Below are 56,560 nucleotides of genomic sequence, written 5' to 3' on the forward strand. Positions count from 1 at the left end.
AACCATCTCCATCCAGGCCCTCCCCTTGAAGGGAGGAGTGTAAAAGCATGGGCATCGCCTTGCTCGCCCCGCTGGGCCTGGCCGCGCTGGCCGCGCTCGCGCTGCCGCTGCTGATCCACCTGGTGCGCCGGCTCGAACTGACCACGATCGAGTTCGCCGCGCTGCGCTGGATCGGCGAACGCACGCGTCCGCAACGGCGCCTGCGCTTCGAGCGTCCGTGGCTGCTGCTGTTGCGCCTCGCGCTGCTCGCCGCGCTGGCGCTGTTGCTCGCGCGTCCGCTGTGGCAAGTCGATGCGCTTGCGGCGCGGCCGTGGATCGTGGTCGCGCCCGGCGTTGCGCCGGCCGACGCACGTGCCGCGGCCGGCGATGTCGACGCGGAATGGCATTGGCTCGCACCCGGATTTCCACGTGTCGGCGAATCCATGGCCGGCACCGGCGTACCCGTTGCCAGCCTGCTGCGTCAGCTCGATGCCGAACTGCCGTCGCATGCGACGCTCACGCTGATCGTGCCCGAGCAACTTGGCGGGCTCGACGGCGAGCGTCCGCGGCTTTCGCACGAAGTCGATTGGCGCGTCGTACCCGGAAGCATGCCCGATGGTGCGGGGGCGGCGACGAATGCCTCGATCCGCATCGCGGTTCGCTACACGCCCGAAGCGGAGGGCTCGCTGCGCTATCTGCGCGCCGCAGTCGTGGCGTGGAACCAGAACGAACCGGGACGGTATGAGCTCGACGCGCAGCCTGCCGACGTTCCGATCGCCGCGGCGACGCATTGGTTGGTGTGGCTGGCCCCGACGACATCGACGCTGACGCGCTGGCTCGACGACGGCGGTGTGGCGCTCGTGGCCAATGTCGCCGCCGCAAACGGCGAAGCGCTTTGGCGTGATGCCACCGGACAAGTGCTGGCAAAGGTGGCGGCCCGCGGCGGAGGGCGCATGATCGCCTTGCCCGGCGCACTGATGCCGGCAGATTTGCCGTGGCTGCTCGACGCACAATTTCCTGATCGCCTGCGCGCCGCGTTCGACGGTGGTCCGCCCGCGCCTGCGCGTGCCGCGGCTGCGGCGATGCGTCCGCGCGTCGAGACGGGAACGGTCGCGTCGTCCGCGCGCTCGCCGGCATCGGGACGGCCGCTCGACGCGTGGCTTGTGCTGTTGATCGCCGCGTTGTTCCTGTGCGAACGCTTCGTCGCGACGCGACCAAACGCGGAAGTGCCGGCATGAGCGCCGCGCCGCAGTTGCGCGGGCTGCGCATTGCCTCGGTGCGGCGCCAGCTCGCCGTCGTCGCGGTAGCCGCGGCACCCGTTGTCGTTGCGACGGGCGTGCTGGCCGCGCGTACCGCCGGTCCGGTCGCGGCGGTCGCCGCCGGATCGCTGGCACTGATTGGTACGGGCATCGTCATGTGGCATGCGTGGCGCGGCATCGATGTGACCTGGCTCGCCCGCCGCCTCGATGCGATGTCGCCGCAGATGGACGACAGCGCCGCGCTGCTGTTCCGCGATACGGCCGCCTTGTCGCCGGTGCAGCAGCTGCAGCGGTTGCGCGTGCAGACGCGGCTCGCCGGTATCGACGTGGACTTGCGTCCGGCGTGGCCCTGGCCACGCTTGTTCATCGCGTTCGGCGTCGCGGCGGCGATGCTGATCGTCGCGGCATTCTGGCGGCAGGGCGCGCGCACTCACGCCGAGGCCGGGCAGGCCAACGCGAAGCTTGCCGCATCGTCGACCGCGCTGACCCGGGTACAGATGGCCATCGTGGCACCGGCCTACACGCAGCTCGCGTCGCGCACGGAAGCATCGCTCGATGCCAAGGTGGCGGAAGGCTCGCGCCTGCGTTGGAGCCTGCGCTTCGATCCGCAGCCCGCGGCCGTGGCGCTCGTGTTCCACGACGGCAGCCGCCTCGCACTGAGCCGTGACGGCGGGGATTGGGCCGGCGAACGCACGTTCGCGGCATCGGCGCTGTATCGCATCGCCGTCGAGGGCGCGCCGCCGCCGGCCGATGATCGCCTGCATCGGCTCGACGCGATCGCCGACCGCGCGCCCGAAATACGCGTACTCGAACCGGGCAAGACGCTGACCTTGCTCGACGCGCAGCAGAAGCGCTGGAACCTCGACTTCGAGGCCAGCGACGACTACGGCATCGCGAGTGCCGAACTGCAGATCACGCACGCGCAAGGCAATGGCGAGAACATCAAGTTCAAGGAGCAGACACTGGCGCTGCACGGCGAGCCCGCGGGCGCGAAGCAGCAGCGTTTCCGCCATACGCTCGACCTCGCCGCGCTCGGCATCGCGCAGGGCGACGACATCATCGTCAAGCTGGCCGTCAGCGACAACCGCGAGCCGCAGGCGAACACTACGCGCAGCGCGAGCTTCATCCTGCGCTGGCCGGCCGAGGCCGCGAACGATGGCGGCGGACTCGAAGGCCTGGTGCAGAAGACCCTGCCGGCGTATTTCCGCAGTCAGCGCCAGATCATCATAGACAGCGAGGCGCTGCTGGCCGAAAAGGCGCAGCTCGACGGCGGAAAATTCCTCGCGCGCTCGGATGCGATCGGCGCCGACCAGAAGATCCTGCGCCTGCGCTACGGCCAGTTCCTCGGCGAGGAATCGGAGACGCATGCGCAGAAAGCGGATGCGACGCGGGCAGGGCACGACGATCACGATGCACATGCATCGACGCAGGCGCCGACCGCGTTCGGCCGCGAGGGCGATATCGTTGCCGAGTACGGTCACGTGCACGACATCGCCGAGGCCGCGACCCTGCTCGATCCGGAGACCAAGGCGACGCTGAAATCCGCGCTCGCCGAAATGTGGCAGGCGGAATTGCATCTGCGCCAGGGCGATCCGGCGCAGGCGCTGCCCTACGAGCGGCGTGCGCTCGATTTCGTCAAGCGTGTGCAGCAGTCGACGCGCATCTACCTCGCGCGCGTCGGTCTCGAGTTGCCGGTGCCGGACGAGGGGCGACGCCTCAGCGGCGACCGCAAGGGTGTGGGCGACCGCCCTGCCGGCCTGACCGCGGCCGACGACGGCGAGGTGCCGATGGCGCGATTGTGGAAAGCGTTGGCGGCGAACGATGCGCCGGACTGGGACGCGGCCGAAGCCTGGCTGCGCGCGCACACTGCGGATACGCCCGATGCGCTCGGCGTGCTCGCCGCGATCGATCGCGCGCGCCGTGATCCGGCCTGCGCATCGTGCCGTGCATCGCTGCGCGATCTGCTTTGGCCGCTGCTGCCGGTACCGGCAGCAGCGGCGGCGGTACGGACTGCGCCGGGTGCGGCAGGCCGTGCCTACCTCGACGCATTGCAGGCCGCAGGTCGCGGAGCGACGCGATGAATGCCACGTTGCTCGTCGCGTTGCTGCTTGTTTCTGCCGCCGCGCTCGGCGTCATGCGCGCGCGGCGGGTGCGCCGCCATCGCCTGGCGCGCATCGGCTTGCAGCTTGGCGCAGCGTCGCTGTTGTACTTGTGCCTGTTCCCGCCGCTCGATAGCAAGAATTTTCATGCCGACGAGCTGGTCGTGTTGACGCCCGGCGCGACGTCCGCGCAGCTCGCCGCGTTGCCGCTCGCGGCCAACGTCGTTGCGCTGCCCGGCGTCGAAGCGGGCAGGGCGGTCGAACGCGCACCCGACCTCGGCACCGCGCTGCGCCGGCATGCCGGCGCGCGCCGCCTGCGCATCGTCGGCGGCGGCTTGCCGGCGCGCGATCGCGACGCGGCGCGGGGCCTCGTCGCCGCGTTCGATGCGGCGCCGCTGCCGCGCGGTCTGGTCGAACTGGGTGCGCCGGCCGCGGTGCGCGCCGGCAACGTCTGGCGTATCGATGGGCGCGTCGAGGACGTCGAAGGCGGCCGCGTCGAACTACGCGATCCGTCCGGCGCGGTCATCGCCACGCACGCGCTCGACGCCGAAGGCCGCTTCGCCCTGCACGCGGGCGCGAAAGGTGAGGGCAGTGCGACGTTCGTTTTGAACGTGCTCGATCGCGACGGCACCAAGATCGACAACGCAACGGTTCCGCTGGCAGTGCATGCGGGCATGCCGCTCAAGATCGCGCTGCTCGCCGGGGCGCCCGACGCGGATCTGAAGTATTTGCGCCGCTGGGCCGCCGACGCGGGCATGGCGCTGACCAGCCGCATCGCGTTGAGCGATGGCGTTGCGCTGAGCGACGGCGCGGCAGTGCCCGATGACGCGGCACTGCGTGTGGCCGATATCGCGATCGTCGACGAACGCGCCTGGACCGAGCTCGACGCGCAACGCAAGCAGGCGTTGATCGCCGCTGTGCGCGACGGCCTCGGCCTGCTGCTGCGCGCGACCGGGCCGCTGCCCGCGCCGGTCGCCGCGGATTGGGCCGAACTCGGTTTTCGCACGCACGCGGTCGAGGCGCCGGCGTCGGTTGCGCTCGACAAGACGCTCGGTCTGGTCGATTCCGGTCTCACGTTCGCGCACCGCGCCCTCGCCGTCGAGGCCGATGCCGCTGCACCGCTGCTGCGCGCCGATGACGGCACGATACTGGCGTGGTCGCGCAATCTCGGTCGCGGCCGCGTCGCGTTGTGGCTGCTTGCCGACAGCTATCGACTGGCTCTCGGCGGTGCGTCTCCCGCGTTCGCGACGTTGTGGAGTGAAGCGTTGAGCACGGTCGCGCGCGCGCGCGGCGCGTCTGCCCCGCTGTTGCCGCCATCGACGCGCGTCGACGCGCGCGCGTCGTTCTGCGCCGTTGCCGCCGATGCGGCGATCGAGAACGAGATGGGCAAACGCGTGCCGTTGAGTGTCGATGCGCACGGGTGCGCCGCGTATTGGCCCGAAGCAGCGGGCTGGCATACGTTGCTCAACGGCGGCGGCCGCTGGCCGTTCTTTGTGCGTGCGCGCGACGAAGCCATCGGCCTGGAAGCCGGAGAGAATCGAAGCGCGACGCAGGCGCTGCTCGGCGCGCCGCTATCGACGGCGGCTGTCGCCACGCGCGAGCAGCCGTTGCCGCGCTGGCCATTCTTCCTCGCCTGGCTGGCCGCGGCCGCGGTAATGTGGTGGCTCGAACGCGGCGCCGCCGCGAACGGCGGCGCTGCATCGGACGCATAGCGTGGCTCAGAACCGGTAGTTCGCCTCGACGCCCCACATGCGCGGCGCGGTGATGCCGGCACTGGTCACGCCGAGCACGTTGGTCACGATGTTGTTGAGCCCGGTGACGTACTGCGTGTCGAACAGGTTGTTGACGAACAGGCCGACGCTCCAGGGCACGTTGGGCGAGGACCAGCCGACATGAAAATCGGCGCGCGTGTGGCTGCCGCCAAGCCGGAACGGCAGCGTCGAGATGCACGAGCCCTGCAGCGCCGAGCCCGAATTGCAGCGCGTCTTGCCGGTGTAGGCGCCTTGCAGCGTGAAGTCGAGGCTGCCGCCGGCGATGTTGTGCATGACGTAGGCGGCGCCGAGCGTGGCCGACCATTGCGGCAGGCCGGTGGGTTGGCCGGAGAGATCGACACCTTCCGCGGTCTTGTAGTTGCTGTAGGTCTGGTCGATGTAGGCCGCTGCGGCATTGAGGCGCAGGCTGTCGGTTGCCTGCCAGCGCGCTTCGAACTCCAGGCCCTTGGCCTCCTGGTCGCTGGGCAGGATCTGGTATTGCGGCAGATCGCCGTTGCCACCACCGTTCGACACCAGGGTCAGGTTCGGCAAGTTGGAATATTTATAATAGTATACAGAAGCGTTGAACAGCAGCTTGTAGTCGGCGAACCAGCTCTTGACGCCGGCTTCGTAGCTGCGCACGGTCTGCGGCTTGTACACGGTGCCGACCTCGAGCGCGTTGAAACCGCCGGCCTGGTAACCCTTGGCCGCCGACGCATAGAGCATCACGTCGGGCGTCAGCTTGTAGTCGAGCACGACGCGCGGACTGGTGTCGTTCCAGCTGCGCTTGAGGCCGGCCGGCTGCCCGAGCGTCTGCGGCGTGGTGAAGTAGATGTTCTGCTGGAAGGTCTGGATCGGTACGCCTAGCGCATCGAGCAGGCCGAGCGATTGCAGGCCTGCCAGTGTCCTGTCGAGCTCGTCGGCGACGCGCGGCGGCGTATACCAGCTGAAGTCGCGCTGGTCGCGGGTGAAGCGCACGCCGGTGGTGAGGTTGAGGCGGTCGTTGAGGTGCCAGATCACGTCACCGTAGACCGCGGAGGCGCGGGCGATGTTGCGGTTGTTCATGTTCTCCTGCCAGGGGTCGCCAAGCAGCGAGTACTGGAACCCCGCAGCCTGCAGGCCTTGCGTCAGCGGTCCGTAGAGGCCGCCAGGCGCGATGCCGAGGTTGTTGAGCAGGGTATCGATGCTGTTGGTGAAGAAGTTGATCTGGCTGGTCTGGCGACCGTCGTCGCGGTACCAGCTCGCGCCGGCGATCCAGTCGGCGCGATCGGTCTTGCCGGCGAGCTTGAATTCCTGCGACCAGGTCTTGTGCCGCTCGATGTTGACGTCGTCGAAATACAGGTCGATGCGGTCGGTGCCTTCCTGCGCCTCGCGGTTGTACGTGTGGTAGCGCTGGAACGAGGTCAACGAGGTGAAATCGCCGAACGGCAGCGCATGCTCGGCGCGCAGGACGAACGAGTCGTAGGTGCGCGATTCGCGCGCGCCGATCGCTTCGTTGTAGAGTGGCGCGTTGCGCGGATCGAGGAAGGTCGAGTAGTCGGGCGTCGTCGATGGCAGCTCGGGATAGGCCGGCACCGGCGAGACGCCGATCGTCGCACGCGGCGGCTGCTTGAGCCGCTCATGCTCCCAGGCGAGGTTGACGGCCGTGTCGCCGGGTGCGTTCCAGTGCAATTGCATGCGCGTGCCCCAGTCGTCGTCCTTGTAGAAATGCCGACCGGTAGCGGAGTCGCGCAGCCAGCCGTCGCTCTGGTTGTCGACGAAGCTCAGGCGGAAAGCGAGGTTCTCGCCGAGTGGCGTGTTGAGCACGCCGTCGCCGTAGCGCAGGCCGTAGTTGCCGAGGCGCAGGCGCGCGTTGGCTTCGAACTGGTCGCTCGGCGCCATCGTCGTGACCGAGATCGCGCCGGCCGCGCTGTTGCGTCCGAACAGCGTGCCCTGCGGACCCTTGAGCACCTCGACATGGTCGATGTCGTTGAACATCAGCAGCGCGCCGCCGGTCTTGCCCTGGTAGACGCCGTTCGCGTAGACGCCGACCGGCGCGTCGGTGCCGATGCCGAAATCGCCGGTGCCGATGCCGCGCAGGCTGAAATTCGGTTGCGTCGGCTGGTCGCCGCTGACCGAAAGGCCGGGCACGTACTTGTCCATCTTCGACAGGTCGGTGGCGGCGAGCGTGTCGATTTGCGTCGACGAGATGACCTGCATCGCGATCGGTACTTCCTGCACCTGCTGCGTGCGGCTCTGCGCGGTGACGGTGACATTGCCGAGTTGCATCGCGGCATTGTCGGTGGTTGCCTGCCCGGCGCCCTGTTGTGCGGCGGGTGTCTGCGTCTGCGCGTCGTCCGCGGCGGCGGCCAGCAACGTGCCGTGCGCAAGCATTGCCGCCGTGCCGGCGACGAGCGCGAGGCGTACCTGTCGAGTCAATTGCGTCATCTGGATCTTGTTCACGCCAGCATCCCTCCCAATGGTTTGTCGTATTGTCAGGCGTCGCAGTTTCCGGACGTGGCGGCGATCCAGTCGCGGATCAGCGCAACGCCTTCCTTGTGCGTGGTGCTGCGGCCCATCTCGGGCATCATCACACCGGGTTCGTCCGAGGTGACGCGGTAGAGCAGAATAGAATCGTCGGGCTTGCCCGGCACGATGTCGAACAGGTGATCACCCGTGCCGCGTCCGGCCGCGACCGGCGGCTTGCATACGCCGAGGCGGCGCAGGTCGGCATTCGCGCTGCGCAGGTCGAGCGCGGTGGTGTTGGCCGGGCCGGTCGGGCTGTGACACATGCTGCAGTTGATGTCCAGGTACGCACGCGCGCGGTCGGCGACGGGCGCCTTGGCATCGTGCCAGTCGGCGTCGCGCGGCGCCCGCGCGGGATCGGGTGAGCCGGCGAGAAGGCCGAGCCGGGTCCAATGCGCGAGCTGGTTTTCCGCGCCGCTGGCGTAGCTGTAGTCCTTGTTGAGGTGCCGCGCGCGTGGGCCGAGCGGCTCGATCGCCTTGGCCGCAACGTTGGCGACGTGGCAGCCGGCGCATTGGTTCTCGTTCGGCACGACGTAGGTGAAAGCTTCGCGTTCGTTGTTGTCGGCGACGAGTTCGAGCGGGATGGCATCGCCCGTGCGCGCGAGTTCGGCGTCGGTCTGCGCGGCGTTCCAGACGTAGGGAATCGCCTCCCAGCCTTTCTCGCGGCGTACGAGTATGCGCGTTTCGACCAGGCGCACCTTGGCGAGATCGAGGGCTTCGTCCGCCGCCCCGGCGGCGAAGTCGCGCGAGGTGTCGTAGGTGCGCGCTACCGCCTTCGCCTCGCCGCCGCTTTTCGGATAGAAGAAGGTTTTCGTCAGCACCGTGCCGACCGGGAAGTCGAACGGCCCGTCGGCATCGTATTTCGCCGTCGTGCCTTTCGGCAGCCACACCGTGCGGAACTTGTGCGCGTAGTCGCTGAACAACGGCGTGTTCAGATCGTAGGGCACGACGTCGGTATTGGCCACGAGCCGGCCGTCGTGTGCCTCGACCAGATGCCAGTCGCTGAGCTTTTCCGGCTTGCCTTCGGCGAACGAGTGCACTGGTTGCGGCGTGCGCGCGCAGCCGGCGAGGGCAGCGAGCGCGACCAGCGCGGAAGAAATGCGCGTGAATCGGGTGAGCGATGACATCAAGTGTTGCCCTTCAATTCGACAGCAGCAAGCGGCGGCAGCTCGCAGTGGACTTCGTCATTGAGTACCTTGGGATTGCTGAACTTGTTCGGCCCGTCGACGTTGAGCACCTCGACCGCGCCGTTCTTCACGCAGATGCGCTGTTCGGCCGGATACTGGCCGTTGACCTGTGCCTTGGTGTCGACGTACCCGTCCCAGAGCACGTCGGGGAAGTGGCCGCTGATGCCGAACATCGATACTTTCAGCGCCTTCCAGTCGAGGCCGTCGGGAGCGTCGCCGCCGCCGGAGAAGCGGTTGTCGTGGATGTAGATCGATTTCGGATACGGATCATAGCCTTCGCTCGGCTTCTTGTCGGCGAAGTTGGTGATGAAGTAGCTGGCGATGATCACGTTCGCGGTGCGGTTGTCGGCGATGTCGTTGTCGAAGATCTCGACCTTCGGGTTCGAGGTTACGATGATGCCGGAGCCTGCGGGTACGCTTGCGACCGCGGTGCCCTTGGCGCCGAAGTTGCCGAGGTTGTTGGCGACGACCTTGTTCTTGAACACGCGTGCATGCTCGCCGTGCTGGGTCAGATCGGGCATGTTGAAGACGAGGATGCCGCCGGTGTTCCCGGTCGCGGTGTTCTCGTAGACGTCGGCGCGTATCGAGTTCTCGATCTCGATGCCGGCGACGTTCTTCTCGGCGCGGTTGCGCCGCACGATGATGTCCTGTGACTGGCCGACGTAGATCCCGGCGTCACGCGAACCGATCGCGATCGAGTCCTCGACCAGCACGTTCTTGCATTTCACCGGATAGATCGCATAGGCGCCGTTGTCTTTCGACGGGCCGGCGGTCCATTCGACGCGCACGTCGCGGATCGTGATGTTTTCGCCGTCGTTGACTTTCAGTCCGTCTCCCTTCGAATCCTCGATGGCGAGATGCTCGATCGTGAAATCGTTCGCGTAGACGAGCATGCCCTCGGGGCCGGAGATCTGGTTCTTGAACGATAGTATGCTTTTGTCGGAGCCCGCGCCGCGCACGGTGACGCCGTTGGCACGCAGGGTCAGTACGCGTTGCAGTGGATGCTTGCCGGGTGGAATCTCGATGACTGTTCCGGGCTTGGCGTCGAGGAACTGTTCCTGCAGCTTCTTTTCGAAAGCCGTGTCCGCGTCACTTGGCGGGGGAGGTGGTTCGTTTCCACAGCCGGCGGCAAGGGCACAAAGGGCGACAATGGCAAGCTTGCGCACGGCATTCTCCATGTGGGGGCGGTGCGTCAATTTGCCGCCAAACAAACGTTTGGAACAGGGGCAAGGGGGCTGGATTTGGGGGGCAAACAGGCCATTGGAAAGTGGCCGATGCAGCCACGGCCGCCACACGGTGCTGCCGTCAGATCGCACTGTGTCGCATCGCCGTCGGTGCCGCGCCGGTCCAGCGCTTGAACGCGCGGCGGAATTCGCGCGCGTCGGAATACCCGACCTCGCTGCCGATGTCGGCGATGCTCAAGGCGCCCGCGCTGAGCAGCTCCAGCGCGCGTTCGGCGCGCAACTGGTCGTGGATGTCGCGATAGACGCGGCCGGCGGCAGCGAGGTGGCGGCGCAGCGTGCGTTCGGAAAGATTGAGACTGGAAGCGACGTCTCCGAGCGTCGGGTGCTCGGCGAGGCGGTGGCGCAGGATGCGCTCGACCGAAGCGACGATCTCGCTCTGGCGCTTGATCTGCGCGGCCTGCTCGCGGCAGATGGCGAGCGCCTGCTGCGCGCTGACCGGATGGTGCGTCGGCAGGCGTACCGCCAGCCATTGCGTGCCGACCACGAAGCGGTTGCGGTTCGCGCCGAAGCGGATCTCGCACTCGAACAGCTTGCGATAGTCGGCGGCGTGCGGCGGCGCCGGGTAGGTAAGATCGAGGCGCACCGGCTTGAACATCGGGCCGACCAGGCTGCGTGCGAGCTGCAAGGTGCTCGCGAACATCTCCTCGCAGAGAAAGACGAGAATTTCTTCGTCGGGAAAGCGCGGTCGCGCCACGAGTGCGACTTCGCGCGCGTTTGCTGTTTCCATTTCGACGTCCATCAGCGCGCCGGTGATGTCGGCGTGCTCGATGCCGATCGCGACCGCCTCGCCGAAGGTGCGCGCGGTCATCATCGCCAGGCCCATGATGCCGAACGTGCCGCTGGATTGGTGCGCGCCGACCTCGATGCCGAAGCCGCTGCGCGGGATCGTGCGCAGCGCACGCTTGATGATCGTGCTCGCCTGCCGGTAAGACACGCGCACCGAAGCATCGTCGATCTGCGCGCGCGTGATGCCGAGCCCGGCGAGCCAGGGCTCGATCGCAAGACCTTCGGCATCAGCGAGCTGCGCGAGCACGGCGAGGATTGTGGTCGGGATCACCGCCGCGGTGTAGCGCGGGTCGGTCGGGGCATGGCGCACGGCCATCTTCGCCGTCGCGGCCTTGTTGCGCCTGGTGACGGCGGGTGGGTGTGCTGGCGTCATGCGCGCGATGGTAGCGGCTTGCGCCGCGCAAGTCGCGGTGCGCTGCGCAATCAGGGCGAGGCCGCCGGCGCGACCCGGTTCACGTAGATCGGATTGCCTATCAGGCTGAGCTTGCCGTCGGCGCCGCGCACGTCGGCGCGCAGCCAGTGGCGGTGGCCGTCACTGGTCCAGGTGAAGGCGAAGGTCCGCGAAGCGTCGGCGATCTTCGGCTGATCGATCACGTTGGCGATCCTGCCGTCGATGACGATTTCCACGCTGCCGCCGCCGACATTGGCGACCTTGAGGGAGAAGTCGGCCTTGGTGTTTTGCGCGAGCTTCACCTCGTCGCCCATCTCGGCATCGAAATCCGGGCCTTTGGCGGTGAATTCGAGGCTGCGATCCTTGCTGCCGAAGACATCGACATAGGCATGGCCGGCACGCAGCGCATCGAGCAGGGCGTGCTGGGAAAGGTTGGCGGCGTGCACGACCGTGGTCGGCGTACCGATGCCGATGGCACCGCGGCTTTCGCTCCACTGCTTGGCGTTGTGATCGTCGCTGCCGCCGACCGCGGTGAGGCGGTAGCCCTTGTCCAGTTGCGCCTGCCAGAACGGAATGCCCGAAATCGCCGTGTCGGCATCGTTGCCGTTGACGACTTCGATGGCCTGGACCAGACGCATGTCGACCTCGGGTTTCGCGGTCCAGCCGCAACCCATGCAGATTTCGCCGGAGAGGCGGATCGGGTGGTTGATCGAGACGAAGCCGTCGAGCCGTGCGGCGTTGCGCAGCAGCGTATTCCAGTCGGGCACACCGGCCGAGCCGACGCGAAAGTCGAGCGGGACCCAGCTGCCGAGCAGGTTGGCGTGACCGGTGAACGTCGTCAGCTCGCGGCCCGCAAGCAGCAGCAGGCGATCGAAGTACGGCTGCAGTTCGCGTACGGCATTGGCCTGCGAGACCGTGTTGTGGTCGGAGAGCGCGATGAAATCGAGGCCGCGTTCGGCTGCAGCCTGCGCGGTCACGAATAGCGGACAAGGAACCTTGCCCTTGCCGCTCTGCGGCGTGCACGAACCGTCGCTGTGCGCGCCGTGCATGTGCAGGTCGCCGCGGTACCAGCCGGCCTGGGCGCGCAACGGCTCGTCGAGCAGGTCGGGAATCCTTCCATTTCTGGAAAAGTATACTTTTGCCGTGTATTCGGCGTGTGCCTTCTCGCGGATGTTCGGGATGCCGAGCAGCAGGTTCCAGCGGCCCGGTGCGATCGGGCCGACGATATAGGACGGCGTTGCGTCAGTCGCGGATACGGTGAAGCGGCTCTTGTTGCCGCCACTCCAGCCGCGGAATGCGTTGTTCCTGAAGCCGCCTGGGCCGAGCAGGCCGAGGTCGATCGTGGTCTTCTCGTCGCGACCGGAGTAGGCGAAGTCGATGGTGATGCGGTCGACACCGGCCGGCACGTCGAACGGCACCAGTTTGTAGGTCTGGTTGTCGCGGCCATCGAGCTTGCCGGTCAGGGCCAGGTCGGGTTTGTCGGCAGCGCGGGCCGACAGGCAAAGCAACAGTGGCAGTAGCAGGCCGATGATTTTCATTTGATATCGATCCACAACGGCTACTCGATCGGAATGCCCGCACATTTTGCCGCCGCACGCACCGGATTGCAGCGCGCGATCGCGCCGTCGTCGAAGCGTACCCGATACGGACCGAAGCGCGGGTCGGGCTCGAAGTAGTCGGTCGAAACGAATTGTGCGCCGCTCGCGAATGCAGCCTCGCGGCGCGCAGTGTCGTTGCGCCGCGCCTCGAATGTGTCGGCGTCAGCACGCGTGCGCACGAGCAGGCCTGCCGCCACGGCCGTCTTGATGCGCTCCTGATCGGCAAGCGGGTCATTCAGCGTGATATAGCCAGCAGCAGGCGAATCTTCCCTGGTCGTGGCGAACATCGCGCGACCTTCCAGCGATTTGCGTGCGCCCCGGTAGAGCGCAATCTTGTCGTCGCTCTCGTCGAGCGCGAACAGGATGCGGCCGCGGGCCTGGCCGAGCGTCGGCCAGTGACCGGCGCTCGCGGCGTTGCGCAGCGTCGGGAATGCGCCCTGGATGCCGTCCGGCGTGATCAATTGCTTCGGCTTGAACACGCTGCGGATCTCGGCATCGAGCCGGTCGAACGCGGCCTCGTCGAACTTGAGCGCGGCTACCGAGCCGGGGCCGAGCTTCCCGTCCTTGGCGTTGATCAGAATCATGATCGGCACATGCCGCGGATGCGCGGCAGACCAGTCGCGTATGATCGTCAGGCAGGCCACGAAAGTCATGCAACTTGAGCGGAAATCGATGTCGGCCAGATGCATGACCTTGAAACCCGGCTTGGTCATTTGCGCGGTTTGTGCGGATGGCCACGGTGGCGACGCAAACCCCTTGCGCATTGCGCCCGGCGGGTGCAGCCAGCGAGCGCCTTGCGGATCGTCCCAGACGTCGAGTTCGAGCTGACGGATGCCGAGATCAAGCTGCTCGTTGAGCGGGCGATGACCGTAGTCGAGGCCGTCCGCGCCGTGCGCATCGAGCGCGTGGTGCGCGGCGAATTCCTCGGGTGGCATGTGCTGCTTGTAGCTGTTGTGCGTGCCGATCACCTGCATGTCGTTCAAACGCAGATTGGTGTCGATCCAGGCCCGCGCGCAGGCTTTGTCGCCCGCTTGAGCGGCGTTCGTGGTTGCGAGGTTGCAGAGGCTGCTCGCTGCGCGCGATGGCTGCGCGAGCAGCCCTGTCGAAACGATGCAGAGTGATGCGATGAGGCTCGTCGCCCCGGCAAGGATTGCCGGGGTCCAAGCTGCAGATGTTGTTTCTCGATTGCATTTCATGCCTGGCATTGCCGTAGCTGGTACCTCGGCCCCGGCTCCGTGCCGGGGCGACGCTGTCCCTTGCGAGGGCCGTGCCGATCAGAACTTGTACATCACCGACAGACGATAGGCGCGACCGAGCAGCGGGCGGGCGAGGAAGGTGTTGGCGAGCGGGTTGTTGGCGACGAGTTCGCCCGCACGCGGATTGCCTTCGGTCAGGCCCTGCGAGTTGTTGATGTTGTCAACGTAGCCGAACACGGTCCAGCGATCGTCGACCTTGTAGCTCGCGCTGGCGTTGTAGGTCTTGTACGAGGGAAGCACGAAGGTGTTGGCGGTGTCGGAGTAACGTTTGCCTTCGTACTCGGCGCTGAACTGAAGGCGCAGCTTGCCGTCGAGCAGGTTTAGACCGGGCACGATGCGGATGCTGTTCTTCGGTACGCGAATGAGTTGGTGATCGTTGAAGTTGAATGCCGTGGGCTTGCCGTTGATGACGCTATAGCCGGCGAAATTCTTGTACTTCGGATCTTCGATCGTTGCGTTGAATGTCACGTCGAACCAGTCCACGGGATAGAAACCGCCTTCGAGTTCCAGGCCGGTGGTCCTGGTGCTGGCGAAGACCGTCTGGCTCGGGCCGGGGACATTCGGATTGTTCGGATCGAAACTGACCGTGGAGAAGCCCACGTTGTCGTACTTCGTGTAGAAGAAGGTGCCGTAGAACTCGACCCAGCGGTTGGCGAATTTGTAGCCGAATTCACCGAGATCCATCGTCTGCGTCAGCGGAGTCGCGTTCGGGTTGTCGATGTAGGCGGACAGGTTCGGCAGGCGGTAGGTCGACGTCCAGCGCGCGAAGACACCGGAGCGCTCGTCGAATTGGTAGTTCAGGCCGATGGTACCGCCGGTGTGATCGAAGTCGCGGCTGAACGGCTTGAACACGCCGGTGCCGTTGAGCACCTGGGAGTTGGTGAACGTGCCGTCGAGATTGTACGGGGCCTTCAGCGCGTTGGTGCCGTTGAAGTCCACTTTTTCGTAACGTGCGCCATAGTCGAGGCGCAGCCTGTCGGTGAGCTGCCACTCGTCGGAGAAGTACAGCGCGTTGCTGTTCTGGCTGCCACCCGCATTGGCCCATTCGTAGCCGTTCTTGTAGATGCCGTTCTGGGTGATGTTGCCAAGGACGGCGCCGCTGGCGTCGACGGCGACGAGATTGAGCAGGCGCGCGTTATTCTCGACGTCGAGCAGCACGGTCGAGGAATAGCGGTCGAACTTGAGATCGATGTGCGCGATGTACCAGCCGACGGTGAAATCGTGCTGGCCGGCGAAGTCGAACTTTGCCGACAGACGTGCGTCGTTCATGTACTCCTGGGTCGGCGAGGTCACGCTGCGCAGACCGCCGATGACCGCGAGGCCGTTGCCGTTCTGGTTGAGCAGGTCGAAGATCGTCGAGGGTGAATCGACGTAGCGCAGCTGCAGTCCGGCCGTACCGGAGTAGATCATCAGCGGATTGGGTTTGGCCCCGAGCGCGGCGTTGATCAGGCCCTGCCCCGAGTACAACGTGTTCGGGAACATGCCGTTGCGTACAGTGTGCGTGTCGTTGATGCGCAGGCCGTCGGTGAACTTGATGTTGTCGGTGATGCTCTGCTCGAACTTCCACGTCGCCTGTGAACGATGCACCTGCGTGCCGGTGTCGTTCGAGTAGGAGTAGGGCTTGCCGTCCGGTCCGGTCAGCATCACGTGATTGGTTTCGGGGCCGGCGAACGTGCCGTAGTTGCCGTCGAAACCGGGTACCGCGCGCACCTTGCCGCCGGGATAGGTACGCATCGGAATGCCAAGGTCGAAATACACGGTGTCGACCATGCGCTTGTAGTCGAAGCTGAGTTTTCCGGTTTCCCATTCCTTCGAGATCGTCGCACGCAGTTGGCCGCCCTGGTCGGCGGTGTAGCCGGGTTCGCGCACGCCGTCGTCCTGGCGGTAGTAGCCGCCGAGCGCGAGTTTCCAGCCGTCGCCGAGCGGTGTACCGAACCAGAAGTCGCCGCGGTTGAGGCCGTAGTCCCCGACCGTGTACTTGAACAGGCCCGAGGCTTCCTCGCCGACCTGGCGCGGGATGTAGTTGACTGCGCCGGCCGGCGCGTTCGAATAAAACAGAGACGACGGGCCGCCGCGCACGACTTCGAGGCCGTCGATGGTTTCGTCGAGACGGAACGCCTGGTCACCGTTGAGATAGCCGAGCGAGGGGTCATGATCGACCGGCAGGCCGTCCTCGAGCAGCGTGATCGAGCCGAAGCCGTCGACGGGGATGCCTCGCGCACGGACGTTGCCGCTCGCTTCACCGCCCGATGCCTCGACCCAGAAGCCCGGCACCGACTTCAGCGATTCGGTCACGCTGGTCGGTGCCTGCAGGCGCAGCTTGTCCTCGCCGATCGTCGTGATCGAATAGCTGGTCTGTTCCTTGGTGCGGGCATCGACGCCGGCGCGGCCGGTGACGATGACCGACGCCATGTTCTGCGTCGTCTTGGTGGACGCATCGGCCGGAGCGGTCTGCGGATCCGGAACGGCGGCATTTGCGTCGGCCGCTGTGGCGGCGGCTTCGGTTGCGCTTGCGGCCGTAGCAAGAACGCAAGACAGGGCGAGTGTGCTGCACAAGGTCAGAATACGGTAGTGGCACATGAACGAATCTCCGCTAGGAAAAAATCGCAACGACGAAAAAAAGGAGACAGCGTGTGGTGCGCGCCGGTCAGGCCGAGCGAGCATAGGCACCAGCGAACGCTATTGCAATTTGCATTGCAACATTGTGTACATTAGAAAAAAAATTCCATTTATGGGCGTGACCCGATCCACTGCATGAGCCCTCGGCGCTGCACGTAGGAAAACTTTACCGGCAAAATCTAACCGCGGTTTGTGTCAGGTGAATGTCAGTTCACCCGCATCCGCGGTGAGGTGTGTGAGGATTTCGAAGCGTTTCCATGCGGGCGCGATCAACGACGAAGGCGAGCCAACAGTCGCCGATTGAGCGCGCGCTGCTGTTGCTGCCAGACCGCGAGTTGGTCCTCCGGAACGGGGCTCTGGCCGTCGGCGCGGCTCAACCAGCGCTTCCAGGGTGTCGAGTAGGCGTAGGCGGAGACTTCGCCGTTGATGTCGCTGCCGACGAGTCGGCCTGCGAGCGTGTCGATGACCGCGTTCACGTGGGCTTCAAGCAGGCGACCCTGGTCCCAGTTGGTGCGCGCGGTTTCGGGGCTCAGCGCGTCCTTGTCGATCGTCAGATACGTAGGGGCGGGTGACGAACCCAGGGTGGCGAGGAAGGCATCGATCAGAGTGTCGGGCGTGGCGAACACCTTGAACGCACGGCCGATACCGATGCGTGTGGCCCAACGCACGTCGACATCCATACACCAGTTGGTCAGCTTGCCGGCGTACAGCGGCCTCAGGTAATTCTCCCAACTGTGCGCGGTGCCCACGTCGTTCGAGGTGATGCCGAGCACGTGCACGTGGCTGACGAATGGCAGCGCGGCGACGCGGCGCACCCACGAACCGCAGTGGATGCCGAACGGGAAACGCATGTTGTCCGGGTGGTTGTCGAACACGACGACCTGGAACGGTCCCTTGTCGCGCAGGCGCCGGATCAACGGCCAGCTCAGGTGGTGAAAGTCACCGCTGCCCATGAATACGGTGCCGTAGTCCGCGGGCAGCTCGGCGTCGAGCACGCGTGCGAGTTCGTCCATGCGGTGATTGGAGCAGCCGAAGCGGATTGCCTCTTGCCAGCCGGCAAGGTCGATCGTGAGTGCGTCCGGCAAGTTGCCGACCGATCGGTCGAAATCGAGGATGACCGGGAGCAGGCTCACGGTGACTTGCCTTCCAGCGCAGCGCGATCGCTTTCGAACGCGCCCGAGAACCGGCGCAGGATCGCGCGCAGCAACGGGTTGCGCACGTGTACGGCGTGCCGCGTGAAGGTGAATTTCGCGCCGAGATAACGTTTGATCTCGGGGTCGGTCCAGCCGGCGATGTAGTGCCTGAGGCCGTGTTGCAGCGCGTAGTCGAGGTTGCGCATCCAACTGATGAAATACAGGTTGAGGTCGCGGGCCTGCGGATAGACGAAACCGACGTACTTGTCGACGAGGTTGCCGGCGCAGACATAGCACAGGTTGAAGCCGATCATGCGGCCCGCGTGGCGGTAGACGAAGAGGATGCCGCCGCTGCGGGCGTCCTGCAGGATGGCGTTGAAGTAGTCGGCCGTGAGCAGGTCGAAGTGGATCTCGCTCTGATTGTATACATTGAGGAAAAGCGAATAGTACTCCGCGCGCACGGTGGGGTCGGCGAAGCGCGCATCGCCCGTGGCTACGGTTTCGAACTCCAGTTCGGCGGCGCTGCGCAGTTTGCGGCGGATGTCCTTGCGCCGACCCGAAGAAAGCCGCGCGAGGTATTCGTCGGTCGAGGCGAAGTCGATGGCCACATAGGCCAGCGCCTGACCTTCGAGCAGGACGAAACCGTTCTCGCGGCTAGCGTCGGCCAATGCTTTCGATGCCGCATTGTCGTCCGCGGCCAGCAGCGGCGAATCTTGCGGGATGTCCTTGATGATCAGGAAGGCGTAGTCGTGCGCATGCCGTGCCTTGATCCGCGCCACCAGTGCCCGCCCATCCACCTGCGCCGGCAGCGGCGTGTACTCGGTGACCGTGGTGCCAACGAAACAGGTCAGTGGCTTCAGCCATTCGCCCCACCAGCGATGCAGCGGCAGCGTGGTGATGCGCCGCTTCGCCTCCGGCTCCATCGTCGTGAGCAGGTCGAACCGGGCGACGAACCAGGGCGCGCCGTCTTGGGTGGCGCCGGTGGAAAAATCCTCGGGCGGGTAGGCGAGGAACTGTGTGACGAGACCGGCCGGTTCGAGCAGATTCAAATACGCCGGAGCCGGGTGATCGGTGGAATCCATCGGGGAATGCGGTGCGCCGGAGGTGCCTTGCTGGATGCGCGGCATGAACCCCTGATTTTCGCACAAAGCCGTAGGGACGATTTCGTTCCGCGTATTCGGGCTTTGCCGTTGGTGTGCTCTCGGACCGGTGGCGAACGAAACGCCTTACCGGGTCGGCCCGCCAATGTTCCCGATACCAGGCATTTTTTAAATTTGATGTCGGCACGCACTCACTTTTTGTAAATTTTGAGTTATGCTCAAAGCACTGTGTCTGCATGGCTGTTGTGAGTTGTGACCGGCGAATCCTGAAGTCCGCGTACGCTGGTCCTTCGATCGCTACATCGTCAACCTCGAGCTTCCTGCATTCCAGTAAGTCGTCCGCTCGTGTTGCGCTTGCGGATTTGTCTTTCAAGTTTTGTGGAGTTTTTATGTCGGATCGTGAGGTAGGTACCGTCAAGTGGTTCAACGACAGCAAGGGTTTCGGATTCATCAGCCGTGAAAACGGCCCGGATGTGTTCGTGCATTTCCGCGCGATCACCGGTACCGGTTTCCGTACCCTGCAGGAAGGCCAGAAGGTCAGCTTCAAGGTCGTTCAGGGCCAGAAGGGCCTGCAGGCGGACGAAGTCGCTCCCGCCTGATTTTCTTCAGAGCCAACTAACTTCCGCGCCCCGGCGAACGAGCTTTCGCCGGGGCGTTTTTATTTGCCGATGAAAACGATTACAGGAACGTTCTAGAAGCACGCCTGCGACGGGTGACGCCACTTCCTCGCTGTTTTTCAGAAGCGGCCCGCGCGAAAATCCTCGACCGCCTGGATGATCTGCTGCTGTGTATTCATCACGAACGGGCCGTACTTGGCGACCGGCTCGTTGAGCGGCCGGCCGGCGACGAGGATGGCCCGCGCCACCGCGGGCGCTTCGATGCGCACCTTGTCGCCACTGCGGCTGAGCACGCCGAGATCGCCGCGCAGCAAGCCGCTCGCCGCGCCGTCGCCGACCTTGGCCTGACCTTCGTAGACGTAGACGAAGCCGTTGTGTCCGGCCGGGATGTCGACTTCGGCCGATGCGCCTGCATCGAGGCGCAGATCCAGATACAGCGGATCCGTGGCGACGTTGTCGACCGGCCCACGCACGCCGGCTTGTTCGCCGACGAGCACGCGCGCCATCACGCCCGGCGCGAGTTGCACTTCGGGAATGCGCTCGTGGGCGATGTCCTGATAACGCGGTGCGATCATCTTGTCCTTGGCCGGCAGGTTGACCCAGAGCTGGAAACCCTGCATCAACCCGTCCTCTTGTTCCGGCATTTCCGAGTGGACGATGCCGCGGCCGGCCGTCATCCACTGCACGCTGCCCGGCGTGAGCAAACCCGAGTTGCCTTGGTTGTCGCCGTGGCGCATGCGCCCGGCGAGCATATAGGTCACGGTCTCGAAACCGCGGTGCGGATGTTCAGGGAAGCCGGCGATGTAGTCCGCGCCCGAGTCCGAGCGGAATTCATCGAGCATGAGGAACGGGTCGAGCATGTCCAGCGCCGGCTGGCCGATCACGCGCGTGAGCTTGACGCCAGCGCCGTCGCTGGTCGGCAGGCCGCGCACAATGCGCGTCACCTGGCGATGGATTTCGGGATGAGAAACGGGGTTGACGCTGGCCATGATGCGCTCCGAAAGTTTTCGACGGCGCGAATATATGCCCTCGGCACGGCGAAACCAGCCGGCGCGGCGCGAACGCAGCGTTCCGCACTTGGAACGATGCGAAGGCTACACTGTCGACAGTGTTAACCGCTGGATTCGCAGCACCATGAATAGCTCCATTTCCCACCTGATCGACGGCCGCGTCCACGACCTCGGCGACGGTTTCGTCGTGCGTCGCGTGTTGCCGCACATCGATGCGCGTCACATCGGCCCTTTCGTGTTCTTCGATCATGTGGGGCCGGTGGAAATGAAACCGGGGCAGGGCATGGACGTGCGCCCGCATCCGCATATCGGCCTGGCCACGGTGACGTATCTGTTCGACGGAGCGATTCGCCATCGCGATTCGCTCGGCAGCGTGCAGGACATCCGTCCCGGCGACGTCAACTGGATGACCGCCGGCCGCGGCATCGTCCACTCCGAGCGCACGCCCGATGCCGAACGCGCTTCCGGGCAGAAGCTGCATGGCATCCAGATCTGGGTCGCGCTGCCGAAATCGGCAGAAGAAATCGAGCCCGAATTCCACCATCATCCGGTCGCGAGCCTGCCGGTGATCGAGCGCGACGGCGTGCGCCTGCGCCTCGTCGTCGGCGACGCGCTCGGCCTGCATTCGCCGGTGCGCATCTTCGCGCCGATGTTCTATCTCGCCGCCGGGTTCGGCGCGGGCGGCCGATTCGTTTTGCCTGCTGAATATGCAGAACGCGGCGTTTACGCCGTCGATGCCGACCTCGTTGTCGGCGGCGAACCGATCGCAGCGCAAAGCATGGCGGTGCTCGCTGAGGGGGCGGAGGTCGAGATCGTCGCGCCGAACGGTGGCCATGCGGTGTTCTTCGGCGGCGCGCCGCTGGACGGCGAACGCCATCTCAACTGGAATTTCGTGTCGAGCAGGCGCGAGCGCATCGAGCAGGCCCGGCAGGACTGGGCGGCGCGGCGCTTCGGCCAAGTGCCGGGCGAAACGGAGTTTATTCCGTTGCCCGCTTGAAACCATGCCGGCGTAGCCGGCATTCGATTTATCTTTGTCTTTGTGCGATCAGCGATACTGCTGATGGCATTCGTCGCACACCTTGCCGACCTTCTCGGCGATTGGCGCGAGGGCAGCGCAATCGGCAGGTGCAGTGGCAATACCCGTGTCGAGCGCATCGCGCAGCCGCGAGCTGAATTCGCGGAACGCCGATTCGGGCGTCGAGTCCGGATACACGGCCGGCTCGATCTCGTTGCTCAGCGCACGCAGCTGGGCAAGTGCAAATGCCGTCTTCGTCGCATTGCACTGCTTTGCGCGCAGGTTCTCGCGCAGCGAGCCGTAGTGATGCTGCATCACGTCCATCGTGCCACGTGCGTAGGCGTCGCGAGCGCGCAGCGCATTGCCGACGATGTTCGCGCCGACGGCGCCGATGAAAAGTCCGAGGAGCAAGAGAATGGCGTTTTTCATCCAGTTATTATAACGACCATCCCTGATCACGAAGATCACAAAGCAGCCATCCATGGCCGCACTTTTTAATAGAACATGAAAAACGAGCGTTTCGCAGGCATCGACAGGCTCTACGGCGCGGGCGCGGCAGCGCGGCTCGCGCGGGCGCACGTGTGTGTGGTCGGCATCGGCGGCGTCGGCTCGTGGGCGGTCGAGGCACTGGCGCGCGCGGGCGTCGGCGAGCTGACGCTGATCGACGCGGACGACGTCTGCGTGTCGAACACCAACCGCCAACTGCACGCGCTCGACGGCGAGTACGGCAAGGCGAAGGTCGAAGTGATGGCGCAACGCGCGCGCGCGATCAATCCGGCGATCAAGGTGCATGCGATCGCGGATTTCCTCACCTCGTCCAATTTGTGGCAATTGCTCGGCGGCGGCGAGCGCGAGTCATATCCTGCGCACAGCGCGCATGGTGAGCCGTTCGACGCAGTGCTCGATGCCTGCGACTCGCTCAATATCAAGGTCGAAATGATCGCGTTCTGCAAACGGCGCAAGATTCCGGTCGTCGTCTCCGGCTCGGCCGGAGGACGCATCGATCCGACGCTCGTCACTACGCGCGACCTGTCGAAGACCGAGCACGATGCGATGCTCGCGCTGGTGCGCCAGAGGCTGCGCGACGACTATGGCTGGACGCGCAATCCCAAACGCTACTTCGGCGTGCTGGCGGTGTTCTCGCGCGAGAACGCGAACTATCCGCAGGCCGACGGCAGCGTGTGCAAGACGCGCATGTCGGGCGAGGGCGCGCTCAAGCTCGACTGCTCGGGGGGGCTCGGCGCGGCAACCCACGTGACCGGCACGTTCGCTTTCGTCGCGGTGGCACGCGTGATCGGGAAAATCCTCGGCACGAAATCGCCGTCGCGCGCCTAGGCAGGCAGCTGAAACAGGCGTTCGGCATTGCGTGTCGTCGCGCTGGCGATTTCCTCGCCGGCCACGCCGCGCAGCGCGGCGATGCATTCGCAAACCTCACGCAGCAGCGCGGGCTCGTTGCGCCGGCCCTGATGACCGAGCAACGGCTGGTCGGGCGAATCGGTTTCCAGCAGCAGGAATTCCAGCGGCATCGTCGCGGCGATGCCGCGCAGGCGACGTGCGCGCTCGTAGGTAACCGGGCCGCCGAGGCCGATGCAGAAGCCGAGCTTCCACAGCTGCCGTGCCTGCTCCTCGCTGCCGGAAAAACTGTGCACGACGCCGCGCGCATTGCCGATGCCGCGCAGTGCGGCGATCACCTCGTCGAGCGCGCGGCGCGCGTGCAGGATTACCGGCAGGTCGAAGTCGCGCGCCAGTTCGAGTTGGTTGCGGAAGTAGAATCGTTGCGTTTCGGCATCCAGCCCATCGACGAAGAAGTCGAGCCCGCATTCGCCAACCGCGACCGGGCGCTCGCGCTCGATCCATGCGCGCAGAGCGTCCAGATGTTCCGGTCGGTGGTCGGCCAGATACATGGGATGCAGGCCATAGGCGGGGTAGAGCCCGCTCTCGTCCCGGCACACATCGCGCAGCTGGTCGAAACCCACCAACGCGATCGCCGGTACGACTTGCCGGGACACACCCGCCGCGCGCGCGCGTGCGAGCACTTGCGCGCGATCCGCGTCGAACTCGGAGACGTCGACATGCGAGTGGCTGTCGATCAGCAGCGGGCGGGCGGCGCGCGCCGGGCGGTGAGCGGTCAGGGCCGACACGCCGTTCCCATGTGGTTCTCGAATTTTCTGCTCACCGCTCATCGCTGACCGCACCGTTCAGAGCAGCATCCACTGCGCCATGCCGAGAAACAGGCCCATGCTGACCACATCGGTCGCGGTGGTCAGGAAGATGCTCGAGGCCATTGCCGGATCGGCGCCGGAGCGCTTGAGCAGCATCGGCACGCCGGCGCCGGCGACGCCGCTGGCGACGCTGGACAGGGCCGTTGCGACCAGCGTGATCAGCGCAAGCGGCAGCGCCTGCGCGTTGTGCTGCAAACTTGCGATCACGTACATGCCGATCGCGGCGACGACGCCGACGAGCAGGCCATTGAGAAAGCCGACCCAGGCTTCCTTCGCCAGCAGCTTGCCCGCGCGCCCAGGGCGCAGCTCGTTCAAGGTCATGCCGCGCAAGGTGACAGCGAGCGTCTGGCAGCCTGCGTTGCTGCACTGGCTCGATACCACGGGCAGGAACACGGCGAGGAGGACGATTGCATTGATCGCGTTCTGGAAATAGCCGACCACCGCGGCGGCGACAAACGCGGTGAGCAGATTCACCTGCAGCCAGGGATGACGCAGCTTGATCGCGCGCTGCCAGGGTGTGGTCGTGCGTTCCTCCCTCTCGACGCCGACCATTTCACCGGCTTGCGCGCTGATCTCGAATGCCTGTTCCTCGAACAATACCTGGCCGCGCACCTGGCCAACGAGCCTGCCGTCGGCATCGCAGACCGGGTAGACCGGGTAGTGGCGGGTGACCACCTCGCGCATCGCCTCGACCAACTGCGTATCCGGACCCAGCGAGAACGGATTGCGCACCATGATTTCGCCCAGCGTTTGCGTGCGCGTGGCATACAGCATCTCGCGGAACGTCACCACACCGATCAATCGCGCGGTGCCGTCGACGACGTAGAGATAGGTGACCAGGCGGGTCTTGACCGTATCGCGCAGCGAATCGATCGCTTCCTGAACCGTGGTTGCAGGACTGAGCGGTTGTGCGGTCCATTCCATCAGGCGGCCAACCGTCGATGCGGGGTAGCGCATGCGCGCCAGCCACAGTTCACCTTCGCCGCCGGGCGTGGCGGCGGCGATGGCATCGCGTCGCACCGGGGTGAAGTGTTGCAGGATGTCGACCGCCTGGCCGGGGCGCAGTTCGGCGAGCGCCGCGGCGATGTCGGCATCGGCTGCCGTTTCGAGCTTGCGCGTCGCGCCGATCGCGTCGAGATTGCGGATACGTTCGCTGAGCTGGTTCGATCGCGCGGCTGTCATCGTTTTCCCCTGTCGTCCGTTTGAGCGATAGGATGAATGCTAACCCGGCCTGAGGGAATCCGGCATGCGGATTCGCATCGTGGTTCGCGGATTGGAAATTCCGCGAATGTTCACATGTTCACTCGCAGAATCGCCAGGCAATATGGATAATCGTTGCGCGAATCCCAGTCGGAGAATTTGATCATGTTCAAGCATCGCGGACTCATTGTGTTGGCGCTCGTCGCGCTGTTTGGCCTCCAGGCCTGCGTTGCGCCGCCGCCGCGCGAGCGCGTGGTGTACCGTGACCCGGCCGGCTACAACCAGGGCAACGGCTATTACGACCGGCGCGACAACGGCGTTTGCCGCACCTGCGGCACGATCCGGCGGATCGAGCAGGTGCGCGTGGACCAGCAGACCACCGGCGGCGGCGCCATCCTCGGCGCGATCATCGGCGGCCTGATCGGCAACCAGTTTGGCCGCGGCAGCGGTCGTGCGGCAACGACGGCAGTCGGTGCGGTCGGCGGCGCGGTGGTCGGCAACTCGGTCGAGTCGAACAACGCGCGCGCGGCGTCCGGCTACGCCTGGCGCTTCTACGTGGAGCTCGACGACGGCCACGAGGCCTGGGTCGGCCAGTACGACAACCCGGGCTTCCGCATCGGCGATCGCGTGGTTATCCGTGGCGGGCGCAATGACGGGCGTCTCGAGTTGATGCGCTAGCACGCGGACACATCGCCGCAAATGGCCGGGCAGGCGCGAGCTTGCCCGGTTTTTTTTTCACCCGCCAAGTCGCCGGTGCGGTCGGTTGCGGATGGGTCGGCTATGTATCCCGGTCAGCGTGCAAGCCGGAGAGTCCAGGTACGCTCGCATTCGCCTGCCGGATGGGCGGGGCGATTGGTGTGGGGTGGCGTCGACGCGCCTCGGCGCGGCGGCAGGCGCAGGTCAGTCCACGCGATAGAAACTGTGGTCGCCGATGCGCGCGAGCGGATAGCCGCGTGCCCAGTCGGGCATCGGCGTGTTGGTTGCGTAGAAATGATCGGCCCTGGGCACGACCGAATAGCGCAAATCGGACGGCAGCGACCAGTTCGCCATCGCGATATTCGCTATCGCCCAGGAGCGTTGCAGCGCATCGGCTTCACCGAGCACGTAGCTGCGCGGCGTGATCGAGAATGCGAACTGACCGGGAGCGGTCAGCACCGAGCAAACCGAATTGCCCCATTGGCCGCTGTCGGCGCGGCGCAGCGCGACCTCGGCGACCGCGAGCTGCCCAGCCAGCGGTTCGCTGCGCGCTTCGAGATAGATCGTGCCGGCAAGACAGGCGCGATCGGCCACGGGTTGCGGCAGGATCGAGGCGAGCCAGAGCAGCAGGGAAAGTTTCATGGATGCACTTCACGACAACAAAAAATTCGTTACCGCAATTCCGCGTCGCGAAACCAGTGCGCGCCAAGCGGAATTTCGAGCGGGATGTTGTTCCACCGTGAGCAGGCGGCGAGAAATCGCGCGCTCAAACGGCGGAGTGTGCGGAATCGTTCGATTCCACTGCTCCGGGATGCCTTCTGCGGTGCCGGAGCGCGCGCGTCCGAAGAGTCTGGACAGCGCGGAGATTCAGTTGTGCACTATATTCGATTTGTGCGTTGCACACAACGCGCAAATGTTAAGAATGCAGAAGCCTGAACAAGCGTGTTCAGAATGGATTAAGCAAAAGATAAAATGATAGAAAGACCAATTATATGCAAAGTATCTTTATATATAAAATAAACAAGTATATTTTGCAATTAGTTTAATTTTTTACCGCGACGTCGACGCGCTCGACTTCGAGCAGGGATATTCCGGGCATAACAAGGCCGCCAGCCGAGCTCGCGGCGTGTTCGTCGAGCACGGCCAGTGCGGCGGCTTGCTCGCCATTGATGCGCGCGGAGCAGATGACGAGCCCGCCGTCGCCCAGCGGTGTTCCGGGTTCGGGAAGCTGTGCCGCGGCGAAGCGAATGCGATGCAGGCGGCGCTTGTTGCCGCCCTTGAAATGCAGGCGCGCGACGATTTCCTGACCTGGGTAGCAGCCCTTGTTGGTGCTCGTTGCGGCCAGCGCATCGAGTCCGATCCACGCGGGCAGCAGCTTGTCCTCGAGCGTCGGGGCGAGGCTGACGATCCCGGCAGCGATGTCGGCCAGCGTATTCTTGTTGCGCGCTGCTTGCGACGCATCCGCGGCGATGGCCGCTTCGTCGGCATTGCCGAGGATCAATCGACGCTGCGGCGTGCCCGGCAGAGTGATGGCGCTGCTCCCGTCGTGGTATTCGATCCGCCATGGCTGTTGCGGGCCGGGGCGGCTGCCTGTTCCGAGCCGGATTTCGACGAATGTGTGGTCCGGTTCGATCGCGCGCAGGGTCGCTTTCGCGCGCAGCACGTAGCGAGCGAGTGCGTCGCGCATGCCGGCGGCCGAGGTGCCGCGCAGGATCAATCGCAGATGCTCGTCATCGTCGCGCAGCAAGTGGAAGAATGCGCGCACGCGTCCCTGCGCCGACAGCCAGGCCGACCATTGCCAATGGCCGTTCTCGAGTTCGGCGAGATTGCTGGAGAACTGCGCCTGCGCAAACGCGATCGCGTCGGCGCCTGCGAGTTCGACGATCTGCGCGGCGGGCAGGGCGATGCGGGAAAGGCTGGTCATGAAGGAAGTCCCAAGGCGCTGGCCCGATTCCGCCGGGATCCCTGTGATCGGGCAAGTCGCTGCGCGCGGCGTTTCAGGAATCGGACCCAGGCGCTATAATTGCGCGATACGGGAAATGTGGAGATTTCCCGCCGGTTGTCAAGCGAACAGGGGCAAGCATCGCGTCATGTCGAATCAGCCAGCCGCCACCATACCCGCCGGGCAGGCAGCGTCGGAGCGCGACGGGGCGCTATCATCCGCCGTGTCGGTGCCGACGGAGAAGCCGCGGCCGAAGGAGATCGGCGGCCGCGGCGGCCTCGAGCCCACGCGCTACGGCGACTGGGAAAAGGACGGACGCTGCGTCGATTTCTGAGTGCGTGCCGCTTCCGATTCAACCCCGCAGTAGCCACATGCAAGGTTTCCGTATGCCGCAGAACACACGTCCGCTCTCACCGCATCTGCAAGTTTATCGTTGGCCGCTGTCGATGGCGTTGTCGATCCTGCATCGCGCGACCGGCATCGCGCTGGCTGTCGGTCTGCTGCTCGTGGTCTGGTTGCTGTTGAGTCTGGCGCACGGGCCGGAATCCTATGCGTCCGCACGCACATTCTGCGCCTCATGGTTCGGGCTGATTCTGCTGTTCGGCTGGAGCTGGGCGCTGTTCTTTCATCTGTGCAACGGCGTCCGCCATTTGTTCTGGGACGTCGGCTACGGCTTTGGCCTTGCACAGGCGCATCGCAGCGGGATCGTCGTCGTCGTGGCCAGCCTCGTGCTGACCGGCCTCGTCTGGGCCTGCGTACTGGCGCAGGGAGGCGTGGCATGAGCACGCCCGGCATGGATCGTTCCAACCTGCGCACACCGCTGAAGGAAGTGCGCGGCCTCGGCAGCGCGAAGAGCGGCACGCGGCATTTCATCATCCAGCGTGTGACCGGGCTTGCCCTGGTGCTGCTCGTGATCTGGGTCGTCGGTTTCGTGCTCTCGCTCATCCACGCCGGCGACTACGCGCATGCGCGCGAGATGCTGCGCCATCCGTTTGCCGCCGTCTGGCTGATCGCGTTCATCATCACCGCGTTCTGGCATGCGCAGCTCGGCTTGCAGGTGGTGATCGAGGACTACGTGCATGCGCGCCTGGTCGAAATGCTGGCCCAGATCGCGGTGAAATTCGTCTGTGCCGGCGCGGCACTGGCCGGTGTCGTCGCCGTCGTGCGCATCTACATCGGCCAGTGACGAAGCCAACGGAAACCATCGAATCATGTCTGCCTACAAGATCACCGAACACAAATACGATGTCGTCGTCGTCGGCGCGGGTGGTGCAGGTCTGCGCGCCACCTTCGGCCTCGCCGCCAAGGGGCTCAAGACCGTCTGCCTGACCAAGGTGTTTCCGACCCGCTCGCACACGGTTGCGGCGCAGGGCGGCATTTCCGCTGCACTGGGCAACATGGGCGAGGACGACTGGCGCTACCATTTCTACGACACGATCAAGGGTTCGGACTGGCTTGGCGACCAGGACGCGATCCAGTACATGTGCCAGAATGCGCCCGCCGCGGTAATCGAACTTGAGCACTACGGCGTGCCGTTCTCGCGCACCGAGGCGGGCAAAATCTATCAGCGCCCGTTCGGCGGCATGACGACGAAGTACGGCGAAGGCCCGCCCGCGCAGCGCACCTGCGCCGCGGCCGATCGCACCGGCCATGCGATGTTGCACACGTTGTATCAGCAGTCGCTCGCGCATGATGCGCAGTTCAAGATCGAATACTTCGCACTCGACCTGATTTTCGACGCCGCCGGTGCTTGCCGCGGCGTGCTCGCACTCGACATGGCTGAGGGGACGTTGCATCTGTTCCGCGCGCACGGCGTCGTGCTTGCCACCGGTGGCTACGGACGCGCGTACTTCACTGCAACCTCGGCGCACACCTGCACCGGCGACGGTGGCGGTCTCGTCGCGCGCGCGGGCCTCGCATTGCAGGACATGGAATTCGTCCAGTTCCACCCGACCGGCATCTACGGCGCCGGTTGCCTGATCACCGAGGGCGTGCGCGGCGAAGGCGGCATCCTGCGCAATTCAAACGGCGAGCGATTCATGGAGCGCTATGCGCCGCATTACAAGGATCTGGCTTCGCGCGACGTGGTCAGCCGGTCGATGACGATCGAGATTCGCGAAGGCCGCGGCGTCGGCGAGCACAAGGACCACATCCTGCTCGACCTGACCCACCTCGGCCCCGAAGTGATTCACGAAAAACTGCCCGGCATCGCCGAGAGCGCGCGCATTTTCGCCGGCGTCGACGTGACCCGCCAGCCGATTCCGGTGTCGCCGACCGTGCACTACAACATGGGCGGTATTCCGACCAATATTCATGGCGAAGTCGTGCAGAAGGTTGGCAACGATCCGGACAAGGTCGTCGAAGGCCTGTATGCGATTGGCGAGGCGGCCTGCGTCTCGGTGCACGGTGCGAACCGTCTCGGCTCCAATTCGCTGCTCGATCTGGTTGTGTTCGGTCGCGCGGTTGCCAATCGCGCCGCCGAGACGATCCAGTCCGGCGCCTCGCACAAGGCCCTGCCAGACGACGCCTGCGCTGCGGCGCTGGCCAATCTCGACAAGTTGCGCAACGCGAAAGGATCGCGCTCGACTGCCGAGATCCGCCTCGACATGCAGCGCACGATGCAGAGCGACGCGGCGGTGTTCCGCACCTCGAAGACGCTCAAGGAAGGATGCGTGAAGATGGACAAGGTATTCGCCTCGTTCGAGGACGTGCGCGTCGCCGACCGCTCGCTGGTGTGGAACTCCGACCTGATCGAGACCTACGAACTGCAGAACCTGCTGTACAACGCGGTGGCGACGATCAATTCGGCCGAGCAGCGGCACGAATCGCGCGGCGCGCATGCGCATGAGGACTTCCCTGAGCGCGACGATGCCAACTGGATGAAACACACGCTGGTCAAGGTCGACCACAAGGGCGCGTGCAGCTTCGATTTCCGGCCGGTGCGCATGAACACGCTGACCGACGAGGTGACGTCGGTGCCACCGAAGGCGCGGGTTTATTGAGCATCGTCACTGCGGCATGTGCCGCGACGACAAAACACACAGAGGCAGGCAAACGTGGCCGAATTCAGTCTTCCGAAAAATTCCAAGGTCCAGAAAGGCAAGAAGTACCCGGCCAAGGCGGGCGCGAAGAACCTGCGCACGTTCCGCATCTACCGCTGGAACGAGGAAGACGGCCAGAATCCGCATATCGACGAGTACGAAGTCGACATGGATTCGTGCGGGCCGATGGTTCTCGACGCGCTGATCAAGATCAAGAACGAAGTCGACTCGACCCTGACCTTCCGTCGCTCCTGCCGCGAAGGCATCTGCGGCTCGTGCGCGATGAACATCGACGGCAACAACACGCTCGCCTGCACCAAGGCGATCGACGATTGCAAAGGAGACGTTGCGATCTACCCGCTGCCGCATATGCCGGTGGTGAAGGACCTTGTGCCCGACCTGACCAATTTCTACGCGCAATACGCATCGATCAAGCCATGGCTGCGCACGCAAACGCCGCCGCCGCCCGACGCGGAGCGCCTGCAGTCGAAGGAAGATCGCGCCAGGCTCGATGGCCTCTACGAGTGCATCCTCTGTGCGTCGTGCTCGACGGCGTGCCCCAGCTATTGGTGGAACGGCGACAAGTACCTCGGCCCGGCGGCGCTGCTGCAGGCCTATCGCTTCATCGCCGATTCGCGCGATGAGGACACCGGGGCGCGCCTCGACGAGCTCGAGGACCCGTTCAAACTCTATCGCTGCCACACGATCATGAATTGCACGAACACCTGCCCGAAGGGTTTGAACCCGGCCAAAGCGATCGGCGAGATCAAGAAGTTGATGGTCGAGCGCAAGGGCGTATAGCTACCTGTCATTCCTGCCGGAAGCCCGCGGGAACGACGTGAAGGGCAACTACTTGGGGGCGAGCCGCGTGGACGCAAAGCTGATCTTCTGGCCCGCCGTGGCGATGGTCGCGCTGACCTTCAGCGTGCAGATGCGCATGTACGCCACGCGCATCGGCGAGATGAAGCGCGAGCGCATTCACCCGCAGTCGATCGCCAGTTCGGCGCAGGCTGCGGCACGGTTGAAGGATACGCGTGCCGCCGACAATTTCCGCAACCTGTTCGAAATGCCGGTACTGTTCTATCCGGCGCTGATCGTTGCGTTCCTAACGGCGCAGGTCGGTGTCTTCACGCTGTCGCTGGCGTGGGCGTTCGTCGCGCTGCGCATCGCGCACAGTGCCATCCAGTGCAGCTACAACAAGGTCATGCACCGGTTCCATGCCTATGTGTCGAGCAGCGTCGTGCTCTGGATACTCTGGGGCGTGCTCGTTTGCGGTCTGCCCAGGTGAGCGACGAGGGCCGCCTGCGCTGGCGCTGCCGGCGCGGTATGCGCGAACTCGATCAGTTGCTCGGCGGTTGGCTGGATGCGCGCTACGCTCAGGCGGACGAATCGGCGAGGGCGGCGTTCGCCGATCTGCTCGAACAACCGGACCCCGAACTGTGGCGTTGGCTGCAAGGAGATGGTGCGTCGTCCGACGCACGTTTCCGCCGCATCATCGATGAAATCCGTACCCGCGATCGCGTTTGACTACCGGCCTTCGCGTTGGCTGCTGCTCGCCCTCGCCCTGATCGCCACGTTCGCGCTGGCCGCGATCGCGCTGTGCGGGTTGAATCCCTGGATCAAGCTGGCGCTGGCCGCATCGACGCTGGCTTACGCACTGCACTCGTCGTGGCGATTCCGGCATCCGCCATTCGCGCATGTCATGTGGCACTCCGCCGGTCATTGGCGGTTGCGCGATGCGGCCGGGAGCGAGCAGATCGGCGAACTTGACCATGCGGTCGTGCTCGGCGCGCTGATCGTGCTCACGCTGCGCGTTGATCCGAAACGAGTCTGCTCGTTCGTGCTGCTGCCGGACAATGTCGACGAGGAAATCCGGCGCCGCTTGCGCGTACGTTTGGCGCGTGCCGATTCTATCGACGCGGGTTGAAAACACCCGCTGCGTGATCGTTCGCGGGTACGCATTTGCGCGATGCAAATACTCTGGGCAAAAGAAAACCGGCCTCTTGCGAGGCCGGTTGTCCCTGTGTGCATCCCTGCGTTGGAGTTGAAGTGAAGATGCGGCGATATACGAAAAATGCAAGACTCAGAAGCGGTATTCAGCACTCAGCGAGAGCAGACTCGGGTCGAGGTTCAGGTGCTTCGCGTCGGTCTTGTAGTAGTCGTAGTTCAGGCCGAGCGAGAGGTTGTTGCTGAAGTCATAGCCGAAACCAGCACCTGCGTACCATTTGGCGCTGCTGTCGCTGACGTAGTTCGGCACGGTTTCGTTGGTCCAGCCCTTGGTGTCCGCGCGGAACAAGCCGGTGCGAGCGGAGACGTACCACTGCGGGGTGAGGTTGAAATGGCCGTTGACACCTGCCGTCCAGCCCTTTGCCGAAGCGCGGCCGAAACCGCTGTAGGCCCCCTTGGTGTCGAACTTGCCGAGGTCTGCGTAGCCGCCTTCGACGCCCAGCGCGACGTTCGGATTCAGTAGCCAGCGATAACCGGCATTGATGCCGTAACCGGTGTCGTTGTCATCGTACAAACCTTTGTCGAGCGTCGAGCGGCCGATGTTGCCGTTGACGAAGGCGCCGCCGGCGCCGTCTGCGGCGTGGGTGACGGCAGGCAGCGTGGCCAGTGAAGCGGTGGCGAGGGCGATGGCGAACAGCGTATTTTTCATGGATATCTCCGAATTGCTCTTGTTGTTGCCTGGCGAATCGGCGAAGCGCGTGTCAGGGCCGCTTCGCGTTCCGGCGATCGCGTCGATCGCATCAGGTTCGGATTCGAGATGGGGCGATGAAGTTTAATTTCAATACCGATAAGTTTATTAATTATTCAAGTAGCTGAAAGCGCGTACAGGAACCTGTCTGCGCGAACGCGGGCGAACTGACGCGCGTGCGGGCGGCGACGTACAATTGCTGTTATTGCTGGCGCTGCGCGCAGCAATAACTGTCGCCGTTGAAGCGACCCAAAAGCCGGTCGCTTAACGCCGACGGGTCGAACCTCCTGCGAGTTTGCGGCCTTTTTTGTAAACGGATTTCCAACTGCATGTTCTATCCGCTGCAATTGTTCATAGGCCTTCGCTATACGCGCGCCAAGCGCCGCAATCACTTCATTTCGTTCATTTCGCTGGTGTCGATGCTCGGCATCGCGGTCGGCGTTGCGGCGCTGATCGCGGTGATGAGCGTGATGAACGGTTTCCAGGGCGATATGCAGGAGCGCATTCTCGGCATGGTCGCGCATGCGTCGATCGAAAGCGTCGACGGCGGCATTGTCGACTGGCGCGATACCGTGCAGAAAGTCGAGGCGAATCCGCATGTCGTCGGTGCGGCGCCGTATCTCGATGCGCAGGCGTTGCTGCGCGGCCGGCGCACCAGTGCTGCTGTCGTGCATGGACTCGTACCCGAGCAAGAGCCGAGGGTGTCGAACATCGGCGACAAGCTGCTCAAAGGTTCGCTTGCGGACCTGAAGCCCGGCAGTTTCAACGTGATTCTCGGCAACGAGCTGGCCATGCAGCTTGGCGTGCGCGTCGGCGACAAGGTCACGGTGATGGTGCCGGAGTTCAGCGTCACTCCGGTCGGCGCGGTACCGCGCTCGAAGAACTGCGAAGTGGTCGGGGTATTCTCCGTCGGTTTCGCCGAGTACGACACCGGCGTCGCGCTGATGAACATGGACGATGCGATCACGCTGCTGCGCGCCGATGGGCCGGGCGGTATCCGCCTCAAGCTCGACGACATGTTCGATGCGTACAAGATCGCCGTCGGCCTGCGCGATCATCTCGGCCAGTATTTCAGGATCACCACCTGGGAGCAGAGCCACCAGAATTTCTTCAGCGCAGTGAAGATGGAGAAGACGGTGATGTTCATCATCCTCTCGCTGATCGTCGGCGTGGCTGCGTTCAATCTCGTCTCCACACTGATCATGCTCGTCACCGACAAGCAGGCCGACATCGCCATTCTGCGCACGCTCGGCATCTCGCCGAACAAGGTCATGGGCATCTTCACCGTGCAGGGCGTGATCGTCGGCAGCTTCGGCATCCTGCTCGGCCTCGTCGGCGGCGTGCTGCTCGCCTGGTACATCCCGGACGTGGCGAAGTGGATCGAGCACACGTTCCACTTCGAGATCCTGCCGGCCGACATCTACTACATCAACGAAGTTCCATCCGATCTGCATTGGAGCGACGTCGGCTGGGTTGCCGCGATTGCGTGGGTGTTCTGTCTGCTCGCCACGCTTTATCCGGCATGGCGCGCGGCGCGCACCCAGCCGGCGGCGGCGTTGCGCTATGAGTAATGCAATGAACAGCGATGTCGTCCTGCGCGCAAGCAACGTCGCCAAGACCTACGCCGAAGGCAAGTTGCGCACGCCGGTGCTGGGCAAAGTGAGTTTCGCGCTCGAGCGCGCCTCGACGCTCGCGATCGTCGGCGCCTCGGGCGCGGGCAAGAGCACGCTGCTGCACATCCTCGGCGGTCTGGACACCTTGAGTTCCGGCGAGGTCGAGGTCGAAGGCCGCGCGATGTCGAAGCTGTCCGATCGCGAGCGCGGCGAGGTGCGCAACCGGTCGCTCGGCTTCATCTACCAGTTCCACCACCTGCTGCCCGAATTCACTGCGCTCGAAAACGTGGCCATGCCGCTGCTGATCCGCGGCACCAAGGTGGCCGAAGCGAAGCAGCGTGCGAGCGAGTTGCTCGACCGTGTCGGCCTTGCCCATCGTACGGCGCACAAGCCCGGCGAGCTGTCCGGCGGCGAGCGCCAGCGCTGCGCGGTCGCGCGCGCGCTGGTCACGCGTCCGGCTTGCGTGCTCGGCGACGAGCCGACCGGAAATCTCGACGAAAAGAATGCCGCGCAGGTCTACGCGTTGATGCTCGAACTCAATCGCGAGATCGGCACGAGTTTCGTTCTCGTCACCCACGACCGCGCACTGGCGCGGCGCATGGATCGCGTGCTCGAGCTGCGCGACGGTGGGCTGGGCGAGGCCACGCCCGCGTAGGCGGACGCGAACGCAAAGCGGTATCCTTCCCGCAGGAGCCGGGGAGGGAAACATGAAGTTTCCATTGCCGCAGTTGTTCAGCGTCGCCACCGCGGCTGCGCTGCTGACGGGTGCCGTCGCGGTGCAGGCGCTGACCGCGCTGCCTGCGCCACGGGTCGCATGCGCCCTGGGCATTGTGGCCTTGCTCGTGATCGTGCTGTGCAGCCGCTGGCGCTGGCTCGGCTTCGTCCTGCTCGGCGCGGCGTGGACGATCGGGCGCGCCGATCTTGCCTTGTCGGCGCGTCTGCCGTCGGCCTTCGAAGGCGAGGACATCGTGGTCAGCGGGTCGGTTCGCGGCCTGCCGCACGCGCAGGACGACTCGACGCGATTCGATTTTGCCATCCATGCGGGCGAGCGCGACGGCATCCCCGTGCCGGTTTCGGGTACGCTGCGCCTGCACTGGTACGCGAGCGAAAAAGCCGTCGTCCCCGCCATCGAACCTTGCTCGCAATGGCGGCTGCGTGTGCGGCTCAAGCGTCCGCGCGGACTGATCGATCCGGGCGGCTTCGACTTCGAACGCTACGCGCTGAGCGAGGGCATCACCGCGACAGGCTACGTGCGCGAGGATGCGGACAATGCCGCGACCGGCACGCGCCGGTTATGCGTCGAAGCCCTGCGCCAGCGCATCTCGCAAGGCATTGCCGATACCCTGGGCCCGGGGCCGCGAAGCGACGTGCTGCGAGCACTCGCGTTCGGCGATCAGCAGGCTATGGACGAGCAGGAGTGGAATGTCGCGCGCACGACCGGCATCCCGCACCTGATCGCCATTTCCGGCCTGCACATCGCGTTGTTCGCGAGTTTCGGCGTACTGCTCGTGCGGATGTCGTGGAAACTCGCGCCGCGTCTGACCTTGCGCTGGCCGGCGCCGTTGATCGAAGCGCTGGCCAGCATCGTGTTCGCGCTGGCTTATGCGGCCATTTCCGGGCTGGGCCTGCCGACGCGGCGCGCCTTGGTCATGATCGGCGTGCTGCTTGCCGCCAATCTGGTACGGCGCGCGCGTGCGCCGGTGCAGGGACTGGCGTTTGCCGTGATCGTGTTGCTCGCGCTCGACCCCTTGTGTGTGCTCAGTGCGGGTTTCTGGTTATCGTTCGTCGGTGTGACCTGGTTGATGTTCTGTCTGGGCGGGCGAGCAGACCGCCGTTCCTGGTGGCATGAGATGATTCGCGCACAGGGCGTCGCCAGTCTCGGTCTGCTGCCGCTGACGATCTGGTTCTTCGGCCAGAGTTCGCTGATCGGGCCGCTCGCCAATCTGATCGCCGTGCCCGTGGTCTGCTTTCTCATCCTGCCGCTCGGCGTTGCCGGCGCGCTATTGCAACTTGTGGTGCCGATGTTCGGCACGCCGCTGCTGGAACTGGCTGGATGGGCGATGCAGGTGCTGTGGGCGCTGCTCGAACGCATCGCGGCCTGGCCCGGTGCGCTCTGGTATTTTCCCGAACCCGCGGTGTGGGCATTTGCATTGGCGATGCTCGGTGCCGCCTGGCTGCTGCTGCCGCGCGGCATGCCGGCGCGCGCGCTTGGCGTTGCCCTGTTGTTGCCGCTGCTGGTTCCGGCGCGCCACGTGCTGATCGACGGCGAATTCGAAGCATTGCTGCTCGACGTGGGCCAGGGCCTGTCGGTGGTCGTGCGTACGCGCGAGCACGCGCTCGTGTACGACGCAGGCGCGAGGTTCCCCTCCGGCTTCGATCTCGGCGATGCGGCTGTCGTGCCGGCGCTGCACGCGAGCGCAGTCGCGCGGGTAGACCGGCTGATCATCAGCCACGGTGACAATGATCATGCCGGCGGTGCGGCCGCGGTGCTGGCGGCATTTCCGCAAGCCAGCGTGAGCAGCGGTGAACCGGAGCGCCTGAGCGTGCCGGCAATACAGTGTCTCGCCGGCGAGGCGTGGAACTGGAATGGCGTCGCGTTCCGCATCGTCCACCCGCACGCACCGTTGGCGGCGAGGAACAATGACCGCTGCTGCGTACTTGAAGTGCGCAGCGGCGACAGCGCACTGCTGCTGACCGGCGATATCACCGCGGCGGTGGAGGGGGAGGTGGCTTCCGTGCTGGCACCGGTCGCCGCGCACACGCTGCTGCAGGTGCCGCATCATGGCAGCAAGACTTCCTCGAGTGCTGCGTTCATCGCCGCACTGCGACCGGAGCTGGCTCTGGTCTCCTCGGGCTATCGCAACCATTTCCATCACCCCAATCCCGGCGTCGTCGCGCGTTATCGAGCGGCCGGCGTCGCCCTGCTGGACACGCCGCACAGCGGCTTCGCCGATATCCGCTTCGCCACCGACGGCCCGCCTCGGTTGATCGAGCAGGGCCGCATTGACCGCCATCCGTACTGGCGCGAGTGAACGCCGGTGACGAGGATGAGGCCTCGAATCGGAATCGTCGAGTCGATCACCGAACGCGCAAAGCCGCGCCGATTCGCTGGTATGATTCGCCGCGAAAGACGGAACCCTGACGAGGAATTGGCGTGCTGGAAATTCTGATGGCCGGCGGCTGGGCGATGCTGCCCATCCTGATCTGTTCGGCGATCGCGATCGCGATCATCCTCGAGCGCTTCTGGACCCTGCGGCGCGGTGCGGTGATTCCGCCCGGCCTGACCACGCAAGTGCGCGAATGGGCGCGCAACCGCCAGCTTGATCCGCAGCACGTGGAGACGCTGCGCGAGAATTCGCCACTCGGCGAGATTCTTGCCGCCGCGCTCAGCGTGCGCCTGCGCTCGCGCGAGATCATGAAGGAGCGCGTCGAGGACACCGGCCGCCACGTCGTGCACCGGCTCGAACGCTTCCTCAACACGCTCGGCACGATCGCGCTGATTTCCCCGTTGCTTGGCCTGCTCGGCACCGTGTTCGGCCTGATCCGCATGTTCTTCGCGGTGATGGTGTCCGGCGTCGGTGATCCGCTGAAGATGGCCGGCGGTATCGGCGAGGCGCTGGTGTGCACGGCCGCGGGCCTGTGCGTGGCGATTCCGGCGTATTTCTTCCACCGCTATTTCCGCGGCCTGGTCGTCGACTACGTGGTCGACATGGAGAAGGACGTGATCGTGCTGATGGACGAACTCGCCGCGCATTCCGAAGCTGCCATAACAGCACGCAAGGCGCCGCGCCCGCCGACGGCAGTGGCTGCCGCCGGTGCCCGGGAAACCGTTTGACATGCGGCTCGGCTCCACTCGCAATGACGACTTCGAGATCAACGTGATCTCGCTGATCGACGTGATGCTGACCTTGCTGATGTTCTTCGTCATGACGACGACCTTCGTCCAGCATTCGGCGATGAAGGTGACCCTGCCCGAGGCGTCGGAGACGACGACCGAGGCGCAGCGCGAGGCGTTGATCGTCATGATCGATGCGAACAGCCACTACTTCGTCGACAACAACGAAGTGCTCAATCCCGCGCTCGACACGCTGAAGGAAGCCATCGCGCGCATCGCCGGCGGCAACCGCGACCGCCAGGTCGTGCTGCGCGCCGACGCCGCGACCCCGCACCAGGCCGTGGTCACCGCGATGGACGCGCTCGGCCAGCTCGGGTTCACCCACCTGTCGATCGCGACGACTCGGGCCAAGGACGCCGCGGACAAGCCAGCGGGCCGATGAGCGACGCCGCGAAACCGCGCCCGATCGACACCTATCGACGCCTGCTCGGCTATCTGCGGCCGTCGTGGCGCGTGGTCACGTTCGCGCTGTTCGGCATGACACTCGACGCGGCCTGCTCGTCGCTGTTCGTGAAGTACATCAAGGACATCGTCGATGAGGTATTCACCGCCCACGACCGTTTCTGGGTGTTCTGGATGCCGTTCTTCATCGTCGTGCTGTTCGCGGTGCGCGGGATTGGAACCTTTCTCACCGACTACGGCATGGCGCGGGTCGCTCGAGGCATCGTGCATCGCCTGCGCAACGAAGTGTTCGCGCGCTACCTGCAGTTGCCGGCGGCGCATTTCGCCGGCGAGACCTCGGGACAGATGGTGTCGCGCCTCACCTTCACCGTCGAGCAAGTTGCCGGCGCCTGCACCGATTCGCTGAAGACGATGGTGCTGCATTCGCTGACTATCATCGGCTACACGACCGTCATGCTGATGATGAGCGTGCGCCTTACCGCCGCGCTGTTCGTGCTTGCGCCGCTGATCGCGCTGATCGTGTCCGCGGTCGGCAAGCGCTACCGCCGCATCGGCCCGCGCATCCAGCATTCGATGGGCGAGGTCACCGGCACGATTGACGAAGTCGTCAATGCGCAGCGCGAGGTGAAGATCTACGGTGGCCAGGCCTACGAGCGCGCGCGCTTCGATCGGGTGGCGAACGACAACCGCCGCCTCAACCTGAAGGTCGCGGCGACCAACGCATTGTCCACGTCGATCGTGCAGATCGTCGCCGCGTTCGCGATCGCGATGGTGATCTTCGTCGCCACGCGCCCCGGCATCATCGCCCACATCACCGCGGGCGAGTTCATGGCCGTCATCACCGGCATGAGCGTGATGCTGACTTCGATCAAGCAACTGACCACGGTGCAGTCGAACATGCAGCGCGGCATTGTCGCGGCCGAGGACCTGTTCGCGATTCTCGACGCGCCGGGCGAGCGCGACGCGGGCACGCGGTCGATGAAACGCTGCCGCGGCGAGATCGATCTGCACGATGTGTCGTTCCGCTACGCGGGCCAATCGGTCGACGCGCTCGACGGTGTCGACCTGCACTGCGCTCCGGGCACGGTCACCGCGCTGGTCGGACGTTCGGGCAGCGGCAAGTCCAGCCTGGTCAGCCTGGTGCCGCGCTTCCACGAGCCCAGTTCGGGCCGGATCCATCTCGACGGTCTGCCGCTTGCCGATTACCACCTGGCCGACCTGCGCAGGCAGATCGCCTGGGTAGGCCAGCACGTCGTGCTGTTCGACGACACGATTGCCAACAACATCGCCTACGGTGCGCTCGCCGGCGCCTCGCGAGAAGCGATCGAAACGGCGGCACGCGCGGCGAACGCGATGGAATTCATCGAGCGTCTGCCGCTCGGCCTCGACGCGCCGGTGGGCGAGGGTGGCGCGCAATTGTCCGGCGGGCAGCGCCAGCGCATCGCGATCGCGCGCGCCATTCTCAAGGACGCGCCGATCCTGATCCTCGACGAGGCGACCAGCGCGCTCGACTCCGAGTCCGAACGCCTGATCCAGGACGCGCTCAAGCATCTGATGACCAAGCGCACCGTGCTCGTCATCGCGCATCGGCTTTCGACCATCGAGCATGCCGACCAGATCGCCGTGCTCGACGAAGGCCGCATCGTCGAACGCGGCACGCATGCGCAGCTGATCGCGGCCGGCGGCAAGTACGCGGCGCTGCATCGCTTGCAGTTCCACGAGTCGAAACGGAGTCCGGATGCGGTTTCGGGATGATTCGCGGTGCACTTGCCCGGGCTCGTCATTCCCGCCGCAGACGCGCGGGAATGACGAGCAAAGCGGGTTGCGGTCGTGAATCTCGTGCAGCGGCTGGCTGAAATCTGGTATGGCGCCCGGCCGTCGCCGTTCTGGCTGCGCGCGCTCGTTCCTCTCTACCGCATGCTTCGAGCCCTGCATCGCGCGCCGTACAGATCCGGTTGGAAAAAACCACAGCGCCTGCCCGTACCGGTGATCGTCATCGGCAACATCACCGTCGGCGGCACGGGCAAGACGCCGCTCGTGACCGCGCTGGTCGAGGCATTGCGCGATCGCGGACACCGGCCAGGCGTGATCAGCCGCGGCTACGGCGGAACCGCGGGTTCCGTGGAACTGCTCGACGCGGATAGCGATGCCGCGCGTGTCGGCGACGAGCCGGTGTTGATCCATGCCGCGACGGGCGCCCCGGTCGCGGTCGGCCGCGATCGCGCCGCGGCCGGGCGCCTGCTGCTCGCCAGCCACGACTGCGACGCGCTCGTCGCCGACGATGGCCTGCAACATCTGGCGCTGTTTCGCGACGTGGATATCTGTGTCATCGACGGCGAGCGCCGCTTCGGCAACGGCCTGCTGCTGCCGGCCGGGCCGCTGCGCGAACCGCTGTCGCGCCTGGATTCTGTCGACTTCCGTGTCTGCAACGGCGGCGAGACACGAGCCGGCGAGGTGCCGATGCGGCTCGCAGGCGAGGTGGCCGTTTCGCTGTGCGATACGGGCGAGCAGAAACCCTTGCGCGATTTCGCCGGGCGGCGCGTCCATGCCGTCGCCGGCATCGGCAACCCGGCGCGTTTCTTCGCGATGCTGCGCGGCGCGGGTATCGACATCGTCGAACACGCCTTCGCCGACCATCACGCCTACACTGCCGGCGATCTCCGATTCGGCGACGATGCGCCTGTGCTGATGACCACGAAAGACGCAGTCAAATGTCGTGCGTTCGCGCATGCGGACTGCTGGCAGGTACCGGTACAGGCGATCTTGCCGCAAGCGTTTTTCGATGCGATCCGCGCGCGCATTGCCGGTTTCAGGAAAACCTGATCGATTTCCCGTTGACAAGCTCGCGCGACGCGACTACCTTGCGCGCAACTTTTTTGCCGAGGACGTCCGTCCGTGGACCCTTGCAGTAGATTTTCCGCTGCAGCCAACCCGACTTTTCCACGCGGATAGTTCCCCTCGCGGTGCGCTATCCCGTTGCGGATAGCTTGCCGACGCCCACGCCCCTCGCGGGCATTCCCGTCGCCGACCTGTCACGAAGTCTGGGCATGCTGCCTGATTTTGTGCGTTTTACATGACGGGAAGCCTCTCATGCTGAAATTCTCGATCGCGGCAATGCTGATTGGCGGCAACGGCCGCAACGGCGCGCGCAACGAAGTGGCGGCGCGCATCGCCGCGGAACTGGTGGCGCTCGCGCGCCTGAGTCCCGACGACGCCCTGAACCAGCTCAATCCGGGCGGGCAGGCGCTCAATCCCGAGCGGGTCGCCGAACGCCTCGAGCACTATGGGCCGAACGTCGTCGCGCAGGAAAAGAAGAAACCTTTCCTGCTCGAGATCGGCGAACGCTTTGCCACCAATCCGATCAACATCCTACTGACCGCGCTCGCGTTGATCACCTGGTTCACCGGCGATGAGGCGAGCGACAAGATCGGTGCGGTAATCATGTTCGCGATGGTCGTCATGGCCGTATTCGTCGCCTATTTCCAGGAGGCTCGCTCGAGCAATGCGGTCGAGCAGCTGCGCAAGATGGTCAGCAATACGGCGACGGTGAAGCGCGAGATCGAGGAAGCGCCGAACGACGGCGTGGTTGCCGATTGCGACGACAACATCGAGATGGTGCGTCTCATCAGGAAGATCGAAGTGCCGATCGATGGCCTCGTGCCTGGCGACATCGTGTTCCTCTCCGCCGGCGACATGGTGCCGGCGGATCTGCGTCTGATCAGCGCAAAAGACCTTTTCATCAACCAGTCCGCGCTGACCGGCGAGTCGATGCCGGTGGAAAAGTTCGCCGCGAGTGACGCCAGGGCGCCGAACGCGCTCGAAGCGAAGTCGCTGTGCTTCATGGGCTCGAACGTTGTCTCGGGCAGCGCCACCGCGGTCGTCGCCGCGACCGGAGCGAACACTTATTTCGGCGCGCTCGCAGGCTCGCTGGTCGGCCAGCGCGTGCAGACGAGCTTCGACAAGGGCGTGTCGCGCTTCGCCTGGCTGATGATCCGCTTCATGGCGGTGATGGTGCCGATCGTTTTCCTGATCAACGGCGTCACCAAGGGCAACTGGTTCGAGGCCTTCATGTTCGCGGTTGCGGTGGCCGTCGGTCTCACGCCGGAGATGCTGCCGATGATCGTCGCGATCAACCTGGCCAAGGGCGCATTGAAGATGGCGAAGAAGGACGTCATCGTCAAACGCCTCAACGCGATCCAGAATTTCGGCGCGATCGACGTGCTGTGCACCGACAAGACCGGCACGCTCACCCAGGATCGCGTCATCCTCGAACGCCATGTCGACATCTACGGCGACGAGAACGCGCGCGTGCTCGAATACGCCTGGCTCAACAGCTACCACCAGACCGGCCTGCGCAATCTGCTCGACGAAGCGGTGCTCGATGCGGTCGATGCCGACACCGTGCAGCATCTGCACTCCGAGTACACGCTGGTCGACGAGGTACCATTCGATTTCACCCGCCGACGCATGTCGGTGATCGTGAAAGCCAACAGCACCGGCAAGCACTTCATCATCTCCAAGGGCGCGGTCGCGGAGATGCTGGCGGTGTGCAGCAGCCTCGCGCACGAGGACGATTACAAGCCGCTGACCGAGCAGCATCTTGCCGAAGTCAGGGAGGTCGCGCAGGGGATGAACGAGGACGGCTTTCGCGCGCTCGCCCTCGGCATGCGCGAGATTGAGGCCAGGGCCGCGTATTCGCGCGACGACGAAAACGATCTGACGATGATGGGCTTCGTCGCCTTCCTCGACCCGCCCAAGGACTCCGCCGCCGCGGCGATCGAGGCGCTCAACGCCAACGGTGTGGCGGTGAAGATCCTCACCGGCGACAACGATACGGTCACACGCAACGTCTGCCGCCAGGTCGGTATACAAGTGGACAAATGGCTGACCGGGCCGAAGATCGAGGCGATGAACGACGAGGAATTGATGCTCGCCACGCGCGACACGCCGGTATTTGCGCGCTTGAACCCGCAACAGAAGGTGCGCGTGGTCGAGGCTCTGCATCGCGATGGCCATGTCGTGGGTTTCATGGGCGACGGCATCAACGACGGCCCGGCGCTGCGTGCGGCCGATGTCGGCATCAGCGTCGATACCGCGGTTGACATCGCCAAGGAGTCGGCGGACATCATCCTGCTCGAAAAAAGCCTGCTCGTACTCGAGGAGGGCGTGCTCGAAGGCCGCAAGGTGTTCGGCAATATCCTGAAGTACATCAAGATGACCGCCTCGTCGAACTTCGGCAACATGTTCTCGATGATCGGCGCCTCGGTGCTGTTGCCGTTCCTGCCGATGCTGCCGGTGCAGATCCTGCTCAACAACCTGCTCTATGATTTTTCGCAGACGGCGGTTGCGTCCGACGAGGTCGATCAGGAGTACCTAGCCAAGCCGCGACAGTGGGATCTCAAGGGCATCGCGCGCTTCATGTTCGGCATCGGTCCGATTTCCTCTATCTTCGACTACGTCACCTTCGCCGTGCTCTGGTTCGTCCTCGGCGCGAACACCACGGCGCACGCGAACCTGTTCCAGACCGGCTGGTTCATCGAGTCGCTGCTGTCGCAGACCTTGATCGTGCACGTGATCCGCACCGGCAGGATGCCATTCCTGCACAGTCGTGCCAGCTTGCCGCTGACCGTCGCCGGCGTGGTGATCTGCATCGTCGGCATCCTGCTGACCGCGCTGCCGATCGGCGCCTGGTTCGGCTTCTCGCCGCTGCCGGCGATCTGGTGGCCGATCCTGGCCGCGATCCTGATCGCCTACATGGCCTTGACCCAGGTGGTGAAAAGCTGGATGGTGCGGCGCTACGGGTTGTTGTAGCGGTTCTCAGCGGAAGCGCAGGTTCGCGCGGGTCAGCTGCGCGATCGAAGTGCAGCCCATCAGTTTCATGTCGCGTTCGAGTTCGGCGCGCATCAGCTCGAGCGCACGCTCGACACCGGCCTGGCCGGCGGCTGCAAGCGGGAAGAGGTAGTAGCGACCGAGGCCGACCGCCCTGGCGCCGAGCGACAGCGCCTTGAGCACGTGGGTGCCGCGCTGCACGCCGCCATCGATCATCACGTCGATGCGGTCGCCGACCGCGTCGACGATCTCGGCAAGTTGGTCGAAGGCCGTGCGCGAGCCGTCGAGCTGGCGGCCGCCGTGGTTCGACAGCACGATGCCGGTGCAGCCGATGTCGGCGGCGCGCTTCGCATCGGCCACCGACATGACGCCTTTCAGGCAGAACTGCCCGCCCCACTCGCGCACCATTTGCGTCACGTCGCCCCAGTTCATCGTCGGATCGAGCATGTCGGTGAAGTACTGGGCGATCGACATGGCGCCGCCGCCCATGTCGACATGTTCGTCGAGTTGCGGCAGCCGGAACGATTCGTGGGCGAGGTAGTTGATACCCCACGCCGGCTTGAGCGCGAACTGGAGCATGCCGCCCAAGGTGAGCTTGAACGGGATCGAGAAACCCGTGCGCTTGTCGCGCTCGCGGTTGCCGCCGGTGATCGAATCCACGGTCAGCATCATCACCTCGATGCCGGCCGCCTTGGCGCGCTTCATCATCGCTCGATTGAGGCCGCGATCCTTGTGGAAGTAGAACTGGTAGCAGGCGGGCGCGCCTGCGCCGAGCCGGCGCGCTTCCTCGAGACTCACCGTGCCGAGCGAGGAGACGCCGAACAACGTGCCGCAGTGGCCGGTCGCGGCCGCGACCGCGCGCTCGCCCTGGTGATGGAACAGCCGCTGCAGCGCGGTCGGCGAACAGTACACCGGCAACGCCAGCTTCTGACCCATCACGATCACCGACAGGTCGACGTTGTCGACGCCGCGCAGAACGTTCGGTACCAGATCGCACCGCTCGAAGCTCGCGGTGTTGCGCCGATACGTGACTTCGTCGTCAGCCGCGCCGTCGATGTAATCGAAGATCGGGCCCGGCAATCGACTCTTCGCCATGCGGCGAAAATCGTGGAAGTTGTGGCAATCTCGCAGGCGCATGGGGGCGATCGCTCCGGGGGGATACAACTTGCTGGCGGGAACAGGAGTCTGAACGAGGCACGCGCGTATGCGCAAATCAGGCTCGTGCTGATTGCGTCGGATCGAGGCGACGCTGCCATGCATGGGCATGGGGCAACAAGGCGGAATTTGTGTCCCGGAACTGACCCACATCGTGTTGTGCAGGAGGCGCTGCGCTATAGTCCGACAACGAGGGGCGGCGATACCGCGAACACCAGAGGCAGCGAGGCGCTTTCCCCTTTCCGACGACGAAGCGCGCGTCCGCGTAGCAAGGGTGGATGATGCACGAGGAAACCTGCAACGATTTTGCCCGCAGGCCGAAGCTGGAGTCGGTGCTGCCGGATCCGGTGCGCACGGCGGTCATGCAGACCATCGCCCGCAACCGTGATCGTGCCGGCGCACTGTTGCCGATACTTCATGACCTGCAGGACGCGCTAGGCTACGTGCCACCCGAATCGCTCGCGCTGATCGCGAGCGAGCTGAACCTCACGCGTGCCGAGGTTCATGGCGTGGTCACTTTCTACCATCACTTCCGCAACGCTCCGCCCGGCCGCCGGGTCGTGCGCATTTGTCGCGCCGAGGCTTGCCAGGCGCTGGGGGCGCGCGCGCTCGAGGCGCATGCGAAGCACACGCTCGGCATCGATTTCCACGAAACCACGGTCGACGGTGCGATCACGCTCGAGCCGGTCTATTGCCTTGGCAATTGCGGTTGCGGGCCGTCGGTGCTGATCGGCGACGACGACCTGCGCGCGCGGGTGACGCCGGCCGTGTTCGACGAGCTGGTTGCGGCGGCGAGAGCGGCGACATGAGCGGCGTGAAGGTTTTCGTGCCGCGCGATGCGGTGGCGCTGGCCCTTGGTGCCGAGCGCGTCGCGCAGGCCATCGTCGAAACCGCACGCCTGCGCGGCATCGACATCGAACTCGTGCGCAACGGCTCGCGCGGCTTGTTCTGGCTGGAACCCCTGATCGAAGTCGCGACCGCCGCCGGCCGCATCGCCTATGGCCCGGTCGCAGCCGCCGATGTCCCCGGCCTGTTCGCCGCCGGCTTCCCGGACGGTGACGCGCATGCGCTGCGCCTTGGCGCAGTCGAGGCGATGGACTGGTTCGCGCACCAGCAGCGTCTGTGTTTCGCCCGCGTCGGCATCACCGATCCGCTCAGCGTTGCCGACTACGTTGCGCATGGCGGCTATCGCGGCCTGCAGAACGCGCTGGCGATGGGTGCTGGCGACATCGTCGCTGCGGTGACCGATTCGGGCCTGCGCGGGCGCGGTGGCGCGGCATTTCCGACCGGCATCAAGTGGCGAACCGTTCTGGACGCGCCGGGCGGCGCATCCGCCGTACCCGCTGCGCCGAAGTACATCGTCTGCAACGCCGACGAAGGCGATTCCGGTACGTTCTCCGACCGCATGTTGATGGAAGGCGATCCGCTCTGCCTGATCGAAGGCATGACCATCGCCGGTGTCGCGGTCGGCGCGACGCAAGGCTACATCTACCTGCGCTGCGAGTACCCGCATGCGCGGCGTGCGCTGGACGCGGCGATCGCGAACGCGTACGCGGCGGGCTGGCTCGGTGCCGACATCGGCGGCAGCGGCAAGCGCTTCGATCTCGAACTGCGGCTCGGCGCCGGAGCCTACATCTGCGGCGAGGAAACCTCGCTGCTCGACAGCATCGAGGGCCGGCGCGGCCAGGTGCGCTTCAAGCCACCGCTGCCGGCGATCAAGGGCTTGTTCGGCAAACCGACCGTCATCAACAACGTGATCTCGTTCGCCTCGGTGCCGGTGATACTCGACCAAGGTGCGCAGTTCTATCGCGACTTCGGCGTCGGCCGCTCGCGCGGCACCCTGCCGATCCAGCTCGGCGGCAATCTCAAACGCACCGGCTTGATCGAAATGGCGTTCGGCGTGACCTTGCGCGAATTGCTGTACGACTATGGCGGCGGTTCGCATTCCGGCAGGCCGATCCGTGCGGTGCAGGTCGGCGGACCGCTCGGCGCGTATCTGCCGGAACGATTGTTCGACACGGTCGTCGACTACGAGGCGTTCGCCGCGATCGGGGCCATGCTCGGCCACGGCGGCATCGTCGCTTTCGATGATACGGTCGACATGCTCGAACAGGCGCGCTATGCGCTGGAATTCTGTGCGGTCGAGTCCTGCGGCAAGTGCACGCCGTGCCGGATCGGGTCGACCCGTGGCGTCGAAGTCGTCGATCGCATCCGCGCCGACGTCGACCGGGAGAAAAACCTGGCGCTGCTCGACGACCTGTGCAACACGCTGCGCCACGGGTCGCTGTGTGCGCTGGGCGGGTTGACGCCGGACCCGGTGATCAGCGCGATCAAACATTTCCCTGAGGATTTTGCTCGAAGCGCTCCATCGCATCGGCTCGATTGATGCGGCGGCGGGTTGGCCGAGAGGTGCCGGCGCCGCAGACAAGCTGGTTTTGCAGGAGATTCGAAAATGCTGTCGATAGTCGAACTCGATTTCGGTACGCCCAGGTCCCGGTCCGCGCAACCCGTGGCGTTGACGATCGACGGACGCGAAGTGAGCGTGCCGGCCGGCACCTCCGTATTGCGTGCCGCGAGCGAAGCTGGCATCGCGATCCCCAGGCTTTGCGCCACCGAGCTGCTCGAGGCATTCGGATCGTGTCGCCTGTGCCTGGTCGAGATCGAAGGGCGCAAGGGCTATCCCGCCTCGTGCACGACGCCGGTCGAAGCGGGAATGAAGGTCACGACGCAGTCGGCGCAATTGCAGAAAATCCGTCGCGGCGTGATGGAGTTGTACCTGTCCGACCATGCGTCGGGCGACGAGGCCTTGCCGACCGAAATGCGCAGGATGATCGAAGCCGTCGGCGTCCGCGAGGTTCGCTACGGATTCGATGGCGCGAACCATCGGCAGGCGGTCCGGGACGAGAGCAATCCGTACTTCCGCTTCGACCCGGCCGCCTGCATCGTCTGCTCGCGCTGCGTGCGCGCATGCGACGAGCAGCAGGGCACGCTTGCGCTCACGATCGAGGGACGCGGGTTCGATTCGCGCGTCGTCGCCAGCCAGGACGAAGGCTTCATGCAGTCCGAATGCGTTTCCTGCGGTGCCTGCGTGCAGGCCTGTCCGACCACGGCGCTGACCGAGAAATCGCTGCTTGCGCAAGGTCCGGCGCAAAGCAGCACGGTCACGACCTGCGCCTACTGCGGCGTCGGCTGTTCGTTCCGCGCCGAGATGCGCGGCGAAGAACTCGTGCGCATGGTGCCGAACAAGGACGGCCACGCCAACCACGGCCATTCCTGCGTCAAGGGCCGTTTCGCGATCGGCTATGCGACGCATGCCGATCGCATCCTCAAGCCGATGATCCGCGCCCGGATCGGCGATGCGTGGCGCGAGGTGTCGTGGCAGGAGGCGATCGCGCATACGGCGTCCGAGTTCCGGCGCATCCAGGCGCAGCACGGCCGTGATTCGATCGGCGGCATCACCTCGAGCCGCTGCACGAACGAGGAGACCTACCTCGTGCAGAAGCTCGTGCGCGCCGGCTTCGGCAACAACAACGTCGATACCTGCGCGCGCGTCTGCCATTCGCCTACGGGTTACGGGCTCAAGCAGACGTTGGGCGAGTCGGCCGGCACGCAGGATTTCGATTCGGTCATGCAGGCCGACGTGATCTTCGTCATTGGCGCCAACCCCACGGACGCCCATCCGGTGTTCGCATCGCAGATGAAGCGACGCCTGCGCCAGGGGGCGAAGCTGATCGTGGCAGACCCGCGCCGCATCGATCTCGTGCGCACGCCGCACGTGCAGGCCGACTTCCACCTGTGTTTGCGCCCGGGCACCAACGTCGCACTGTTGACTTCGCTTGCGCACGTGATCGTGGGCGAGGGGCTGGTCGCCGAGGAATTCGTGCGCGCACGCTGCGAGACCGATTCGTTCGCCAAGTGGCGCGCGTTCGCCGCCGAGCCGCGCCACTCGCCCGAGGCGATGGAGAGCGTCACTGGCGTGCCGGCGGCGGACGTGCGTGCGGCCGCGCGCCTGTACGCGACCGGCGGCAACGCGGCGATCTACTACGGCCTCGGCGTGACCGAGCATTCGCAGGGTTCGACCGCGGTCATGGCCATCGCCAATCTCGCGATGGCGACCGCCAACATCGGCCGCGAAGGCGTCGGCGTGAATCCGCTGCGCGGCCAGAACAACGTGCAGGGCTCCTGCGACATGGGCTCGTTCCCGCACGAATTTCCCGGCTACCGCCATGTCGGCGACGCCGCCGTGCGCGCGAGCTTCGAGCAGGCATGGGGCGTGGCGTTGCAGGCCGAACCGGGCCTGCGCATACCGAACATGTTCGAAGCCGCGCTCGACGGCGAATTCAGGGGCCTGTACATCGAAGGCGAGGACATCGTGCAGTCCGACCCGAACACGCAGCACGTCACCGCGGCGCTGATGGCGATGGAATGCGTGGTCGTGCAGGACCTTTTCCTCAACGAGACGGCGAAGTTCGCGCATGTTTTTCTGCCCGGCTCGACCTTTCTCGAGAAGGATGGCACCTTCATCAACGCCGAGCGCCGCATCTCCCGCGTCCGCCGCGTGATGCGGCCGAAGAGCGGTCATGCCGATTGGGAGATCACCCAGTTGCTGTCGAACGCGATGGGTTATCCGATGGAGTACGCGCATCCGTCCGCGATCATGGACGAGATCGCACGCTTGACGCCGACCTTCCGCGGCGTCGACTACGCCAAGCTCGACCGCCTCGGCAGCATCCAATGGCCGTGCAACGAGGACGCGCCCGAGGGCACGCCGACGATGCACGTGCACGAGTTCGTGCGCGGCAAGGGTCGCTTCATGCTCACCGAGTACGTGCCGAGCACGGAGAAAGTCAACGCGAAGTATCCGCTGATCCTGACCACGGGCCGCATCCTCAGCCAGTACAACGTCGGCGCGCAGACGCGGCGCACCGAGAATAGCCGCTGGCACGGCGAGGACCGCCTCGAGATCCACCCGCAGGACGCCGAGGATCGCGGTATCACCGACGACGACTGGGTCGGCATCGAAAGCCGTGCGGGCCAGACCGTGCTGCGTGCGACGATCAGCGCGCGCATGCCGCCGGGGGTCGTCTATACCACGTTCCATTTCCCATTCTCGGGTGCGAACGTGATCACGACCGACAACTCCGACTGGGCGACGAACTGTCCGGAGTACAAGGTGACGGCGGTGCAGATCACGCGCGTCACCCAGCCGTCGGACTGGCAGCAGCGCTATCGCGCGTTCAGCGACAGGCAGCACGCACTGCTGGGCGAAGCCGGAGCAAACGCGGGTTGAAGGCCGACCTCGAAAAGCCGTTGCCGCGCGGCGTCGTCGCGCGCGAAGTCGAGCGCCATCGCGGCGGTGCGGTCGCGCGCGTGGGCGATGCGCTCGCCGAGGAAATTCCGGTCGCCCTGGTCTACAACGGGCGTCCGCATGCGGTGATGATGGCGACGCCGGCCGATCTGGAAGACTTCGCCCTGGGCTTTTCGCTGAGTGAAGGCATCATCGACAACGCGGCGCAGTTCGAGAACGTGGAGCCGTTCGAAGCGCTGGCCGGCATCGAGCTGCGCATCGAGATTGCTGCGGCGAAGGCCGGCCTGCTCGCGGACCGCGTGCGCGAGCTGACCGGGCGCACGGGCTGCGGACTCTGCGGGGCACAGACGCTGGAAGCGGCCGTGCGCCACCCGCCGGCGGTGGCCGTGGCGCCCGTGGTGCATGCGGCCGCGCTGCGCCGCGCGCTGGCGCGGATGCCTCAATTGCAGGTCGTCAACGCGGCGACCGGTGCGGTGCACGCAGCCGCGTGGGCCGATGCCGACGGCCGCGTCGCGCTGTTGCGCGAGGACGTCGGCAGGCACAATGCGCTGGACAAGCTGATCGGCGCGATGCAGCGCGGCGGCATCGACGCGCGCACGGGTTTCCTCGTCGTGACCAGCCGCGCCAGCTACGAGATGGTGATGAAAGCGGCAACGGTCGGCATCGGATTTCTCGTCGCGATTTCGGCGCCGACCGCGCTTGCGCTTGCGCTCGCGCGCGAGGCCAACGTCACGCTTGTCGGCTTCGCGCGCGCCGACGGCTACGGCGTCTATGCCCATGGCCAGCGCCTGGTCGCCGACGCCGCGACGGCGCGAGCGGGCAATTTCCACGGGGGACACGACATATGACCATGCAGCAACACGACGCCGCGGCGGCATTGGTGAAGATGGCGAACGACATCGCCGACTATTTCCGTTCCGAGCCACAGCGCGAGCTCGCGGTCGAAGGCATTGCCAACCACATCGCGCGCTACTGGGAACCGCGCATGCGCAAGAAGATTCTCGCCTACCAGGCCGAACACGGCGGCGAAGGGCTCAACGAGCTCGCCCGCGCGGCGATTGCCCGGCTTGCGCAGAGGCAAGGGCCGTCGGCGTAGCGGCCGGCGCTCAGCGGGCGTCGGGTGTGCGCCGCAACAGCAGTGCGAGCAGCGGCGGGGTGACGACCGAGGTAAGCAGCGACATCGCCACGATCAGCGCGTAGGTGCGCGGCGAGAACACGCCGGCGGCAAGGCCGAGGCTGGCGATCACCACGCCGACTTCGCCGCGCGGCATCATGCCTACGCCGACGACCAGCGCGCCACGCCGACCCAGTGCTAGCGCGCCGAGACCGCCGCCGACCAGTTTCGAGACCAGCGCAATCAGCGTCACGAGCGCCAGCGTGAGCAGCGCGTCAGTCGAGGCGAGTTGCTCAAGTTCGACCTTCGCGCCGGTGAGTACGAAGAAGAACGGCGTCATCAGCATGAGCAGCGGCTGGGTGTCGTGTTCGAACTTCTTGCGCTGCGGCGTCTCCGAGACAACCATGCCGGCGAGAAACGCGCCGATGATCGCGGCGAGGCCGAACCGGGTCGAGAGGAAGGCCAGGCCCAGGCACAGCGCGAGCGCCGCAGGCAGCAGGTCGATCTCGCGCGCGGCCAGCTTCGGCGCCGAGCGTCGTGCGAGGCGGGTGCCGAACAGTCCGATCAGGACGACGAATCCGATCGCTTCGGCGAGCACAATGGCGAGCTTGCCCAGGTGCACGTCCTCGCCGGTCTGCAATGCGGTGACGATGCCGAGCAGCAGCATCGCGAGGATGTCGTCGATCACCGCGGCGCCGAGGATGACGCGCGACTCCTCGCGCTGCAATACGCCGAGTTCCTGCAGGACGCGCGCAGTGATGCCGGCCGAGGTGGCGACGAACGCCGCGGCGGTGAACAGCGATTTGGCCCAGTCGTAGCCGGCGCCGTGCGCCCACAGCGAGCCGAGCAGGAACGGCACGATCACGCCGAGCAGGCCGACGAGGAAGGCGCTGCGGCCGACCCGTTTCATCTCCTCGATGCGCGTTTCCAGGCCGACCGAAAACAGCAGCAGCACCACGCCGATCTCGGACAGCACCTCGAGCGGCTCCGAAGGCGCGATCCAGCCCAGCACCGAGGGGCCGATCGCGCAGCCGGCGAGGATTTCGCCGACCACGCCGGGCAGTTTGATCGCACGTGCGAGCCAGGCGCCGGCCTGCGCCGCGACGAAAACGATGAACAGGCTGAGCAGGATGTCGTGGCCGTGCTGCATTCGTGTTGCCTTTTTCCCGATGAGGCCGGATGCTACGCGAAGCATAGCGGATAGTGCGGGCAGGAAGCCCGCTCTTCGACTTCGCCCGCACGGAGGCGAGCAAAAACAACGGGGAGAGGCAATGCCGGCAGCGTTACGCAAGGCGCGCGAAACCATGGCCAAGGTCGACACGGCCTGGCTGCGCATGGAAAGCCCGACCAACCTGATGATGATCTCCGGCGTGCTGATTTTCTCCGAACGCCTCGATCCGGTCCGGCTCAAGCAATTGATGCAAGAGCGGTTTCTCGCCTACCCGCGCTTCCGCCAGAAGGCCGTCGACACGGTCAGCGCCACGTACTGGGAAACCGACCCCGATTTCGACATCGACTGGCATGTGCGCATCGCCGCACTGCCGGGCAAGGCCGACAAGATCGAGCTCGAGAAATTCGTCAGCGAACTCGCATCGACCCCGCTCAATCACGCCAGGCCGTTGTGGCAGTTCCACCTCGTCGACAACTACGCGCCAAGCGGCGAAATGGGCGGCAGCGTGCTGATCGCGCGCATCCATCATTGCTACGCCGACGGCATGGCGCTGGTGCAGGTGCTGCTGTCGCTGACCGACGCGAGCCCGTCGCCGAAGCGGCGCAAGGAGCTGACCAGGGTCTGGCTGAAGAAGGACCAGGGCAGCGTGTTGCAGCGCCTGCTCGCACCGGCCGGAGCCGGCCTGTCGCAAGCGCTGGCACTCGGGGAGAAGGCATTGGAGAAGGGCAGCGAGTTGCTCGCGAATCCCGACCTTGCCGCCGCGCTCGCGAAGGACGGCGGCGAGATCGCACGCGAGCTTGCGGTGGCGTTGACCCTGGCCGACGATCCACCGACCGCGTTCAAGGGCGTGCTCGGCCAGGTCAAGCGCGTCGCCTGGGCCGAGCCGATGCCGCTGGACGAAGTGAAAGTCGTCGGCAAGGCGCTCGGCTGCACGGTCAACGACGTGCTGCTCGCCTGTGCCGCCGGCGCACTGCGCGCGCACCTGCGCGAGGTCGGCGACGAGGTCGACGGGCTGACCATTCGCGCGACCGTGCCGGTCAACCTGCGTCCGCTGGAACATGCGAAGAAGCTCGGCAACCATTTCGGCCTGGTCTTTCTCGATCTGCCGATCGGCGAGGCCAATCCGCTGCGCCGGCTCGAGCGCATCGCCGCGAGCATGCGCGAGCTGAAGAAGTCGAAGCAGGCCGCGCTGACCTTCGGCCTGCTCTCGGTGGTCGGCATGGCGCCGGCCGCGATCCAGCGCGTCGCGCTGGAACTGTTTTCGCGCAAGGCCTCGACCGTCGCGACCAACGTGCCCGGCCCGCAGATGCCGCTCTACCTCGCCGGCTGCAAGGTCGACGAGCTGATGTTCTGGGTGCCGCAGTCGGGCTCGATCGGCATGGGCCTGTCCATCCTCTCCTACAACGGCAACGTCCACTTCGGCCTGATCGTCGACGGCAAGCGTGTGCGCGATCCGGAGCCGATCGTGCGGCGTTTCGCGCCCGAGTTCGAGAAGCTCGCGCTGATCACGCTGATGGAAGATTGGCAGGACGTTATCGCCGCAGCCGATGCGCAGGCGACGCTGGCGCACTACAATTTGCGCACCTGATTCAAACCGGACCTGCCCATGAGCGATGCGCCTCCCGATCATCTCTGCAACGATCCACGCAGCAAGTACTACGACGAGGCCGTTCTCTCGCGGGGCATCGGCATCCGCTTCAACGGCGAGGAGAAGACCACTGTCGAGGAATACTGTGTCAGCGAAGGCTGGGTGCGCATGGCGGTGCCGCGCGCGCTCGACCGCCGCGGACGGCCGATGACGCTGAAGTTCAGCGGCAAGGTCGAGGCGTATTTTCTCAATGCCGAAGCGGAGCCGGGGGAGGCCTGACCATGGCCACCGGGTGGGCCGGCGACGGCGCCGTGCAGGACCAGATCGACGCGACGGTCGCGGACGCGGTCAAGCGCGCACGCAGCCGCAAGCCGCGCGGCCCCGGCCTGAAACAGTGCGAGGAATGCAAGGCGTCGATTCCAGAGGCCCGGCGCGCCGCCGTGCCCGGTGTGCGCCTGTGCGTCGCCTGCCAGTCGGAACGCGACAAGGCCGATGCTGCGTTCAGCGGCTACAACCGGCGCGGCAGCAAGGACAGCCAGTTGCGCTGAGTCTGTGCATGCACGACGATTTCCGCTGCAGACGAAATACGCTCGAACGGAGTTTCGTTTGCTTGCCGGGAGTATCGGCATCGACGATCCGCGCGCCGACACGGTAGGCTGTTCTTGCGCCGTCAAGGTGCACTTCGGGGGAACTGCTTGAACGCAATGACGACGCGAGCGCGCTGGAGCGCTGCACAAATTCTGTACGCTCTCGATCTCGCCGGCGTCGCCGTGTTCGCGGTCTCGGGCGCGCTTGCAGCCGGGCGTGCCGGGCTGGACTGGTTCGGCGTGATCGTGCTCGCGACCCTGCCGGCAATCGGTGGCGGCACCTTGCGCGACCTGCTGCTCGGGCGCCAGCCGATCTTCTGGGTCGCCGATTCGACCTATCCGTGGGTGATCTGCGCGTCGGCGGTCGCGACGATCATCTACACGAGTTTCCTGCCGGTGCCGGCGCATGCGCTTCTCGTCGCCGACGCGCTCGGTCTCGCCCTGTTCGCGATCACCGGCGCGCAACTCGCCGAACGCACCGGGCACGCGCCGATCATCGTGGTGATGATGGGCACGATGACCGGCGTTGCCGGCGGCGTACTGCGCGACGTAC

51 protein-coding genes (2 of these 51 only partly in view) are annotated in these 56,560 nt (G+C 65.4%); 33 read left to right on the top strand and 18 right to left on the bottom strand.

Annotation, left to right across the window (positions count from 1 at the left end; translation table 11 throughout):
• The 4 genes in view from AC16HO_RS10085 to AC16HO_RS10100 are tightly spaced (at most 4 nt apart) and all read left to right on the top strand, a layout consistent with a single transcriptional unit that may run on beyond the window.
• Positions 1-43 carry the final stretch of a DUF58 domain-containing protein gene (locus AC16HO_RS10085; protein ID WP_395643703.1) on the top strand. The gene continues 947 nt to the left of window position 1, outside the view, so only the last 43 of its 990 coding nucleotides appear in the window; its start codon lies off the left edge, out of view; it ends in the stop codon at positions 41-43.
• 4 nt (positions 44-47) lie between these two features.
• Complete coding sequence (locus tag AC16HO_RS10090) at positions 48-1,217, top strand: BatA domain-containing protein (protein WP_395643500.1); 1,170 nt, start codon at positions 48-50, stop codon at positions 1,215-1,217.
• On the top strand, positions 1,214-3,319 hold the full coding sequence (locus AC16HO_RS10095) for a DUF4175 family protein (RefSeq protein WP_395643501.1): 2,106 nt from the start codon (positions 1,214-1,216) through the stop codon (positions 3,317-3,319). The genes AC16HO_RS10090 and AC16HO_RS10095 overlap by 4 nt, the downstream gene beginning before the upstream one ends.
• A complete protein-coding gene (locus AC16HO_RS10100) occupies positions 3,316-5,049 on the top strand; it encodes a carboxypeptidase regulatory-like domain-containing protein (RefSeq protein WP_395643502.1) in 1,734 nt (577 codons plus the stop codon). The genes AC16HO_RS10095 and AC16HO_RS10100 overlap by 4 nt, the downstream gene beginning before the upstream one ends.
• Positions 5,050-5,055: 6 nt before the next feature.
• Here AC16HO_RS10100 and AC16HO_RS10105 read toward each other — a convergent pair whose 3' ends face one another.
• The 9 genes from AC16HO_RS10105 to AC16HO_RS10145 form a co-directional block, all read right to left on the bottom strand.
• Positions 5,056-7,530, bottom strand: coding sequence for a TonB-dependent receptor (locus tag AC16HO_RS10105; protein WP_395643503.1), 2,475 nt, complete (start codon positions 7,528-7,530; stop codon positions 5,056-5,058).
• Positions 7,531-7,562: 32 nt separating this feature from the next.
• On the bottom strand, positions 7,563-8,720 hold the full coding sequence (locus AC16HO_RS10110) for an SO2930 family diheme c-type cytochrome (protein ID WP_395643504.1): 1,158 nt from the start codon (positions 8,718-8,720) through the stop codon (positions 7,563-7,565).
• Entirely contained in the window at positions 8,720-9,946 is a 1,227-nt protein-coding gene (locus tag AC16HO_RS10115) for a parallel beta-helix domain-containing protein (RefSeq protein ID WP_395643505.1), read from the bottom strand. Before AC16HO_RS10115 ends, AC16HO_RS10110 begins: the two co-directional genes overlap by 1 nt.
• Positions 9,947-10,085: 139 nt before the next feature.
• On the bottom strand, positions 10,086-11,183 hold the full coding sequence (locus AC16HO_RS10120; protein WP_395643506.1) for an AraC family transcriptional regulator: 1,098 nt from the start codon (positions 11,181-11,183) through the stop codon (positions 10,086-10,088).
• A 50-nt stretch (positions 11,184-11,233) separates the two neighbouring features.
• Positions 11,234-12,739, bottom strand: a complete 1,506-nt coding sequence (locus tag AC16HO_RS10125; RefSeq protein ID WP_395643507.1) for a CehA/McbA family metallohydrolase — start codon at positions 12,737-12,739, stop codon at positions 11,234-11,236.
• 20 nt (positions 12,740-12,759) lie between these two features.
• A complete protein-coding gene (locus AC16HO_RS10130) occupies positions 12,760-13,782 on the bottom strand; it encodes a phosphatidylinositol-specific phospholipase C1-like protein (RefSeq protein WP_395643508.1) in 1,023 nt (340 codons plus the stop codon).
• Positions 13,783-14,073: 291 nt separating this feature from the next.
• A complete protein-coding gene (locus tag AC16HO_RS10135) occupies positions 14,074-16,635 on the bottom strand; it encodes a TonB-dependent receptor (RefSeq protein WP_395643509.1) in 2,562 nt (853 codons plus the stop codon).
• Positions 16,636-16,943: 308 nt separating this feature from the next.
• Positions 16,944-17,807, bottom strand: coding sequence for an arginase family protein (locus AC16HO_RS10140; RefSeq protein WP_395643510.1), 864 nt, complete (start codon positions 17,805-17,807; stop codon positions 16,944-16,946).
• Positions 17,804-18,889, bottom strand: a complete 1,086-nt coding sequence (locus AC16HO_RS10145; protein ID WP_395643511.1) for a GNAT family N-acetyltransferase — start codon at positions 18,887-18,889, stop codon at positions 17,804-17,806. Before AC16HO_RS10145 ends, AC16HO_RS10140 begins: the two co-directional genes overlap by 4 nt.
• A gap of 407 nt (positions 18,890-19,296) precedes the next feature.
• Here AC16HO_RS10145 and AC16HO_RS10150 point away from each other — a divergent pair, with 407 nt between their 5' ends.
• Entirely contained in the window at positions 19,297-19,506 is a 210-nt protein-coding gene (locus AC16HO_RS10150) for a cold-shock protein (protein ID WP_018974731.1), read from the top strand.
• Between the two features lie 137 nt (positions 19,507-19,643).
• On the opposite strand, the gene AC16HO_RS10155 is transcribed toward AC16HO_RS10150, so the two are convergent.
• A complete protein-coding gene (locus tag AC16HO_RS10155; protein WP_395643512.1) occupies positions 19,644-20,513 on the bottom strand; it encodes a pirin family protein in 870 nt (289 codons plus the stop codon).
• 145 nt (positions 20,514-20,658) lie between these two features.
• Here AC16HO_RS10155 and AC16HO_RS10160 point away from each other — a divergent pair, with 145 nt between their 5' ends.
• Positions 20,659-21,531: a pirin family protein gene (locus AC16HO_RS10160; RefSeq protein ID WP_395643513.1), complete on the top strand. Its 873-nt coding sequence runs from the start codon at positions 20,659-20,661 to the stop codon at positions 21,529-21,531.
• 48 nt (positions 21,532-21,579) lie between these two features.
• On the opposite strand, the gene AC16HO_RS10165 is transcribed toward AC16HO_RS10160, so the two are convergent.
• Positions 21,580-21,978 (bottom strand): cytochrome C, encoded by a 399-nt coding sequence (locus AC16HO_RS10165; protein WP_395643514.1) that lies wholly within the window; start codon positions 21,976-21,978, stop codon positions 21,580-21,582.
• A 75-nt stretch (positions 21,979-22,053) separates the two neighbouring features.
• On the opposite strand from AC16HO_RS10165, the gene tcdA reads away from it, so the two are divergent.
• The gene (gene tcdA / locus AC16HO_RS10170) at positions 22,054-22,884 is read left to right on the top strand and encodes a tRNA cyclic N6-threonylcarbamoyladenosine(37) synthase TcdA (protein WP_395643515.1); all 831 of its coding nucleotides are present in this window, start codon (positions 22,054-22,056) and stop codon (positions 22,882-22,884) included.
• Here the strand turns inward: tcdA and AC16HO_RS10175 are convergent.
• Together AC16HO_RS10175 and AC16HO_RS10180 are read right to left on the bottom strand one after the other, a co-directional pair.
• Entirely contained in the window at positions 22,881-23,690 is an 810-nt protein-coding gene (locus tag AC16HO_RS10175; RefSeq protein WP_395643516.1) for a TatD family hydrolase, read from the bottom strand. The two genes, tcdA and AC16HO_RS10175, sit on opposite strands and share 4 nt — an antisense overlap.
• A gap of 57 nt (positions 23,691-23,747) precedes the next feature.
• Positions 23,748-24,953 (bottom strand): magnesium transporter, encoded by a 1,206-nt coding sequence (locus tag AC16HO_RS10180; protein ID WP_395643517.1) that lies wholly within the window; start codon positions 24,951-24,953, stop codon positions 23,748-23,750.
• A 183-nt stretch (positions 24,954-25,136) separates the two neighbouring features.
• On the opposite strand from AC16HO_RS10180, the gene AC16HO_RS10185 reads away from it, so the two are divergent.
• Positions 25,137-25,649, top strand: a complete 513-nt coding sequence (locus tag AC16HO_RS10185; protein ID WP_395643518.1) for an outer membrane lipoprotein — start codon at positions 25,137-25,139, stop codon at positions 25,647-25,649.
• A 222-nt stretch (positions 25,650-25,871) separates the two neighbouring features.
• On the opposite strand, the gene AC16HO_RS10190 is transcribed toward AC16HO_RS10185, so the two are convergent.
• The gene (locus AC16HO_RS10190) at positions 25,872-26,309 is read right to left on the bottom strand and encodes a cell wall hydrolase (protein ID WP_395643519.1); all 438 of its coding nucleotides are present in this window, start codon (positions 26,307-26,309) and stop codon (positions 25,872-25,874) included.
• Positions 26,310-26,709: 400 nt separating this feature from the next.
• Positions 26,710-27,591 (bottom strand): CAF17-like 4Fe-4S cluster assembly/insertion protein YgfZ, encoded by an 882-nt coding sequence (gene ygfZ, locus AC16HO_RS10195; protein ID WP_395643520.1) that lies wholly within the window; start codon positions 27,589-27,591, stop codon positions 26,710-26,712.
• Between the two features lie 166 nt (positions 27,592-27,757).
• Between ygfZ and AC16HO_RS10200 the strand changes: the two genes are divergently transcribed.
• The 8 genes from AC16HO_RS10200 to AC16HO_RS10235 are packed head-to-tail and all read left to right on the top strand — an operon-like array spanning position 27,758 to position 32,577.
• Complete coding sequence (locus AC16HO_RS10200) at positions 27,758-27,943, top strand: DUF1674 domain-containing protein (RefSeq protein ID WP_395643521.1); 186 nt, start codon at positions 27,758-27,760, stop codon at positions 27,941-27,943.
• A gap of 52 nt (positions 27,944-27,995) precedes the next feature.
• Entirely contained in the window at positions 27,996-28,391 is a 396-nt protein-coding gene (gene sdhC, locus AC16HO_RS10205; protein ID WP_395643522.1) for a succinate dehydrogenase, cytochrome b556 subunit, read from the top strand.
• Positions 28,388-28,795 carry a succinate dehydrogenase, hydrophobic membrane anchor protein gene (gene sdhD / locus AC16HO_RS10210; RefSeq protein ID WP_395643523.1) on the top strand — a complete coding sequence of 136 codons (408 nt, stop codon included), beginning with the start codon at positions 28,388-28,390 and terminating at the stop codon, positions 28,793-28,795. The genes sdhC and sdhD overlap by 4 nt, the downstream gene beginning before the upstream one ends.
• A gap of 25 nt (positions 28,796-28,820) precedes the next feature.
• Positions 28,821-30,611 (top strand): succinate dehydrogenase flavoprotein subunit, encoded by a 1,791-nt coding sequence (gene sdhA / locus AC16HO_RS10215; RefSeq protein ID WP_395643524.1) that lies wholly within the window; start codon positions 28,821-28,823, stop codon positions 30,609-30,611.
• Between the two features lie 54 nt (positions 30,612-30,665).
• Positions 30,666-31,451: a succinate dehydrogenase iron-sulfur subunit gene (locus AC16HO_RS10220; RefSeq protein ID WP_395643525.1), complete on the top strand. Its 786-nt coding sequence runs from the start codon at positions 30,666-30,668 to the stop codon at positions 31,449-31,451.
• A 37-nt stretch (positions 31,452-31,488) separates the two neighbouring features.
• On the top strand, positions 31,489-31,938 hold the full coding sequence (locus AC16HO_RS10225; protein ID WP_395643526.1) for an MAPEG family protein: 450 nt from the start codon (positions 31,489-31,491) through the stop codon (positions 31,936-31,938).
• Positions 31,939-31,976: 38 nt separating this feature from the next.
• A complete protein-coding gene (locus AC16HO_RS10230; protein WP_395643704.1) occupies positions 31,977-32,177 on the top strand; it encodes an FAD assembly factor SdhE in 201 nt (66 codons plus the stop codon).
• Complete coding sequence (locus AC16HO_RS10235) at positions 32,149-32,577, top strand: protein YgfX (RefSeq protein WP_395643527.1); 429 nt, start codon at positions 32,149-32,151, stop codon at positions 32,575-32,577. The genes AC16HO_RS10230 and AC16HO_RS10235 overlap by 29 nt, the downstream gene beginning before the upstream one ends.
• A gap of 156 nt (positions 32,578-32,733) precedes the next feature.
• Here AC16HO_RS10235 and AC16HO_RS10240 read toward each other — a convergent pair whose 3' ends face one another.
• Complete coding sequence (locus tag AC16HO_RS10240) at positions 32,734-33,306, bottom strand: porin family protein (RefSeq protein WP_395643528.1); 573 nt, start codon at positions 33,304-33,306, stop codon at positions 32,734-32,736.
• Between the two features lie 368 nt (positions 33,307-33,674).
• Between AC16HO_RS10240 and AC16HO_RS10245 the strand changes: the two genes are divergently transcribed.
• The 8 genes from AC16HO_RS10245 to mgtA all read left to right on the top strand — a co-directional run bounded on the left by AC16HO_RS10245 (position 33,675) and on the right by mgtA (position 45,066).
• Positions 33,675-34,916, top strand: a complete 1,242-nt coding sequence (locus AC16HO_RS10245) for a lipoprotein-releasing ABC transporter permease subunit (protein ID WP_395643529.1) — start codon at positions 33,675-33,677, stop codon at positions 34,914-34,916.
• A 4-nt stretch (positions 34,917-34,920) separates the two neighbouring features.
• Positions 34,921-35,613, top strand: coding sequence for a lipoprotein-releasing ABC transporter ATP-binding protein LolD (gene lolD, locus AC16HO_RS10250; RefSeq protein WP_395643530.1), 693 nt, complete (start codon positions 34,921-34,923; stop codon positions 35,611-35,613).
• Positions 35,614-35,665: 52 nt separating this feature from the next.
• Positions 35,666-37,990, top strand: coding sequence for a DNA internalization-related competence protein ComEC/Rec2 (locus AC16HO_RS10255; protein ID WP_395643531.1), 2,325 nt, complete (start codon positions 35,666-35,668; stop codon positions 37,988-37,990).
• Positions 37,991-38,127: 137 nt separating this feature from the next.
• Positions 38,128-38,793 (top strand): MotA/TolQ/ExbB proton channel family protein, encoded by a 666-nt coding sequence (locus tag AC16HO_RS10260; protein WP_395643705.1) that lies wholly within the window; start codon positions 38,128-38,130, stop codon positions 38,791-38,793.
• Between the two features lies 1 nt (position 38,794).
• A complete protein-coding gene (locus AC16HO_RS10265) occupies positions 38,795-39,235 on the top strand; it encodes an ExbD/TolR family protein (protein ID WP_395643532.1) in 441 nt (146 codons plus the stop codon).
• Entirely contained in the window at positions 39,232-41,010 is a 1,779-nt protein-coding gene (gene msbA, locus AC16HO_RS10270; protein ID WP_395643533.1) for a lipid A export permease/ATP-binding protein MsbA, read from the top strand. The genes AC16HO_RS10265 and msbA overlap by 4 nt, the downstream gene beginning before the upstream one ends.
• A gap of 75 nt (positions 41,011-41,085) precedes the next feature.
• A complete protein-coding gene (lpxK, locus tag AC16HO_RS10275; protein ID WP_395643534.1) occupies positions 41,086-42,078 on the top strand; it encodes a tetraacyldisaccharide 4'-kinase in 993 nt (330 codons plus the stop codon).
• A 267-nt stretch (positions 42,079-42,345) separates the two neighbouring features.
• A complete protein-coding gene (mgtA, locus tag AC16HO_RS10280; RefSeq protein ID WP_395643535.1) occupies positions 42,346-45,066 on the top strand; it encodes a magnesium-translocating P-type ATPase in 2,721 nt (906 codons plus the stop codon).
• Between the two features lie 6 nt (positions 45,067-45,072).
• Here mgtA and AC16HO_RS10285 read toward each other — a convergent pair whose 3' ends face one another.
• Positions 45,073-46,221, bottom strand: a complete 1,149-nt coding sequence (locus AC16HO_RS10285) for an alpha-hydroxy acid oxidase (RefSeq protein ID WP_484335425.1) — start codon at positions 46,219-46,221, stop codon at positions 45,073-45,075.
• A 296-nt stretch (positions 46,222-46,517) separates the two neighbouring features.
• Here AC16HO_RS10285 and AC16HO_RS10290 point away from each other — a divergent pair, with 296 nt between their 5' ends.
• The 5 genes from AC16HO_RS10290 (at position 46,518) to AC16HO_RS10310 (ending at position 52,643) form a co-directional block, all read left to right on the top strand.
• Positions 46,518-47,048 (top strand): formate dehydrogenase subunit gamma, encoded by a 531-nt coding sequence (locus AC16HO_RS10290; protein ID WP_395643537.1) that lies wholly within the window; start codon positions 46,518-46,520, stop codon positions 47,046-47,048.
• Complete coding sequence (locus tag AC16HO_RS10295) at positions 47,045-48,625, top strand: formate dehydrogenase beta subunit (protein WP_395643538.1); 1,581 nt, start codon at positions 47,045-47,047, stop codon at positions 48,623-48,625. The genes AC16HO_RS10290 and AC16HO_RS10295 overlap by 4 nt, the downstream gene beginning before the upstream one ends.
• A gap of 66 nt (positions 48,626-48,691) precedes the next feature.
• On the top strand, positions 48,692-51,529 hold the full coding sequence (gene fdhF / locus AC16HO_RS10300) for a formate dehydrogenase subunit alpha (protein ID WP_395643539.1): 2,838 nt from the start codon (positions 48,692-48,694) through the stop codon (positions 51,527-51,529).
• The gene (gene fdhD / locus AC16HO_RS10305) at positions 51,526-52,395 is read left to right on the top strand and encodes a formate dehydrogenase accessory sulfurtransferase FdhD (RefSeq protein ID WP_395643540.1); all 870 of its coding nucleotides are present in this window, start codon (positions 51,526-51,528) and stop codon (positions 52,393-52,395) included. Before fdhF ends, fdhD begins: the two co-directional genes overlap by 4 nt.
• Positions 52,392-52,643: a formate dehydrogenase subunit delta gene (locus AC16HO_RS10310; RefSeq protein ID WP_395643541.1), complete on the top strand. Its 252-nt coding sequence runs from the start codon at positions 52,392-52,394 to the stop codon at positions 52,641-52,643. The genes fdhD and AC16HO_RS10310 overlap by 4 nt, the downstream gene beginning before the upstream one ends.
• A 10-nt stretch (positions 52,644-52,653) precedes the next feature.
• On the opposite strand, the gene AC16HO_RS10315 is transcribed toward AC16HO_RS10310, so the two are convergent.
• The gene (locus AC16HO_RS10315) at positions 52,654-53,811 is read right to left on the bottom strand and encodes a cation:proton antiporter (protein ID WP_395643542.1); all 1,158 of its coding nucleotides are present in this window, start codon (positions 53,809-53,811) and stop codon (positions 52,654-52,656) included.
• A 121-nt stretch (positions 53,812-53,932) separates the two neighbouring features.
• Here AC16HO_RS10315 and AC16HO_RS10320 point away from each other — a divergent pair, with 121 nt between their 5' ends.
• The 4 genes from AC16HO_RS10320 to AC16HO_RS10335 all read left to right on the top strand — a co-directional run.
• Positions 53,933-55,420, top strand: a complete 1,488-nt coding sequence (locus tag AC16HO_RS10320) for a WS/DGAT/MGAT family O-acyltransferase (protein WP_395643543.1) — start codon at positions 53,933-53,935, stop codon at positions 55,418-55,420.
• An 18-nt stretch (positions 55,421-55,438) separates the two neighbouring features.
• Positions 55,439-55,699 carry a DUF3297 family protein gene (locus AC16HO_RS10325; protein ID WP_395643544.1) on the top strand — a complete coding sequence of 87 codons (261 nt, stop codon included), beginning with the start codon at positions 55,439-55,441 and terminating at the stop codon, positions 55,697-55,699.
• 2 nt (positions 55,700-55,701) lie between these two features.
• On the top strand, positions 55,702-55,968 hold the full coding sequence (locus AC16HO_RS10330) for a DksA/TraR family C4-type zinc finger protein (protein ID WP_395643545.1): 267 nt from the start codon (positions 55,702-55,704) through the stop codon (positions 55,966-55,968).
• 156 nt (positions 55,969-56,124) lie between these two features.
• A protein-coding gene (locus tag AC16HO_RS10335) for a trimeric intracellular cation channel family protein (RefSeq protein ID WP_395643546.1) crosses the window boundary here: on the top strand, positions 56,125-56,560 show its 5' portion. The gene runs 197 nt beyond the window's last position; the window shows 436 of its 633 coding nt (coding positions 1-436); its start codon is at positions 56,125-56,127; its stop codon lies off the right edge, out of view.

This window comes from Rudaea sp., from assembly GCF_057139185.1.

What these genes read in the sequence shown, in the direction of transcription:
- AC16HO_RS10290 (WP_395643537.1), top strand. Translation starts at nt 46,518, where the DNA reads ATGATGCACGAGGAAACCTGCAACGATTTTGCCCGCAGGCCGAAGCTG.
- AC16HO_RS10155 (WP_395643512.1), bottom strand. Translation starts at nt 20,513, where the DNA reads ATGGCCAGCGTCAACCCCGTTTCTCATCCCGAAATCCATCGCCAGGTG.
- AC16HO_RS10285 (WP_484335425.1), bottom strand. Translation starts at nt 46,221, where the DNA reads ATGCGCCTGCGAGATTGCCACAACTTCCACGATTTTCGCCGCATGGCG.
- AC16HO_RS10090 (WP_395643500.1), top strand. Translation starts at nt 48, where the DNA reads ATGGGCATCGCCTTGCTCGCCCCGCTGGGCCTGGCCGCGCTGGCCGCG.
- AC16HO_RS10315 (WP_395643542.1), bottom strand. Translation starts at nt 53,811, where the DNA reads ATGCAGCACGGCCACGACATCCTGCTCAGCCTGTTCATCGTTTTCGTC.
- AC16HO_RS10165 (WP_395643514.1), bottom strand. Translation starts at nt 21,978, where the DNA reads ATGAAAAACGCCATTCTCTTGCTCCTCGGACTTTTCATCGGCGCCGTC.
- AC16HO_RS10255 (WP_395643531.1), top strand. Translation starts at nt 35,666, where the DNA reads ATGAAGTTTCCATTGCCGCAGTTGTTCAGCGTCGCCACCGCGGCTGCG.
- AC16HO_RS10100 (WP_395643502.1), top strand. Translation starts at nt 3,316, where the DNA reads ATGAATGCCACGTTGCTCGTCGCGTTGCTGCTTGTTTCTGCCGCCGCG.
- AC16HO_RS10180 (WP_395643517.1), bottom strand. Translation starts at nt 24,953, where the DNA reads ATGACAGCCGCGCGATCGAACCAGCTCAGCGAACGTATCCGCAATCTC.
- AC16HO_RS10295 (WP_395643538.1), top strand. Translation starts at nt 47,045, where the DNA reads ATGAGCGGCGTGAAGGTTTTCGTGCCGCGCGATGCGGTGGCGCTGGCC.
- mgtA (WP_395643535.1), top strand. Translation starts at nt 42,346, where the DNA reads ATGCTGAAATTCTCGATCGCGGCAATGCTGATTGGCGGCAACGGCCGC.
- AC16HO_RS10120 (WP_395643506.1), bottom strand. Translation starts at nt 11,183, where the DNA reads ATGACGCCAGCACACCCACCCGCCGTCACCAGGCGCAACAAGGCCGCG.
- AC16HO_RS10245 (WP_395643529.1), top strand. Translation starts at nt 33,675, where the DNA reads ATGTTCTATCCGCTGCAATTGTTCATAGGCCTTCGCTATACGCGCGCC.
- AC16HO_RS10260 (WP_395643705.1), top strand. Translation starts at nt 38,128, where the DNA reads ATGGCCGGCGGCTGGGCGATGCTGCCCATCCTGATCTGTTCGGCGATC.
- AC16HO_RS10185 (WP_395643518.1), top strand. Translation starts at nt 25,137, where the DNA reads ATGTTCAAGCATCGCGGACTCATTGTGTTGGCGCTCGTCGCGCTGTTT.
- sdhC (WP_395643522.1), top strand. Translation starts at nt 27,996, where the DNA reads ATGCCGCAGAACACACGTCCGCTCTCACCGCATCTGCAAGTTTATCGT.
- fdhF (WP_395643539.1), top strand. Translation starts at nt 48,692, where the DNA reads ATGCTGTCGATAGTCGAACTCGATTTCGGTACGCCCAGGTCCCGGTCC.
- ygfZ (WP_395643520.1), bottom strand. Translation starts at nt 27,591, where the DNA reads ATGACCAGCCTTTCCCGCATCGCCCTGCCCGCCGCGCAGATCGTCGAA.
- AC16HO_RS10190 (WP_395643519.1), bottom strand. Translation starts at nt 26,309, where the DNA reads ATGAAACTTTCCCTGCTGCTCTGGCTCGCCTCGATCCTGCCGCAACCC.
- AC16HO_RS10230 (WP_395643704.1), top strand. Translation starts at nt 31,977, where the DNA reads ATGCGCGAACTCGATCAGTTGCTCGGCGGTTGGCTGGATGCGCGCTAC.
- AC16HO_RS10160 (WP_395643513.1), top strand. Translation starts at nt 20,659, where the DNA reads ATGAATAGCTCCATTTCCCACCTGATCGACGGCCGCGTCCACGACCTC.
- AC16HO_RS10150 (WP_018974731.1), top strand. Translation starts at nt 19,297, where the DNA reads ATGTCGGATCGTGAGGTAGGTACCGTCAAGTGGTTCAACGACAGCAAG.
- AC16HO_RS10145 (WP_395643511.1), bottom strand. Translation starts at nt 18,889, where the DNA reads ATGGATTCCACCGATCACCCGGCTCCGGCGTATTTGAATCTGCTCGAA.
- sdhD (WP_395643523.1), top strand. Translation starts at nt 28,388, where the DNA reads ATGAGCACGCCCGGCATGGATCGTTCCAACCTGCGCACACCGCTGAAG.
- AC16HO_RS10135 (WP_395643509.1), bottom strand. Translation starts at nt 16,635, where the DNA reads ATGTGCCACTACCGTATTCTGACCTTGTGCAGCACACTCGCCCTGTCT.
- AC16HO_RS10200 (WP_395643521.1), top strand. Translation starts at nt 27,758, where the DNA reads ATGTCGAATCAGCCAGCCGCCACCATACCCGCCGGGCAGGCAGCGTCG.
- AC16HO_RS10325 (WP_395643544.1), top strand. Translation starts at nt 55,439, where the DNA reads ATGAGCGATGCGCCTCCCGATCATCTCTGCAACGATCCACGCAGCAAG.
- AC16HO_RS10095 (WP_395643501.1), top strand. Translation starts at nt 1,214, where the DNA reads ATGAGCGCCGCGCCGCAGTTGCGCGGGCTGCGCATTGCCTCGGTGCGG.
- sdhA (WP_395643524.1), top strand. Translation starts at nt 28,821, where the DNA reads ATGTCTGCCTACAAGATCACCGAACACAAATACGATGTCGTCGTCGTC.
- AC16HO_RS10110 (WP_395643504.1), bottom strand. Translation starts at nt 8,720, where the DNA reads ATGTCATCGCTCACCCGATTCACGCGCATTTCTTCCGCGCTGGTCGCG.
- lolD (WP_395643530.1), top strand. Translation starts at nt 34,921, where the DNA reads ATGAACAGCGATGTCGTCCTGCGCGCAAGCAACGTCGCCAAGACCTAC.
- AC16HO_RS10235 (WP_395643527.1), top strand. Translation starts at nt 32,149, where the DNA reads ATGAAATCCGTACCCGCGATCGCGTTTGACTACCGGCCTTCGCGTTGG.
- AC16HO_RS10320 (WP_395643543.1), top strand. Translation starts at nt 53,933, where the DNA reads ATGCCGGCAGCGTTACGCAAGGCGCGCGAAACCATGGCCAAGGTCGAC.
- AC16HO_RS10265 (WP_395643532.1), top strand. Translation starts at nt 38,795, where the DNA reads ATGCGGCTCGGCTCCACTCGCAATGACGACTTCGAGATCAACGTGATC.
- AC16HO_RS10125 (WP_395643507.1), bottom strand. Translation starts at nt 12,739, where the DNA reads ATGAAAATCATCGGCCTGCTACTGCCACTGTTGCTTTGCCTGTCGGCC.
- AC16HO_RS10330 (WP_395643545.1), top strand. Translation starts at nt 55,702, where the DNA reads ATGGCCACCGGGTGGGCCGGCGACGGCGCCGTGCAGGACCAGATCGAC.
- msbA (WP_395643533.1), top strand. Translation starts at nt 39,232, where the DNA reads ATGAGCGACGCCGCGAAACCGCGCCCGATCGACACCTATCGACGCCTG.
- AC16HO_RS10310 (WP_395643541.1), top strand. Translation starts at nt 52,392, where the DNA reads ATGACCATGCAGCAACACGACGCCGCGGCGGCATTGGTGAAGATGGCG.
- AC16HO_RS10240 (WP_395643528.1), bottom strand. Translation starts at nt 33,306, where the DNA reads ATGAAAAATACGCTGTTCGCCATCGCCCTCGCCACCGCTTCACTGGCC.
- tcdA (WP_395643515.1), top strand. Translation starts at nt 22,054, where the DNA reads ATGAAAAACGAGCGTTTCGCAGGCATCGACAGGCTCTACGGCGCGGGC.